The 57,215-nt window shown below is 63.2% G+C and carries 53 protein-coding genes and 1 riboswitch (2 of these 54 only partly in view); of the genes, 34 read left to right on the plus strand and 19 right to left on the minus strand.

Going from position 1 to position 57,215, the window contains the following annotated elements:
- From EB230_RS01805 to EB230_RS01820, 4 genes are all read left to right on the plus strand, one after another.
- Positions 1–75, plus strand: partial view of an aspartate aminotransferase family protein gene (locus EB230_RS01805; RefSeq protein WP_172371136.1) — the end only. 1,308 nt of this gene lie to the left of the window's left edge; the window shows 75 of its 1,383 coding nt (coding positions 1,309–1,383); its start codon lies off the left edge, out of view; the stop codon is at positions 73–75.
- Positions 76–86: 11 nt separating this feature from the next.
- The gene (locus EB230_RS01810) at positions 87–1,487 is read left to right on the plus strand and encodes a glutamine synthetase family protein (protein ID WP_172371138.1); all 1,401 of its coding nucleotides are present in this window, start codon (positions 87–89) and stop codon (positions 1,485–1,487) included.
- 86 nt (positions 1,488–1,573) lie between these two features.
- Entirely contained in the window at positions 1,574–2,809 is a 1,236-nt protein-coding gene (locus EB230_RS01815) for a putative DNA modification/repair radical SAM protein (RefSeq protein ID WP_056569176.1), read from the plus strand.
- Positions 2,810–2,811: 2 nt separating this feature from the next.
- Complete coding sequence (locus EB230_RS01820; protein ID WP_056569173.1) at positions 2,812–4,281, plus strand: UdgX family uracil-DNA binding protein; 1,470 nt, start codon at positions 2,812–2,814, stop codon at positions 4,279–4,281.
- A 362-nt stretch (positions 4,282–4,643) separates the two neighbouring features.
- Here the strand turns inward: EB230_RS01820 and EB230_RS01825 are convergent, their stop codons facing one another.
- From EB230_RS01825 to EB230_RS01840, 4 genes are all read right to left on the minus strand, one after another.
- Positions 4,644–5,909, minus strand: a complete 1,266-nt coding sequence (locus EB230_RS01825) for a glycerate kinase (RefSeq protein WP_056569170.1) — start codon at positions 5,907–5,909, stop codon at positions 4,644–4,646.
- Positions 5,906–6,409, minus strand: coding sequence for a heme-degrading domain-containing protein (locus EB230_RS01830; protein WP_056569166.1), 504 nt, complete (start codon positions 6,407–6,409; stop codon positions 5,906–5,908). The genes EB230_RS01825 and EB230_RS01830 overlap by 4 nt, the downstream gene beginning before the upstream one ends.
- A gap of 77 nt (positions 6,410–6,486) precedes the next feature.
- Positions 6,487–7,800: a guanine deaminase gene (gene guaD, locus EB230_RS01835; protein WP_172371140.1), complete on the minus strand. Its 1,314-nt coding sequence runs from the start codon at positions 7,798–7,800 to the stop codon at positions 6,487–6,489.
- A 2-nt stretch (positions 7,801–7,802) separates the two neighbouring features.
- Complete coding sequence (locus EB230_RS01840) at positions 7,803–9,020, minus strand: urate hydroxylase PuuD (protein WP_172371142.1); 1,218 nt, start codon at positions 9,018–9,020, stop codon at positions 7,803–7,805.
- A 236-nt stretch (positions 9,021–9,256) separates the two neighbouring features.
- Here EB230_RS01840 and EB230_RS01845 point away from each other — a divergent pair, with 236 nt between their 5' ends.
- From EB230_RS01845 to EB230_RS01855, 3 genes are all read left to right on the plus strand, one after another.
- Positions 9,257–10,177, plus strand: coding sequence for a LysR family transcriptional regulator (locus EB230_RS01845; RefSeq protein WP_140770174.1), 921 nt, complete (start codon positions 9,257–9,259; stop codon positions 10,175–10,177).
- Between the two features lie 122 nt (positions 10,178–10,299).
- Positions 10,300–11,310, plus strand: coding sequence for an LLM class flavin-dependent oxidoreductase (locus tag EB230_RS01850; RefSeq protein WP_172371144.1), 1,011 nt, complete (start codon positions 10,300–10,302; stop codon positions 11,308–11,310).
- A complete protein-coding gene (locus EB230_RS01855) occupies positions 11,307–12,554 on the plus strand; it encodes an LLM class flavin-dependent oxidoreductase (protein WP_172371146.1) in 1,248 nt (415 codons plus the stop codon). The genes EB230_RS01850 and EB230_RS01855 overlap by 4 nt, the downstream gene beginning before the upstream one ends.
- A gap of 11 nt (positions 12,555–12,565) precedes the next feature.
- Here EB230_RS01855 and EB230_RS01860 read toward each other — a convergent pair whose 3' ends face one another.
- From EB230_RS01860 to uraH, 5 genes are all read right to left on the minus strand, one after another.
- Positions 12,566–13,402 (minus strand): PhzF family phenazine biosynthesis protein, encoded by an 837-nt coding sequence (locus EB230_RS01860; RefSeq protein WP_172371148.1) that lies wholly within the window; start codon positions 13,400–13,402, stop codon positions 12,566–12,568.
- 92 nt (positions 13,403–13,494) lie between these two features.
- Positions 13,495–14,397: a xanthine dehydrogenase accessory protein XdhC gene (gene xdhC / locus EB230_RS01865; RefSeq protein WP_172371150.1), complete on the minus strand. Its 903-nt coding sequence runs from the start codon at positions 14,395–14,397 to the stop codon at positions 13,495–13,497.
- Between the two features lie 61 nt (positions 14,398–14,458).
- Positions 14,459–16,804, minus strand: a complete 2,346-nt coding sequence (xdhB, locus tag EB230_RS01870) for a xanthine dehydrogenase molybdopterin binding subunit (RefSeq protein ID WP_056569150.1) — start codon at positions 16,802–16,804, stop codon at positions 14,459–14,461.
- Positions 16,804–18,285 (minus strand): xanthine dehydrogenase small subunit, encoded by a 1,482-nt coding sequence (xdhA, locus tag EB230_RS01875; protein ID WP_056569148.1) that lies wholly within the window; start codon positions 18,283–18,285, stop codon positions 16,804–16,806. The genes xdhB and xdhA overlap by 1 nt, the downstream gene beginning before the upstream one ends.
- Before the next feature lie 3 nt (positions 18,286–18,288).
- A complete protein-coding gene (uraH, locus tag EB230_RS01880; RefSeq protein WP_056570324.1) occupies positions 18,289–18,663 on the minus strand; it encodes a hydroxyisourate hydrolase in 375 nt (124 codons plus the stop codon).
- A 183-nt stretch (positions 18,664–18,846) separates the two neighbouring features.
- Between uraH and puuE the strand changes: the two genes are divergently transcribed.
- The 14 genes from puuE to EB230_RS01950 all read left to right on the plus strand — a co-directional run bounded on the left by puuE (position 18,847) and on the right by EB230_RS01950 (position 35,215).
- Positions 18,847–20,265, plus strand: coding sequence for an allantoinase PuuE (puuE, locus tag EB230_RS01885; RefSeq protein ID WP_056569145.1), 1,419 nt, complete (start codon positions 18,847–18,849; stop codon positions 20,263–20,265).
- Positions 20,266–20,275: 10 nt separating this feature from the next.
- Positions 20,276–21,139 carry a bifunctional allantoicase/(S)-ureidoglycine aminohydrolase gene (locus EB230_RS01890; protein ID WP_056569143.1) on the plus strand — a complete coding sequence of 288 codons (864 nt, stop codon included), beginning with the start codon at positions 20,276–20,278 and terminating at the stop codon, positions 21,137–21,139.
- Positions 21,136–21,642, plus strand: coding sequence for an ureidoglycolate lyase (locus tag EB230_RS01895; RefSeq protein ID WP_056569138.1), 507 nt, complete (start codon positions 21,136–21,138; stop codon positions 21,640–21,642). The genes EB230_RS01890 and EB230_RS01895 overlap by 4 nt, the downstream gene beginning before the upstream one ends.
- 65 nt (positions 21,643–21,707) lie before the next feature.
- Entirely contained in the window at positions 21,708–22,301 is a 594-nt protein-coding gene (locus tag EB230_RS01900; RefSeq protein WP_056569136.1) for a nucleoside deaminase, read from the plus strand.
- 95 nt (positions 22,302–22,396) lie between these two features.
- Positions 22,397–24,382, plus strand: a complete 1,986-nt coding sequence (locus EB230_RS01905) for a CocE/NonD family hydrolase (protein WP_172371152.1) — start codon at positions 22,397–22,399, stop codon at positions 24,380–24,382.
- A gap of 154 nt (positions 24,383–24,536) precedes the next feature.
- A complete protein-coding gene (locus EB230_RS01910) occupies positions 24,537–26,123 on the plus strand; it encodes an ABC transporter substrate-binding protein (protein WP_056569132.1) in 1,587 nt (528 codons plus the stop codon).
- Between the two features lie 16 nt (positions 26,124–26,139).
- Positions 26,140–27,099, plus strand: a complete 960-nt coding sequence (locus EB230_RS01915; RefSeq protein WP_056569129.1) for an ABC transporter permease — start codon at positions 26,140–26,142, stop codon at positions 27,097–27,099.
- 10 nt (positions 27,100–27,109) lie between these two features.
- Positions 27,110–27,934 (plus strand): ABC transporter permease, encoded by an 825-nt coding sequence (locus EB230_RS01920; protein ID WP_172371154.1) that lies wholly within the window; start codon positions 27,110–27,112, stop codon positions 27,932–27,934.
- Entirely contained in the window at positions 27,934–29,604 is a 1,671-nt protein-coding gene (locus EB230_RS01925; RefSeq protein WP_172371156.1) for an ABC transporter ATP-binding protein, read from the plus strand. Before EB230_RS01920 ends, EB230_RS01925 begins: the two co-directional genes overlap by 1 nt.
- A 175-nt stretch (positions 29,605–29,779) precedes the next feature.
- Positions 29,780–31,369: an ABC transporter substrate-binding protein gene (locus EB230_RS01930; RefSeq protein ID WP_172371157.1), complete on the plus strand. Its 1,590-nt coding sequence runs from the start codon at positions 29,780–29,782 to the stop codon at positions 31,367–31,369.
- Between the two features lie 97 nt (positions 31,370–31,466).
- Complete coding sequence (locus EB230_RS01935) at positions 31,467–32,306, plus strand: alkaline phosphatase family protein (protein WP_172371158.1); 840 nt, start codon at positions 31,467–31,469, stop codon at positions 32,304–32,306.
- Between the two features lie 245 nt (positions 32,307–32,551).
- Entirely contained in the window at positions 32,552–33,118 is a 567-nt protein-coding gene (locus EB230_RS01940) for a sigma-70 family RNA polymerase sigma factor (RefSeq protein WP_056570318.1), read from the plus strand.
- Complete coding sequence (locus EB230_RS01945) at positions 33,115–33,783, plus strand: anti-sigma factor (RefSeq protein WP_172371159.1); 669 nt, start codon at positions 33,115–33,117, stop codon at positions 33,781–33,783. Before EB230_RS01940 ends, EB230_RS01945 begins: the two co-directional genes overlap by 4 nt.
- Positions 33,773–35,215, plus strand: a complete 1,443-nt coding sequence (locus tag EB230_RS01950; RefSeq protein WP_172371160.1) for a S8 family serine peptidase — start codon at positions 33,773–33,775, stop codon at positions 35,213–35,215. The genes EB230_RS01945 and EB230_RS01950 overlap by 11 nt, the downstream gene beginning before the upstream one ends.
- A gap of 94 nt (positions 35,216–35,309) precedes the next feature.
- Here EB230_RS01950 and EB230_RS01955 read toward each other — a convergent pair whose 3' ends face one another.
- Positions 35,310–36,656 carry an FAD-binding oxidoreductase gene (locus EB230_RS01955; protein WP_172371161.1) on the minus strand — a complete coding sequence of 449 codons (1,347 nt, stop codon included), beginning with the start codon at positions 36,654–36,656 and terminating at the stop codon, positions 35,310–35,312.
- 166 nt (positions 36,657–36,822) lie between these two features.
- Complete coding sequence (locus tag EB230_RS01960) at positions 36,823–37,845, minus strand: substrate-binding domain-containing protein (RefSeq protein WP_065005532.1); 1,023 nt, start codon at positions 37,843–37,845, stop codon at positions 36,823–36,825.
- Between the two features lie 363 nt (positions 37,846–38,208).
- Here EB230_RS01960 and EB230_RS01965 point away from each other — a divergent pair, with 363 nt between their 5' ends.
- The 5 genes from EB230_RS01965 (at position 38,209) to ugpC (ending at position 44,743) form a co-directional block, all read left to right on the plus strand.
- Positions 38,209–39,564 (plus strand): ABC transporter substrate-binding protein, encoded by a 1,356-nt coding sequence (locus tag EB230_RS01965; RefSeq protein WP_172371162.1) that lies wholly within the window; start codon positions 38,209–38,211, stop codon positions 39,562–39,564.
- 196 nt (positions 39,565–39,760) lie between these two features.
- Positions 39,761–40,774, plus strand: coding sequence for a sugar ABC transporter permease (locus EB230_RS01970; RefSeq protein WP_056569104.1), 1,014 nt, complete (start codon positions 39,761–39,763; stop codon positions 40,772–40,774).
- Between the two features lies 1 nt (position 40,775).
- Entirely contained in the window at positions 40,776–41,930 is a 1,155-nt protein-coding gene (locus EB230_RS01975; RefSeq protein ID WP_056569102.1) for a carbohydrate ABC transporter permease, read from the plus strand.
- A 4-nt stretch (positions 41,931–41,934) separates the two neighbouring features.
- A complete protein-coding gene (locus EB230_RS01980) occupies positions 41,935–43,599 on the plus strand; it encodes an alpha-glucosidase family protein (protein ID WP_172371163.1) in 1,665 nt (554 codons plus the stop codon).
- Positions 43,600–43,630: 31 nt separating this feature from the next.
- Entirely contained in the window at positions 43,631–44,743 is a 1,113-nt protein-coding gene (gene ugpC, locus EB230_RS01985; RefSeq protein ID WP_056569096.1) for a sn-glycerol-3-phosphate ABC transporter ATP-binding protein UgpC, read from the plus strand.
- A gap of 70 nt (positions 44,744–44,813) precedes the next feature.
- Here the strand turns inward: ugpC and EB230_RS01990 are convergent, their stop codons facing one another.
- The 4 genes from EB230_RS01990 to EB230_RS02005 form a co-directional block, all read right to left on the minus strand.
- Entirely contained in the window at positions 44,814–45,050 is a 237-nt protein-coding gene (locus EB230_RS01990) for a DUF680 domain-containing protein (RefSeq protein WP_056569092.1), read from the minus strand.
- Positions 45,051–45,118: 68 nt separating this feature from the next.
- A complete protein-coding gene (locus EB230_RS01995) occupies positions 45,119–45,322 on the minus strand; it encodes a DUF680 domain-containing protein (protein WP_056569089.1) in 204 nt (67 codons plus the stop codon).
- Positions 45,323–45,393: 71 nt separating this feature from the next.
- A complete protein-coding gene (locus EB230_RS02000) occupies positions 45,394–45,594 on the minus strand; it encodes a DUF680 domain-containing protein (RefSeq protein ID WP_056569087.1) in 201 nt (66 codons plus the stop codon).
- A 315-nt stretch (positions 45,595–45,909) separates the two neighbouring features.
- Entirely contained in the window at positions 45,910–46,062 is a 153-nt protein-coding gene (locus EB230_RS02005; protein WP_155772467.1) for a hypothetical protein, read from the minus strand.
- Positions 46,063–46,088: 26 nt separating this feature from the next.
- Positions 46,089–46,290: riboswitch (cobalamin riboswitch) on the plus strand.
- A gap of 115 nt (positions 46,291–46,405) precedes the next feature.
- On the opposite strand from EB230_RS02005, the gene EB230_RS02010 reads away from it, so the two are divergent.
- The 8 genes from EB230_RS02010 to EB230_RS02045 all read left to right on the plus strand — a co-directional run bounded on the left by EB230_RS02010 (position 46,406) and on the right by EB230_RS02045 (position 55,140).
- Positions 46,406–47,653 carry an aromatic ring-hydroxylating dioxygenase subunit alpha gene (locus EB230_RS02010; protein ID WP_056569084.1) on the plus strand — a complete coding sequence of 416 codons (1,248 nt, stop codon included), beginning with the start codon at positions 46,406–46,408 and terminating at the stop codon, positions 47,651–47,653.
- 20 nt (positions 47,654–47,673) lie between these two features.
- Positions 47,674–48,774 carry a hybrid-cluster NAD(P)-dependent oxidoreductase gene (locus EB230_RS02015; protein ID WP_081295051.1) on the plus strand — a complete coding sequence of 367 codons (1,101 nt, stop codon included), beginning with the start codon at positions 47,674–47,676 and terminating at the stop codon, positions 48,772–48,774.
- A gap of 95 nt (positions 48,775–48,869) precedes the next feature.
- Complete coding sequence (locus EB230_RS02020; protein ID WP_246738897.1) at positions 48,870–49,349, plus strand: PqqD family protein; 480 nt, start codon at positions 48,870–48,872, stop codon at positions 49,347–49,349.
- Positions 49,350–49,381: 32 nt separating this feature from the next.
- A complete protein-coding gene (locus EB230_RS02025; protein ID WP_056569075.1) occupies positions 49,382–50,431 on the plus strand; it encodes a hypothetical protein in 1,050 nt (349 codons plus the stop codon).
- The gene (locus EB230_RS02030; RefSeq protein WP_172371165.1) at positions 50,428–51,180 is read left to right on the plus strand and encodes a glycosyltransferase family A protein; all 753 of its coding nucleotides are present in this window, start codon (positions 50,428–50,430) and stop codon (positions 51,178–51,180) included. The genes EB230_RS02025 and EB230_RS02030 overlap by 4 nt, the downstream gene beginning before the upstream one ends.
- A gap of 1 nt (position 51,181) precedes the next feature.
- Positions 51,182–51,859, plus strand: coding sequence for a glycosyltransferase family A protein (locus tag EB230_RS02035; RefSeq protein WP_056569069.1), 678 nt, complete (start codon positions 51,182–51,184; stop codon positions 51,857–51,859).
- Positions 51,859–53,328, plus strand: a complete 1,470-nt coding sequence (locus EB230_RS02040; RefSeq protein ID WP_172371167.1) for a nucleotidyltransferase family protein — start codon at positions 51,859–51,861, stop codon at positions 53,326–53,328. The genes EB230_RS02035 and EB230_RS02040 overlap by 1 nt, the downstream gene beginning before the upstream one ends.
- 219 nt (positions 53,329–53,547) lie before the next feature.
- Entirely contained in the window at positions 53,548–55,140 is a 1,593-nt protein-coding gene (locus tag EB230_RS02045; RefSeq protein ID WP_172371169.1) for a hypothetical protein, read from the plus strand.
- A gap of 132 nt (positions 55,141–55,272) precedes the next feature.
- Here EB230_RS02045 and EB230_RS02050 read toward each other — a convergent pair whose 3' ends face one another.
- The 4 genes from EB230_RS02050 to EB230_RS02065 all read right to left on the minus strand — a co-directional run.
- Positions 55,273–55,890 (minus strand): alpha-ketoglutarate-dependent dioxygenase AlkB, encoded by a 618-nt coding sequence (locus tag EB230_RS02050; RefSeq protein WP_172371171.1) that lies wholly within the window; start codon positions 55,888–55,890, stop codon positions 55,273–55,275.
- Positions 55,891–56,120: 230 nt separating this feature from the next.
- Complete coding sequence (gene lysM / locus EB230_RS02055; RefSeq protein WP_019862690.1) at positions 56,121–56,585, minus strand: peptidoglycan-binding protein LysM; 465 nt, start codon at positions 56,583–56,585, stop codon at positions 56,121–56,123.
- Positions 56,586–56,674: 89 nt separating this feature from the next.
- Positions 56,675–57,112 carry an alternative ribosome rescue aminoacyl-tRNA hydrolase ArfB gene (gene arfB, locus EB230_RS02060; protein WP_056569055.1) on the minus strand — a complete coding sequence of 146 codons (438 nt, stop codon included), beginning with the start codon at positions 57,110–57,112 and terminating at the stop codon, positions 56,675–56,677.
- Positions 57,113–57,193: 81 nt separating this feature from the next.
- Positions 57,194–57,215, minus strand: partial view of a phosphoenolpyruvate carboxykinase gene (locus EB230_RS02065; protein WP_172371173.1) — the 3' portion only. The gene runs 1,589 nt beyond the window's last position; the window shows 22 of its 1,611 coding nt (coding positions 1,590–1,611); its start codon lies off the right edge, out of view — the gene reads right to left on this strand; its stop codon occupies positions 57,194–57,196.

The raw sequence follows: 57,215 nt of genomic DNA on the forward strand, positions 1-57,215 counted from the left end.
CCGGCGACGTCAGGCGCCCAGGTGAACCGGCTGATCACCGCCTTCGGCACGGTTGCGGCAAAGCTTGCGGCATGAGACAAGCGGCCATGGACAATGCCATCGTGACCTCGCCTTCGGGCTCCTCGCCCACCGAGGCGCAAGCCTTTCTCGGCGCCCATCCCGAGATCGAAGCCTTCGATATCGTGCTGACCGACGCCAATGGCGTCGGCCGTGGCAAGATCGTGCGCCGGCATGAGCTCAAAAGCATTTTCGAGGGCGGCCGGCACATGCCGATCTCGATCCTCGGGCTCGACATCACCGGCGAGGATGTGCACGAAACCGGGCTGATCTGGACCACCGGCGACGGCGATCTCAGGGCCTGGCCGATCCCCGGCACGCTGGTTCCGCTTTATGGAACCAGCCCGCCGCGCGGCCAGGTGCTTATGGCGATGTACCACCTCGATGGCCAACCAATGTCTTCGGATCCGCGGCTGGCGCTGGCACGACAGGTCGATATCCTCGCGGCCAAGGGCCTTTATCCGGCCGGTGCCTTCGAACTCGAATTTTTTCTCCTGGCCAACGAGCGCGATGCCGACGGCAAGGTACAGCCGGCGCGTGCCGTGCTCGACGGCCGCGTCTCCGGCAAGACGGAAGTCTATTCCGTCGACCATCTGCACGGCATGGAGCCGCTGTTCTCGGACATCTATGCCGCGGCCAAGGCGCAGGGCATTCCGGCCGAGACGGTTATTTCCGAATATGCGCCCGGCCAATACGAATTGACGCTAAACTACCGCAAGGACGTGATGCGGGCGGCCGACGATCTGGTCATGCTGAAGCGGCTGGTGCGGGCGCAAGCGCGCCGCCATGGCGTCACCGCCTGTTTCATGGCCAAGCCGATCGAGAAATATGCCGGCTCGGGCATGCATTTCCATGTCTCGCTGCAGGACAAGGCCGGCCGAAACGTGTTTGCCGAGGCCGGAGGCGAGAGCTGGTCGCTACCCCTCCTGCAGGGGCTCGGCGGCCTCATCCAGACGATGGCCGAATCGATGCTGGTGTTTGCGCCGCACGCCAATTCCTGGCGGCGTTTCGTCTCGCAATCCTACGCGCCGGTGGCGCCGACCTGGGGCGTCAACAACCGCTCGGTGGCGCTGCGCGTGCCGGCTGGCGACGCCAGGAACCGGCGCATCGAGCACCGGCCGTCCGGCGTCGACGCCAATCCTTACCTGATCGCCGCAACCGTGCTCGCAGGCATCATCAAAGGTATCGACGAAGGACTCGATCCCGGTCCCGAAACGACTGGAAACGGCTATGAGGCGGCCGTCACCCGCACGACGATGCCGGCGGACTGGCGCGCGGCGATCGAAGCGGCCAAGGCCTCCAGCTTCCTGAAAGGCGCGCTCGGCGAGGACCTGCACCGCACCTTCGTTGCAATCAAGCAATCCGAATATCTGCGCGTGGCGCGCACGGTCAGCGAACTGGACTATCATCTCTACCTGCACGAGGTCTGATGGCTGAGGATCGAGCGGCGATCACTTTTTCGCCGCCTGCATCAAATGAGGTAGCCTACTGCCTCTGCAGAACATATCATGAACAAATGAGCGCACTCCCTGTTCGTGAAAAACTTGCGATCCTGTCCGACGCCGCCAAATATGACGCTTCCTGCGCCTCTTCCGGCTCGGCGAAAAAGGATTCGCTGACGTCCGGCGGCATCGGCTCCACGGAGGGGATGGGTATCTGCCATTCCTACGCGCCGGACGGGCGCTGCATTTCACTCTTGAAAATCCTGCTCACCAATTTCTGCATCTACGATTGCAGCTATTGCATCAACCGTTCGTCCTCGAATGTACGGCGCGCCCGCTTCAGCATCGACGAAGTGGTGACGCTCACCATGGATTTCTACCGGCGCAACTATATCGAGGGCCTGTTCCTGTCGTCAGGCGTCATCCGCTCGCCCGATGAGACCATGGGCGAGATGGTGGAGGTGGCGCGGCGGCTGCGGCTGGAAGAGAAATTTTCAGGCTATATCCATCTGAAAACGATTCCGGAGAGCTCGGCGGAACTGGTCGAGAAGGCCGGCCTCTATGCCGACCGGCTGTCTATCAATGTGGAGCTGCCGACCGACGAGGGCGTGAAGAGGCTGGCACCGGAAAAGAAGCCGGAAACGATCCGCCTTTCCATGGCGAAGTTGCGCCAGAAGATGGAGGAGAAAGCCGAGCCGACACTTCGGACCAAAAAGCGCGAACGCTTTGCTCCCGGGGGCCAGTCGACGCAGATGATCGTCGGCGCCGACAAGACGTCCGACGACGGCATATTGCATACCAGCGCCCGGCTCTATGGCAGTTATCATCTGCGGCGCGTCTATTATTCGGCCTTCAGTCCGATCCCGGATTCATCGTCGTCCCTGCCCTTGCAGAAGCCCCCATTGATGCGTGAGCATCGGCTTTACCAGGCCGACTGGCTGATGCGGTTCTACGGCTTCTCACAACCGGAAATCCTGGCCGGCTCCAGCGACGGCATGCTCGATCTCACCATCGATCCAAAGCTCGCCTGGGCACTGCGCAACCGGGGGCGGTTCCCAGTCGACATCAACCGCGCCGACCGCGAAGCGCTGCTGCGGGTCCCCGGTCTCGGCACCAAGGTGGTGGCGAAAATCCTGGAAACCCGGCGCCACCGGCGCATGCGGCTCGAGGATGTCGGGCGGATTTGCCAGTCGATCGCCAAGCTCAGGCCGTTCATCATCGCCGAGGGCTGGTCACCCGGAGCGCTCACCGACAAGCTGGGCTTGCGCGGCAAGATCGTGCAACCTTGCGAACAACTGGCGCTGTTTTGACCATGCGGCCGGCCGAGTTCAACCTGGCCCGGTATAGTGTGCGGCTCGACAGCGAGACTGATTTTGCCGGCTGGCGCGACGCGACACGGCGGCTGGCGTTGAACGAGGTCCGGCCCGAAGACATCAGCTGGCATGTCGTATCCAACTCGGAACAGGGCCAGACAGACTTGCCGACCGTTCCTGCGGGTACCCAGCTGGTCGTGCCACGCGACTTCATCGCGCGTGCCGAAACCGCCTTCTGCCATTCCGATCCCGGCCGGTTCGCCCTTCTTTACCGGATGCTTTGGCGATTGCGCACGGAGCCGAAGCTGCTGTCGATCGCATCGGATCCCGATACCAGGCGGCTCGAAGCCATGGAAAAGGCTGTGCGGCGCGACAGCCACAAGATGCATGCCTTCGTCCGCTTCCGGAAGATCGGCGACGGCGACGAGGAGCGCTACGTCGCCTGGTTCGAGCCCGATCATTTCATCGTCGAGCGCAACGCGGATTTCTTCGTCAGGCGCTTCACCGGCATGCGCTGGACGATCCTGACGCCCCACGCCTCGGCAGACTGGGATGGCAAAAGGCTGGCGATCGGGCCGGGCGCCGCCAAGGCCGATGCCCCGCCTCAGGACGATACCGAGGCGCTGTGGCGCACCTATTTCGAGAACATCTTCAATCCGGCACGGCTGAAGGTGAAAGCCATGCAGAAGGAGATGCCGAAGAAATATTGGCGGAACCTTCCCGAGGCCTCGCTCATTCCAGACCTGATCGCAGGAGCGGACAAGGCCGCCAAGGAGATGATTGCCAGAATGCCGACGACGCCCGCGCCGCATCACGCCAAGGTGCAGGCAAAGCATTGGCCGAAGCGTGAACCAACGCAGACGCCGGAAGATGACGACGCCAGCAGCATTTCAGGGTTGCGCGAGGCCGCGAAAGGCTGCCGCCGCTGCCCGCTCTGGCGCGACGCCACGCAGACCGTGTTCGGCGAGGGGCCTGATAAGGCCAAGGTCATCTTCGTCGGCGAACAGCCCGGCGACCAGGAGGACCTCGCCGGCAAACCTTTCGTCGGGCCGGCCGGCAAGGTGTTCGATTCGATATTGGACGATGCGGGCGTCGATCGCCAGAAAGTCTACGTCACCAATGCGGTGAAACATTTCAAATTCGAGCCACGTGGCAAGCGCCGCATCCATTCCAAGCCGAATGCCGGCGAGGTGCAGGCTTGCCGCTGGTGGATCGACAGGGAATTCGCGCTGATCAAGCCGGAGCTTGCCGTGGCGCTCGGCGCAACGGCTGCACTGTCATTGCTCGGCAAGGCGATCCCGGTGACAAAAATGCGCGGCCAGGTCATCGAACGCGAGGACGGCTTGCGGGTCTTCATCACCATCCACCCGTCCTTCATCCTGCGCATCCATGAACCAGCGGAGAAGGAGGCGGAGAGGGACCGGTTTTTGGCCGATATGAGGCAGGTGAAGCGGCTGATGGCCGCCTGAACCGGTGTTTCGTGCGGAACTTGGCGCAGCAGGCAAGTCGGATAGTGCTTGCGCTGGAGCGTCACATATCGTTGGAGGTTAGCCGAAACGTCTCCCTCCATCGTCATCCTGGGGCGAAGCAAGGAGCGAAGCGACGCGGCGCAGACCCCGGGATCCATGCCGCGACTTCAAGGCGCCGCTGCGGTGCAGAATTCTGCTGCGTTGCACCCACGACCAAGGTTATGGAATGGATCCCAGGGTCTCCGCGACGCTGCTGCGCGGCTGCTTCGCCCTAGACTAGGATGACGAAGTTGAAAAGCTTCGGCCAATCGCCAACGGTCGTCGTCAATCCAACACTGTAAGCTTCGTTTGTCGCAGTCGATTTACCGGATCAGAATCGCCCTCAAATCATTCACGTTCGTGCCGGTCGGCCCAGGCACGAACAGGTCGCCAACCGCATTGAACGCCGTCCAGGCATTGTTGCCGGCCAGCATCGCCTTGGCGTCGACACCGGTCGCGCGCATGCGCGACACGGTCGAGCCGTCGGCGAAGGCCCCGGCATTGTTTTCAGAGCCGTCGATACCGTCGGTGTCGGCTGCCAGGGCGTGAATGCCCTCCACGCCGTTGATGCCGATGGCGAAGGCGAGCAGGAATTCGGAATTGCGTCCGCCCTTTCCCTTGGCGCGCAGTGTCACCGTGGTTTCGCCGCCGGACAGGATCAGCACCGGCTTCCGGAAAGGCCGGTCGCGCGTCGCGACTTCGCGCGCGATCGCGGCATGAACTCCACCAACCTCACGCGCTTCGCCCTCGATGGCGTCGGAGAGGATGACAGCTTCGACGCCTTGACGCTTCGCTTCCACTGCCGCCGCGTCCAGCGACACGCCAGCCGAGGCGATCAAGTGAACCTCATTGCGTGAAAAGCGCCTATCGCCGGGATCCGGCGCATCGGCCGCCGGCGATTTGATATGCGCCATCACCGAGGCCGGCAGGTTAATGCCATAGGCCGATATCGACGCCAGCGCGTCTTGACGGCCGCCGGTATCCGGCACGGTCGGCCCGGAGGCGACAAGGGCCGGATTGTCGCCAGGAATGTCGGAGACAACCAGCGACACCACCTTGGCCGGCCCTGCGGCGGCGGCCAGCCGGCCGCCCTTGATGGTCGAGACATGCTTGCGGATGGTGTTCATCGCCGCGATCGGCGCCCCGGAGGCGAGCAGCGCCTCGTTGACGGCGATCTCGTCGGCCAGCGTCAGGCCCCCGGCCGGTGACGGCAGCAGCGCCGAGCCGCCGCCGGAAATCAGCGCCACGACCAGATCGTCCGCGGTCAGCCCCTGGACCTTTGCAAGCAGGCGCCGCGAGGCTTCGAGGCCGGCGGCGTCCGGCACCGGATGCGCCGCCTCGATGATCTCGATGCGCTCGCATTTGGCGCCGTAGCCGTAGCGGGTAACGACCAGCCCTTCGATCGGGCCATCCCAGACTTTCTCAAAGGCCGCCGCCATCTGCGCCGAGCCCTTGCCAGCGCCGATGACGATGGTGCGGCCTTTGGGCTTCGCCGGCAGATGGTCCCGAATGGTCCGCTCCGGATCGGCGGCGGCGACCGCGGCTTCGAAGATGGAAGTGAGAAAGGCCTTGGGATCGAACACGGTCATTCGGATTCCGAAGGCAATGCAAGCCCACGCTTGTCGATACCGAGATGGTCGCACAGCGCATCGACCACAACGCCGTGATCCTCGCGCTCCGGCAGACCGGACACCGCAATCACGCCAATGACGCCGGCGCCCTTGACGGTGATCGGAAAGCCGCCGCCAGCGAGCACATAGTCCGAGATGTCGAGGCCCTCGCCGACCTTGAAGGTGCGGTCGGGGCGCTGCTGTTCCAGCACCATTCGATAGGTGCTTCTGAGGAAACGCCTGACGACATTGATCTTGCGCCGCGCCCAGTCAGGATTGGAAGCGTTCGAACCTGGCATCGCGGCATAGAAGAGCGGCCGGTCCCACAGCCTGATTTCGACGATGATAGGTAGGTTTTCAGCGATTGCACGATCGCGGATGGCCGAGCCGATCTTGAAGGCGACGGCCTCGTCGAAGGCGGGAAAGACCAGGGTCTCTTCCTGTCGCTTGATCAGTGCGATGTCGTCAGCAACGGCCATGTCGTTCCCCTGTCAACTTCGCCGCACGCTTTGACCGATGGCTGCCGCGGGGTCAAGTAATGAACGCACTTGGCGCTCTAATTCGCCAGATCGCTCTTGGCCGCCCGCCCTGCGACATAGACCTCGCGCACGGCGCGGTCGTCGCCCAGCGTCTGCAGCAGAAACAGTTCCTGCGCCAGCGTCTGCGCCGTTTCCATCCTGAGCCGCATCGCCGGCGTCGCCTTGGCGTCGAGCACGACGATGTCGGCGTCGGTGCCTTCGTCCAGCGTGCCGATCCTGTCGGCCACCGACAGTGCCTCGGCATTGCCGCGCGTGATCTGCCAGAAGGACTGGAACGGGTTGAGCTTCTCGCCGTGCAGGGCGATCACCTTGTAGCCCTCGTCCATGGTGCGCAGCATGGAGTAGTTGGTGCCGCCGCCGACATCGGTCGCGGCGGCGATCCGGAGGGCTTTGTCACGCGTGCGGTAGCGCTGATAATCGAACAGGCCGGAACCGAGGAACAGGTTCGAGGTTGGGCAGAACACCGCCACCGAGCCACTGTCCGAAAGCGCGTCCGCCTCACGCTCCGACAGATGGATGCAGTGGCCGAACAGGCTTTTCCGGCCTAGCAGCCCGTAGTGCTCGTAGACATCGGTGTAGTCGCGCGACCAGGGGTAGAGTTCCTGGGTGAAGGCGATCTCGGCGTGGTTTTCGGACAGGTGCGTCTGCATGTGCAAGTCGGGATGCTCGCGGCAGAGCGCTCCGGCCATCTCCATCTGCTCCGGCGAGGAGGTGATCGCGAAGCGCGGCGTGATGGCATAGTGCTGGCGCCCCTTTCCGTGCCATTCCGTGATCAGCGCCTTGGTGTCGTCATAGCCGGATTGCGGCGTGTCGAGCACACCGTCGGGTGCATTGCGGTCCATCATCACCTTGCCGGCGATGTTGAGCATGTTGAGGTCATGCGACTCGGCGAAGAAGGCTTCCGCCGAGGCCTTGTGCACCGAACAATAGGCGACCACCGTCGTCGTGCCGTGGCGGACCATTTCGTCGAGGAACAGGCGCGCTATGCGACGGCCATGCTGGGCGTTGGCGAATTTCGTCTCTTCCGGGAAGGTGTAAGTGTTCAGCCAGTCGAGCAGTTCGGCGCCATAGGACGCGATGATCTGCATCTGTGGGAAATGCACATGCGTGTCGATGAAGCCCGGCAACAAAAGGTGCGGCCGGTGGTCGATTTTTTTGACCCCCTCACCGGCCTGTTTTTCGACATCCACGTAGGCCCCCGCGGCAACGATCCTGCCGTCACGGATCAAAAGCCCGCCATCTTCCTCGTAACGCCAGGCCGAATGGTCATCGATGGTCCGCGGCCAGCGCACGAAGGACAGCGTGCGGCCGCGCAGAAGTGTCGAGGTCATGCCTATTTCCCTGCGCCTTCGAACCAGGCCACCAGCAACGCCCGTTCCTTGTCTGATATCCGCGAGACATTGGCGGGCGGCATGGCGTGGCTGCGGCCGGCCTGCAGATAGATCTCGCGGGCGTGGTTGGCTATGTTGGCGTCGGTATCAAGCATCACGCCCTTGGGCGCGTGATAGATGCCTTCATAGACCGGTTCCTGAGCATGGCACATCGAGCAGCGGCCGAGCACGGTGTCGCGCACGGCCGGGAAATGCGCCGAGGCGATATAGACTTCCGCCGAAGCGGACGCCTTCGGTTCGCCGGTCAACACCTTCGGCACGGTCGACAGCCAGATGATGATGATGAACAGGACAAGGGCGCCCAGCCACGTCCAGTGCGGATTGCCGGCACGCTTGTGCACGGTGTTGAAATAATGCCGGATCAGCACGCCGATGATGAACACCAGCGAGGCGATGACCCAATTGAACTGCGTGCCGAATGCCAGCGGATAGTGGTTCGACAGCATCAGGAACAGGACGGGCAGCGTCAGATAATTGTTGTGAAGCGAACGCTGCTTGGCGATCTTGCCGTATTTCGGATCGGGCTTGCGGCCGGCGATGAGGTCGGCAACGACGATCTTCTGGTTGGGAATGATGACCATGAAGACATTGGCCGACATGATCGTGGCGGTGATGGCGCCCAGATGCAGGAAGGCGGCGCGCCCGGTGAACAGGTGGGTCAGCCCCCAGGCGATGAACACCAGCACGCAGTAGAGCACCAGCATCAGGCCGGTGTCGCTTTTGCCAAGCGGTGAGCGGCACAACAGATCATAGACCACCCAGCCGACGCCGATCGTGGCCATGGACAAAAGGATGCCGACCGGCACCGACATCGGCAGCACATTGGGATCGATCAGGAACAGATCGGCCCCGGCATAGTAGACCACGCACAGCATGGCGAAACCGGACAGCCAGGTGGCGTAGGATTCCCATTTGAACCACGTCAGATGCTCGGGCATCTCGGCCGGCGCCACCAGATACTTCTGGATGTGGTAGAAGCCGCCGCCATGCACCTGCCATTCCTCGCCGAAGGCGCCTACAGGCATGCCGGGACGCTGCCGCAGGCCGAGATCGAGCGCGACGAAATAGAAAGACGAGCCGATCCAGGCGATGCCGGTGATGACATGCAGCCACCGCACGGCGAAGCTCAGCCAGTCCCAGAAAATCGCGAAATCCATCATTGAAGTCGTCCCTGCCGATTGGGTGACTTTACGGTGTGGCGCGCAAACGGAAAGAGGCGAGGTGTACGATGACTTTCAAAAAAAAATGGAAAATACTACAGCGCCGCGCGTCCTCTTGGACGCGCAAAGGACGCTGTAGCACTTTGATCTGGCGCATGATCCTTTCCGAAAATCGATTCCGATTTTTCGGGGTCATGCGCTAGGCTGATCGCTGCAAACCGGCGAAGGTGCTCCGCATGGCCTATCTCGACAACATCGCCGTCTTCGTCCGCGTCGTCGAACTCGGCAATCTGTCGGCGGCGGGCCGCGACATGCGCATTTCGCCGGCGGTCGCCTCCAACCGCATCAAGGAGTTGGAGAAGCATCTGGGGGTGCGGCTGTTCAACCGCACGACGCGGCAATTGATGCCGACCGAGCATGGCACGGTGTTTTATGCCGGCGCCAAGCAGGTGCTGGAGGCTATCACCGAGGCCGAGGCCGCCGTCTCGGCCCTTTCCGGCCAGCCGCGCGGCACAATCCGCGTGACCGCGCCGCTTGGCCTCGGCCGGCGGCTCGTCGCCTCTGGCATTCCCGATTTCCACGATAAATATCCCGATATCGAGGTGCGGCTGAGGCTGTCGGACCACAATGTCGACATCATGAAGGAAGGCATCGATGTCGCCTTCCGGCTTGGCATCATCGAGGATTCCAGCCTTCGGATGCGCGGCATCATGGAATGCGAGCGCGTGCTGGTGGCGGCGCCGAAATATCTGGAAGCGCGCGGCGAGCCCGTGGAGCCGCAGGAACTGATCGGACGAAAGCACGACTGCCTTATGCTGCGCTATTCCGGCGCGCGCGAATATGTCTGGACCTTGCAAACGCCCACCGGGCCCCAGAAATTCGAGGTGCACGGACCTTACGACACGGATGACGGCGACGTGCTGACCGGGTGGGCGCTGTCGGGGCGCGGCATCATCAACAAGCCGCGCTTCGAGGTCGAACCGTTCATCCGCGACCGGCGGCTGAAGGTGATCCTGGCCAATACGCCACCGACGCCGGTACAGTTCGCCGCGGTCTATCCACACAAGAAGCTGCAGGACCCGAAAGTGCGGCTGCTGCTGGATTTCATGGCCGAGCGCTGCCAGCGGCTGATCAACGACATTCTTGCCGGCAAATGATGGCTGACTGGAACCCACTTGCTGGCCGGCAAGTGAGCGGCAGTTGGACCAGCGCCGGCGGTTGCCATCGCTGCGGGCGGCGAACATAGTCCCGGCTCCATTTCGTCTCGCAGGAACCATCGATGGACAACGGCGCCACAATGCATCTTGCCGTTTCGCTGCTGCCGGGGACTTCCGACCTGACGGGTGAACCGGAATTCCGCCGCCTTGTCCGGTTTGTGCAGCAAGCCGAAGCGGCCGTGCTCGACATGGTGCTGCTTGCCGATTGCGCCCCGGCTTCCGACAGCGGTACAGTGAACAATCCGATGCCCTTCGAAGCAACGACTTTACTCGCCGCGCTGGCAACGGTGACGAGCCGGATCGGGCTGGTCGCGGCGGCCTCGACAGTCGCCCACCAGCCCTACAATCTGGCACGCCGTTTCGCTTCGCTCGACATTATCAGCCATGGCCGCGCCGGCTGGAACGCGACGATGGCGCGGAGCCCTCGCGAGGCCGCCAATTTCAGCCGGCCGGAAGGATTTTCCGACACCGACTTTCGCCGCCGCGGCGAGGAATATATCGGCATCGTCCAAGGCCTGTGGCAGGGCTGGGACGCGGATGCGCTGCTGTTCGACAAGACCGGCGGACGCTTCCACGATCCCGGGAAAATGCACCTGCTCGACCACAAGGGTGAGTTCTTCTCCGTGCGCGGGCCGCTGAACGTCGCGCGTTCGCCGCAGGATACGCCGGTGCTGGTGTTCTCCGGTCTGTCGGAGCCTGACCTGGATATTGCGGCCCGCACCGCCGATGTCATCTTGCTGGACAGCGGGTCGGTCGAGAGCGCGAAAGTACGCCATGACGATCTGAAGCGTCGCGCCACGGCGGCTGGGCGCGATCCGGACGCTGTGAAGGTGCTGACGAATATCTCGCTCGCCCCCGATGACAGCTCGGCCACCGTGGCCGATAGGCTGGAAACCCAATTTCGTGCAAAAAGCTGCGACGGATTCATCATCCAGTTGTCACAGCTTTCGGTATTCGACGATTTCATCAATCGTGTCGCGCCGGAGTTGCGGCGCCGCGGCCTGTTTCGAGAGACCTATCGCGGGACAACGTTACGCTCGCATCTCGGATTGGCCGGCGGAGGTGAGCAATGACGGCGCAGATGAAGCTCGGCGCCTTCCTGTGGGCAACAGGCCACCACATCGCCGCATGGCGCCATCCGAAGTCCCATGTCACGGCCGGCATCGACATCGGCCATTACATCCAGCTGGCGCGCACGGCGGAAGCGGCCAAGTTCGATATGATCTTCTGCGAGGACGCAGCCGGGCTGCGCGAGGCTAATATCGGCATCGCCAGCCAGACGTCGCGCTCGATCGGCTTCGAGCCGATCAGCCTGTTGTCGGCGCTGGCTGTCCAGACCAGCCGCATCGGCCTCGTCTCCACCGCCTCGACGAGCTACAATGAGCCCTACGGCCTGGCGCGGACGTTTCTGTCGCTCGACCATCTGAGCGGCGGCCGCGCCGGCTGGAACCTCGTCACTTCGGCAAGTCCGATCGAAGCCGCCAATTTCGGCGCGACAGGTCTCAAGCCCCATGCCGATCGTTATGAACGAGCGCGCGAATTCGCCGAGGTCGTCACCGCTCTTTGGCACGGCAAGGCTTCAGGCCATGATGGCCACAGCTTTTCGGTGCGCGACCCACTCGACCTGCCGCGTTCGCCGCAGGGCGCGCCGGTCATGGTCCAGGCCGGCGCCTCGGATGTCGGCCGCGATCTTGCCGCCCGTACCGCCGACGTGGTGTTCACGGCGGCGCAGACCTTCGAGGAAGCCAAGGCCTTCTACGACGATCTCAAGGGACGCATGGCGACCTACGGGCGTGAGCCCGACGACATCAAGATCATGCCCGGCGTCTCGCCCGTGGTGGCGCAAACCGAGGCCGAGGCCCGCGAGAAGCATGAGGAATTGCAGGAGCTCATTCCCGACGATGTCGGCGTGGCGCTGCTCTCCAGCTATCTCAGCATCTCCGATCTCGGACGCTATCCGATCGACGGACCGCTGCCCGAACTGCCGGAGAGCGAGGGCATGAAGAGCCGGCAGGCACTGGTCGTCGAGCAATCGCGCCGTAACGGCCTCTCCATCCGCCAGCTTGCCCGCCATTTCGCCGGCGCGCGCGGCCATTGGCGCATTGTCGGCACGGCGGCGCAGGTCGCCGACGAGTTGCAGGCGCGGTTCGAGGGTGGTGCCGCCGACGGCTTCAACGTGATGCCGTCTTATTTCCCGGGCGAGCTCGATGCCTTCGCCACGCTGGTGGTGCCGGAACTGCAGCGGCGCGGTCTGTTCCGCCAGGACTATGAAGGCCTGACGCTGCGCGACCATCTGGGCTTGAAACGGCCGGCCTGAGCCGGCGGCTTCTATGCTTCGTCCATCATGCGGGCCGTGCCCGAAACCCTGATCGAGCTGCCTGTCTCGGGCGAGATATCGGCGCGCAGGCGCGAGCGCATGCCCATGTCCTCGCCTTGCACGACATCGATCGCGCCGCCATGCGGCCAGCCGATGTCGCGGAGGTAGCCGGCAAAGGCAGCCGTCGAGGCTCCCGTCGCCGGATCCTCATAGACGCCGCCGGAGGCAAAGGGATTGCGCGTGTGGAAAAGCCGTGGCGTTTCGGCATAGGCAAGCAGGATCGTCACCAGCCCTTCGCGCCGCATCAAGGCCTGGCCGGCTTTCAGATCGTAGCGCATGGCGGCCAGTGCCTCGCGCGACTTGAGGGCCAGCACAAGGTGGTCCGCGCCGCCATGGATCAGCGCCGGCGGAATCGCCGGATCGAGATCGGTCGCGGCATAGCCGAACAGCGCCAGCGCCTCGGCGATCAGCTCTGGCGGTGCCGGCCTGCTGCGTGTCGGCGGCGACTGCAACGCGGCGGCGACGTTCACGCCATCTCGGAAACCTTCGACGGTGATGCTGGCCTGGTTGAGGGTCAGCGGGAACGTTCCATCGCCAAATTGCCGGACGAAGGCGGCTCCCAAGGCAATTGTGGCGTGCCCGCAGAAGGGAACCTCGGTTTCCGGCGAGAAGTAGCGCACCCGCCAGCTCTCGCCGTCCGGTGCGGCAAAGGCGGTTTCCGAGAACCCGACCTCCGCCGCCAGACGCTGCATCTCGCCGGCTTCGGGCAAGACGTCGCCTATCAGCACCCCGGCGGGATTGCCGCCGGTGTCGCCATCCGAGAAGGCCGCGATTTTCAGGACGTCCATGTATTCTCACCTCATGCAGGAACGCCGGGTGGATACCGCAAATGCATTTTTCCCGCGATTGAAAACAGGCAGGCCAACGAGCAGCTTTTTGGCTAACCGGCCATGACCTTGTCCTGCTGACGGTTGGCATTTGACGGCGCGTTGTGAACCACCAGCGCCGTCATGATCTCGGCGGCGGCAAGTGCCGCGATGACTGGCGGGCGCTTGTCCTTGACGGCGTCGCCGCCGATCGGCGAGACGAGGCGGGAGAATTCGGCTTCACTGCCTTCAGCCGACTTCAGGAACCAGTTCTTGAACGTCGCTTTCTTGGTCTTCGAGCCGATCATGCCGACATAGGCAGCGTCGTTCCGTTTCAGCGCCTCGGCGACGATCAGGAAATCCAGCGCGTGGTCATGGGTGAGGATCGCGAAAGCCGTGCCGGCGGGGGCGTTTCGCACCTCGGCCTCGGGCATCGGCGTCAGCCGCGTCTCGACGGTCTCCGGCATGCCTTCCAGCGCCTCGGCCCGTGTCTCGATGACGACGCCGTGCACGGGAAGGAGTGCGATCGTCGACGCCAGCGCCTGGCCGACATGGCCGCCGCCGAAGATGTAGACATGCGGCAGATGCGCTTCCTCGGCTTCAGCCTCGGCAATCAGCCTCTGTTCGATTGCGTTGTCGATCAGCCGAATCAGGACTTCGACGCGCCCGCCACAGCATTGGCCGATCTCCGGCCCGAGCGGCACGTCGAGCGTGGCGCAAACTTCATCGACCTCGATGCGGGCTTCCTTGCCCTGCCGCTTGCGGCGAGGTGAAGACGCCACCATCTGCCTGGCCTTGTCGATCGCCATATATTCGAGCTGGCCGCCGCCGATCGTGCCTGATGTCGCCGATGGCGAGACGAGCATGAAGGCGCCCTTCTCACGCGGCGTCGAGCCTTTGGTGCCGGCCACTTCGACCAAAGCGAGGCGATCTTGGCCGGCAAGGAAGTCTTTCAGGCTTTGCACTTTCGAATTCATCGTTCGCATTCCCGTGCGGGAAACATAGGGTTTTTCGGCCTGAATTGCACGTTTGCCGAATTCAGGCGTTCGCCTCTCCTTTCAGCCGCTCGATCGCCATCAGCACGCGTTCCGGTGTTGCCGGCGCATCGAGGCGCGGGCAGATCTTGTGGTCGGCCACACTGGCCACCGCATCCGACAGCGCATGCAGCACCGACATGCCGAGCGGGAAGGGCGGCTCGCCAACCGCCTTGGACCGGTGGATCGTCGGCTCGCTTGCCTCCGGCCAGTCGGCCAAAGTGACGTTGAAGATCTTCGGCCGGTCGGAGGCGAGCGGGATCTTGTAGGTCGACGGCGCGTGGGTGCGCAGCCGACCCTTGTCATCCCACCACAATTCCTCGGTCGTCAGCCAGCCCATGCCCTGGATGAAGCCGCCCTCGACCTGGCCGAGATCGATGGCGCGGTTCAGCGAACGGCCGGTCTCGTGCAGGATATCGGTGCGTTCGACCACATATTCTCCAGTCAGCGTGTCGACCGAGACTTCCGAGCAGGAGGCGCCATAGGCGAAATAGTAGAAGGGACGGCCCTGTCCCTTGTCGCGGTTCCAGTGGATTTTCGGCGTCTTGTAGAAGCCCGCCGCCGAGAGCTGGATGCGGGCCATGTAGGCCTGCTTGACGAGATCGGCGAATGCGATCTCCTGGTTGCCGATGCGCACCCGGTTGGGGAGGAACAGCACCTGATCACGCGGAACCTGGTATTTTTCAGCGGCGAAATCGGTCAGCCGATCCTTGATCTGGCGAGCGCCGTTCTGTGCCGCCATGCCGTTGAGGTCGGTGCCGGATGACGCCGCCGTGGCCGAGGTGTTCGGCACCTTGCCGGTGGTGGTCGCGGTGATCTTCACCTGGTCGAGGTCGACCTGGAATTCTTCCGCCACCACCTGTGCCACCTTGACGTAGAGGCCTTGCCCCATCTCGGTGCCGCCATGGTTCAGATGCACCGAACCGTCGTTATAGACATGCACCAGCGCCCCAGCCTGGTTGTAGTGCGTGGCCGTGAAGGAAATGCCGAACTTGACCGGCGTGAGCGCCAGGCCGCGCTTGATGAAACGGCTGTTGGCATTGAAGGCCGATATCTCGCGCCGCCGTCGCGCATAGCTGGCGCTTTCCTCAAGTTCGGCGACGATACGCTGGATGATGTTGTCCTCGACCGTCTGGTGGTAGGGCGTGATGTTGCGGTCGCTGGTGCCATAGAAATTCTTCTTGCGGATCTCGAGCGGATCCTTGCCGACCGCGAAGGCAACCTCGTCGATGACGCGTTCGGCACCGACCATGCCTTGCGGGCCACCGAAGCCCCGGAAGGCAGTGTTCGACACGGTGTTGGTGTAGAGCGGCGCCGACTGGGCATGCACGGCCGGCCAGAAATAGGTGTTGTCGCAATGAAACAGCGCGCGATCCGTCACCGGGCCCGACAGATCCGACGAGAAGCCGCAACGCGCGGCGAACATGAAATCAACGCCGAGAATGTTGCCCTCGTCGTCGAAGCCGACTTCGTAGTCGACGAGGAAATCGTGGCGCTTGCCGGTGGCGATCATGTCGTCGTCGCGGTCGGGCCGGATCTTGACGGCGCGATGGTGTCTTTTGGCCGCGATGGCGGCGAGCGCGGCAAACTGGTTGCCTTGCGTTTCCTTGCCGCCGAACCCGCCGCCCATGCGGCGGATCTCCACGGTGATGGCATTGCTGGGCACGCCGAGCGCATGGCTCACCATGTGCTGGACTTCGCTCGGATGCTGGGTCGAGGAATAGATGGTGACGTCTTGGTCCTCGCCGGGAATGGCCATGGCGATATGGCCCTCGAGATAGAAATGCTCCTGGCCGCCGACGCGCATCTTTCCCTTCAGCCGGCGCGGCGCCGCCTTGATCGCAGCGGCGGCATCGCCGCGCCTCAAGGTAAGCGGCGGCGTGACGAGCTTGTCCTTCCTCGGATCGAGTTCGCCGATGTCGGTGACGAAAGGTAATTCCTTGTACTCTACCTTGGCCAGCCTGGTGGCGCGGCGTGCCTGTTCGCGGGTTTCGGCGATAACGCAGAAGATCGGCTGGCCGAAGAATTCGACCTTGCCGTCAGCGAGCACCGGCTCATCGTGCCGACCGGTCGGCGAAATGTCATTCTCGCCCGGCACATCCTTTGCCGTCAGCACATCGACGACTCCCGAAGCGGCGCGCACCGCCGAAAGGTCCATGCTGGTGATGGTGGCATGCGCGGCGGCCGAGAGTCCGAGGCAGCCATGCAGCGTACCCGCCGGTTCCGGCATGTCGTCGATATAGACGGCGGTGCCGCTGACATGCTTGTGGGCGGAGTCATGCCGCTGATCGGTGGCAACGCCGCCGGTGATCTTCTCGGCCTTGAGATTTGACGTGGCGTGCTTGTTCATCAGGCAGCCTCGTTGCGTGACACCTGGAATGGTGCCCTGGTGCCGGTGGTTTCGACGAAGAAGCGCAACAACAGGTTTTTCGCGGCCAGAGCCCGGTATTCGGCTGACGCCCGCATGTCGGTGAGCGGGCTGAAATCCCTGGCGTACTCAGCCATCGCCGTCTCGACCGTCGCTTCGGTCCAGGGCTTGCCGAGGAGTGCCTGTTCAACGAAGGACGCCCGTTTTGGCGTCGCCGCCATGCCGCCATAGGCGATGCGCAGGTCGGCGACCGTGCCGTCCCTGGCCAGGGTCAGGAAAAAGGCGCCGAGGGCCGCGGTGATATCCTCGTCGCGGCGCTTGGTGATCTTGTGCACCGCGAACTTCGTGTCCTTGGCCGGCACGGGAACGTGTACCGACTCAACGAACTCGCCCGGCTGCCGGTCCTGCTTGCCATAGGCAATGAAGAAGGTTTCCAGCGGGATCGTGCGCCGCTTCTTGCCCTTGCGCAGGGTCAGGCGCGCGCCAAGCGCGATCAAGGGCGGCGGCGTATCGCCGATCGGCGAGCCGTTGGCGATGTTGCCGCCGATCGTGCCCATGTTGCGCACCTGTTCGCCACCGATGCGATCGAACAGCGGCCCCAGCGCCGGGATGCGTTTGGCCAGCGTCGAGAAGGCTTCAGAATAGGTGACGCCGGCGCCGATCGATATGACGCCCTTGTCCTCGGAGATGGTGCGCAGCCCGTCCAGATTGCCGATGAAGATCACCGGCGAGATGTCGCGCATGTGCTTTGTCACCCACAGGCCGACATCCGTGGAGCCGGCAACGACCGTAGCGCCGGGTTCCTTGTCCAGCAAGGCGGCGAAGTCGTCGACATTGGCCGGCACGATGAGACGCTTCTTGCCCGACCCGATCTCGACACGGGCGCCGTCATGCATGGCTTCCAGCCTCGCCGTGATCGCTTTGCGCTCCACCGCCAGCGGATCCTTTGCCGCCTTGCCGTAGCTGGAGATGGCGTGCGCCGCGCGCATGATCGCCTCATAGCCGGTGCAGCGGCAAAGATTGCCTTGCAAGGCCTTTTCGATGGCCGCGTTCGACGGGTCTGGAGACTTCATCCACAGGCCATAGAGCGACATGACGAAGCCCGGCGTGCAGAAGCCGCATTGCGAACCGTGGAAATCGACAATCGCCTGCTGGACGGGATGCAGCTTGCCTGGCTCGCCGCGCAGATGCTCGACCGTCACGACATGGGTGCCGACGAGCGAGCCAAGGAAGCGGATGCAGGCATTGACGCTTTCATAAACCAGCCCGCCGGCGGAGAGCTTGCCGACAAGCACCGTGCAGGCGCCACAATCGCCCTCGGCACAGCCTTCCTTGGTGCCGCGCAGCGAACGGTCGAGGCGCAACCAATCGAGCAGGGTCGCGTCGGGAGCCACCGACGTCAGCACGACATCGCTGCCATTGAGGATGAAGCGGATTTCGTTTCGGACGGTGACCTTGGCCATGCCTCAGCTCCCCCTGTAGGTCGAATAGCCGTAGGGTGAGATCAGCAAGGGTACGTGATAGTGCACCGCCTCCGCCATGCCGAAGCGGATCGGCACGCTATCCAGGAAAGCGGGCTCGGGCAGCTTTGTGCCCTGGCCGCGCAGATAGTCGCCAGCCGCGAACACCAGTTCGTATTCGCCGGTGCGGAACTCAGCGCCTACCAGCAGCGGCGCGTCGCAACGGCCATCGGCATTGGTTGCGACAGTCTTCAGATGTTTCCTGGCCGAACCGTCGAGACGATAGAGTGCGATCGACAGTCCGGCCGCCGGCTTGCCGGTCGCCGTGTCCAGCACATGGGTCGTCAGGCGCCCGCCATCGGCTTTCGACGTTTCAGCCATTGGCCGCCTCCCATCCAGGTACATCAGAACAACAGTGATGAATTGTGCGCCAATTAAAGGCGATGCATAAGTCCCGGTCGAGCGGAGTGCGACAAAAACACTTTCAAAAATTTTCGGGGGAATGCGAGAAGCACCCTTTCGATATCCTGATCATACTTCGGGCGATGCCCGGCGGGAGGGACGATGCGTTACGAAAGAGACATGCGTGGCTACGGAGCCAATCCGCCGGATCCGAAATGGCCAGGCGGTGCGCATGTCGCCGTACAGTTCGTGGTCAACTACGAAGAGGGCGGCGAAAACTGCGTGCTCCACGGCGACAAGGCATCGGAAGCCTTCCTGTCGGAAATCGTCGGCGCCGCACCCTGGGTGGGCCAGCGCCACTGGAACATGGAATCGATCTATGAATATGGCGCGCGGGCCGGCTTCTGGCGGCTGCTTCGCCTGTTCAGCGAGCAGCAAGTGCCTGTGACCTGCTACGGCGTCGCCACCGCGCTGGCACGCTCGCCCGACCAGGTCACGGCCATGCAGGACGCCGGCTGGGAGATCGCTTCGCATGGGCTGAGATGGATCGATTACCGCGACCACAGCGCCGCGGATGAGCGCGGCGACCTCGAAGCGGCGATCAAGCTGCATTACGAAGTGACAGGCCAGCGCCCGACCGGCTGGTATACGGGCCGCACCTCGGTCAACACGGTGCGTCTGGTCGCCGAGGAAGGCGGCTTCGACTATGTCTCCGACACCTATGATGACGAACTGCCTTACTGGTTCGAGCATGCAGGCGGCACGCAGCTCATCATCCCCTATACGCTCGACGCCAACGACATGCGCTTCGCCACGCCACAGGGCTTCAATTCGGGCGATCAGTTCTTCGCCTATCTCAAGGACAGTTTCGACACGCTCTATGCCGAGGGCAAGGCCGGACGGCCGCGCATGATGAATATCGGCCTGCATTGCCGGCTCGTCGGGCGCCCGGGCCGGGTCGCGGCGCTGAAGCGCTTCGTCGACTATGTGAAGTCTCACGACAAGGTCTGGCTGGCGCGGCGCATCGACATCGCCCGCCACTGGCAAGAGAACCATCCTTACAAGCCGGCGGCGCTAAGACCGTCGAAGATGGAATTCGAGACATTCGTCCACACGTTCGGCGGTGTGTTCGAGCATTCGCCGTGGATTGCCGAACGGGCCTACGAACTGGAACTGGGTCCGGCGCACGACACGGCAGGCGGCCTGCACAATGCGCTTTGCCGCGTCTTCCGTGCCGCCAGCGAAACCGAGCGGCTCGGTGTGCTCAACGCCCACCCAGACCTAGCCGGCAAGCTGGCCAAGGCCAAGCGGCTGACGGCGGAATCGACCCGGGAACAAGCCTCGGCCGGCCTCGACGCGCTGACGGACAAGGAACGCGAACTGTTCTCCAAGCTCAACGCAGCCTACGTCACCACCTTCGGCTTCCCCTTCATCATCGCGGTGAAGGGCAAGACCAAGGAGGAAATCCTGGCGGAATTCGAGGCGCGCATAGGCAACAGCCGCGGCGTCGAATTCGAAACCGCCTGCAAACAGGTCGAGCGCATCGCGCTGCTCCGCCTCAGGGACATGCTACCGCAATAGGTTTGAAACCATGGATACGATCAGGATGCCCGACCGAACCTACTACGCGCCGCATGGCGGCCATTCCGGTCAATCCGAACTGCTGACAGGCCGTGCCGTCTTCACGGAGGCCTACGCCGTCATCCCCAAGGGCGTGATGCAGGATATCGTCACCAGCGCCTTGCCGTTCTGGGACAAGACCCGCGTCTGGATCCTGTCTCGGCCGCTGTCCGGCTTCGCCGAGACGTTCTCGCAATACATCGTCGAGGTCGCGCCCGGCGGCGGCAGCGAGCGGCCGGAGCCCGATGCCGGCGCCGAGGGTGCCCTGTTCGTGGTCGAAGGCGAATTGACGGTCATGCTTGCCGGCAGGAAGCATGTCTTGCGGCCAGGCGGCTTCGCCTTCCTGCCGCCGTCAAGCGGCTGGACAGTTCGCAACGAAAGCACGGCCGCCGTCCGTTTCCACTGGATTCGCAAGGCTTACGAAGCGGTCGACGGCCTCGATATGCCTGAAGCCTTCTTCACCAACGAGCAGGATATCGCGCCTTCGCCGATGCCTGGCACCGAAGGCCGCTGGGCCACGACACGGTTCGTCGATCCGGCCGATTTGCGCCACGACATGCACATGACCATCGTTACGCTCGAGCCCGGCGCCGTCATTCCCTTCGCCGAGACGCATGTGATGGAGCACGGGCTCTATGTGCTGGAAGGCAAGGCGGTCTATCGCCTCAACCAGGACTGGGTCGAGGTCGAGGCCGGCGACTATATGTGGCTGCGCGCCTTCTGCCCGCAGGCCTGCTATGCTGGCGGCCCCGGCAAATTCCGCTATCTGCTCTACAAGGACGTCAACCGGCACGCCAAGCTCGGCGGGGCTGGCATCGGCGGCCACTCGCGGTGACCCGCTCCATCCCGGCTCATATCGTCGCGCGGCCGCTGACCCGCGAGGCCTTTGCCCCCTTTGGCGATGTCATCGACATGGGCGGCGACAACCATTACCCGATCAATGGCGGCAAGGCCGAGCGCTACCATGATCTGGCGACCGCCGAGGCGACGGGACCGAACGCGCGGGTGCTGATCTCCATGGTGCGCGGCACGCCTTACGAAATACCGCTCAAACTGACCATGGTCGAGCGCCACCCCTTCGGCAGCCAGGCCTTCATTCCGCTGTCGCCGCGCCCGTTCCTGGTCGTCGTCTGCCATGACGGCAAGGAGGGGCCGGGCGAACCGCATGCCTTCATCACCACGCCGGGACAAGGCGTCAACTATTCCCGCAACCTCTGGCACGGCGTGCTGACGCCGCTTGGCGAGGCTCAGGATTTCCTGATCGTCGACCGTGGCGGCGACGGCTCCAACCTCGAAGAGTTCCATTTCTCGCACGCTTACGAGATCCATCTCCCTTGATCTTTGTGCATGTCGCCACCCAAAACCGCGGGCACTTTTGGCCGACATGCAGCAGGAGACCCGTCATGACCGACATTTCACTGATCGACCGCCTGCTCGACGTCATCGAGCACGACATCGTTCCGAAGACGGCGGAAGGCGTCGCGCACGGCAACAAGCTGTTCGGCGCGGCGATCCTGCGCAAGGACGACCGCTCGCTGGTGCTGGCCGAGACCAACAACGAGATCGAAAACCCGCTCTGGCACGGCGAGGTGCATTGCCTGAAGCGGTTTTATGAAATGCCCAGGGCCGAGCGTGTCGATACCAAGGACGCGCTGTTCATCGCCACGCATGAACCCTGCTCGCTCTGCCTTTCGGCGATCACCTGGACCGGCTTCGACAATTTCTACTACCTCTTCAGCCACGAGGATTCGCGCGACAGTTTCGCCATCCCGCACGATCTGAAAATCCTGAAAGAGGTCTTCACCCTCGACCCCGGCGGCTACAATGCCGAGAATGCCTACTGGAAGAGTTTTTCGATCCGCAGGCTTGTGCGCGCGCTGCCCGAGGCCGAACGCCAACGGCTGGAAACGCGCATCGGCACCATCTCGGCACGCTACGACGAACTGTCCGAAGCGTACCAAGCGAGCAAGGCCGAGAACGATATTCCGCTGAATTGAGAGAATGAAGCGGTAGCAGCACAGGTCGCATATTTCGCTGCTCCAGTCGCGAATGGCGATTGAAAGTTGCCGTGCCGCGGGGCGTTATGCGCAGCATGAAAACCATTACCGAATTCCCCCGCAAAGTCGTCGAATTTCCTGACATGGGCATCGTCATGCCGGATGGCTGCCGGCTGTCGGCGCGGGTGTGGATGCCGGAAGATGCCGGCGACGATCCGGTGCCTGCCATCCTCGAGCATCTGCCCTACCGCAAGCGCGACGGCACCATCTTTCGCGATCAGCTGACGCATCCCTATTTTGCCGGCCACGGCTACGCTTCGATCCGCGTCGACATGCGCGGCAATGGCGATTCCGAAGGGCTGATGGACGACGAATATTCCGAGCAGGAGTTGCAGGACGCATGCGACGTCATCGCCTGGGCGGCGGCTCAGCCCTGGTGCAACGGCAATGTCGGCATGATGGGCATCTCCTGGGGCGGCTTCAACTGCCTGCAGGTGGCGGCCAAGCAGCCGCCTGCGCTCAAGGCGGTGATCAGCCTGTGTTCGACCGTCGACCGCTATGCCGACGACATCCACTACAAGGGCGGTTGCCTGCTGATCGAGAATTTCGGCTGGGCCTCGACGATGCTGTCCTTTTCGTCGCGGCCGCCGGACCCGCTGATTGCCGGCGACAACAGATGGCGGGACCTGTGGCTGACCCGTCTGGAGAACCAGTCGTTCCTCGCACCGCTGTGGCTGAAGCACCAGCACCGCGACGCCTATTGGAAACGCGGCTCGATCTGCGAGGATTTTTCCGCCATTCATGCCGCCGTACTGTCGATCGGCGGCTGGCATGACGGCTACCGCAACACGATCTCGCACCTGGTGACCAACATCGAGGCGCCGGTAAAGGGCATCGTCGGCCCGTGGATCCACAAATATCCGCATTATGCCGGCCCCCGCCCGGCCATCGGCTTTTTGCAGGAAGCCCTGCGCTGGTGGGACCATTGGCTGAAGGGCGCCGAGACCGGCGTCGAGAACGATCCCGCCTACCGCGCCTATGTGATGGACAGCGTGCGCCCAGCACGTTGGCACCCGGAGCGGCCAGGCCGCTGGATGGCAGAGACAGAATGGCCCTCGCCCACAATCAAGAGCCAGACGATCGATCTGCTCCCCAAGGGAAGCCGACCTGCCATCGTCGCCTCGCCGCAGAATTGTGGTCTCGCCGGCGGCGAATATTTTCCGTTCACCTTCGGACCCGAATTGCCGGGCGACCAGCGCCCCGACGACGCGCTGTCGGTCTTTTTTGATCAGCCACTGCTCACGGAGCCGATCGACATCGTCGGCGCGCCGGTAGTCGAGGTCACGTTCTCTTCCGACCGCCCACAGGCCAACATCGCGATCCGGCTGTGCGACGTGCATCCCGACGGCGCTTCGGAACTGATCTCCTACGGCGTGCTCAACCTGACGCACCGGGCGTCGCACGAATTTCCGCGGGCGCTGGTGCCGGGCGAAACCGCTTCGGCGCGCGTCGTGCTCGATCAATGCGCCTATCGCGTGCCGGCGGGCCACCGGCTGCGCATCGCGGTGTCGAACGCCTACTGGCCTGTCATCTGGCCCTCGCCACAGCCGGTACAGCTCGCCTTGTCGGCGGCGACGCTGGCCCTGCCGCTGCGCCCGCTGGCGACAGGCGACGAAACGACGTTCGCCGAGCCGGAAGGCGCTACGCCCTGGGCCACGGAAATGGTCCGGCCCGCCAATTCCGAACGCCATGTCGATCGCGACGAAAAGACGGGGATCGTCACGCTTTCCATATCTGATGATTTTGGCGAGGTGCGCGATCTCGACCATGGCCTGGTCAACGGCAGCATCGCCCGCGAGACCTGGGCGATCCATCCAGACGATCCGCTGTCCGCCTCGGGAAAAACCCATTGGACCCAGACCCTGTCGCGGAATGAATGGTCGGTCCGCACCGAGACATGGGCAGAGATGCGGTCGGACGCGGAAAACTTCATCCTCAGCGCCAGAATCGAAGCCTATGAGGGTGAAAAAATCGTGTTCGAGCGCAATTTCGAGGAAAAAATTCCACGCGCGCTCGTTTGAGATCCCAAGCCGTTGGTCCAAATGCGACGTGCGATTTACGCCACGGCATGTCGCATTCGGTCTTGCTTACGGCATTGGCTTACCCTCATTATTCAGGGAGAATTAAAAACAAAAATCGACCGCAGAGTCGAACCAACAGAGTGAGGAACTCAATATGTCAAACGAACTGGAATTCCTTAGCCGGCGTGTCGCAGCAGGCAAGCTGAGCCGTCGTGACTTTCTCGGCAGGGCGGCGGCACTCGGCATCGCGGCACCTTTCGCCAACTCGCTTCTTTCAAGTGCGGCGCGCGCGGCAGGCCCGGTCAAGGGCGGCACGCTGAAAGCCGGCCTGGTCGGCGGTGAATCCACCAACAGCCTCGATCCGGCGCTGATGATGACGCAGGTGCCGTTCGCCTTCGGCAAGTGCTGGGGTGAAATGATCGTCGAGCTGTCCCCGGACGGCAAGCTCGAGAACCGCATCGCCGAGGACATCGGCTCATCCAAGGACGCGAAGGTCTGGACGCTGAAGATCCGCGACGGCGTCGAGTTCCACAACGGCAAGACCGTGACCGCCGAGGACGTGGCGGCCACGCTTGAGCGCCATTCCGACGAGAAGTCGAAATCCGGCGCGCTCGGCTACATGAAGGGCATCGAGACCATCAAGGCTAGCGGCAAGGAAGTGGTGCTGACCCTGAAAGAGGCCAATGCCGACCTGCCCTACCTGCTCAGCGACTATCACCTGATCGTCCAGCCCAATGGCGGCAAGGACAAGCCCGATGCCGGCATCTCGGCCGGCCCGTACGTGGTCAAGACCAACGAGCCCGGTGTGCGCCACGGCGGCGAGCGTTTCGCCAACTACTGGCAGGGCGACAAGATGGGCCATGCCGACCAGATCGAAGTCATCGTCATCAACGACGCCACGGCGCGCACGGCCGCCCTGCAGGGCGGCCAGGTCAACATGATCAACCGCGTCGAGCCGAAAATCGTCGACCTGATCAAGCGCGTGCCGGGGGTGACCATCCGCAACCATGCGGGTCCGGGTCACTATGTCTTCATCATGCATTGCAATACGGCGCCGTTCGATAACAACGACCTCAGAATGGCGCTGAAGCTCGCTATCGATCGCGAGGAGATGCTGACCAAGGTGCTGCGCGGCTATGGTTCGCTCGGCAACGACTTCCCGATCAACGCCGCCTACCCGCTGTTCACCGAGATCGAGCAGCGCAAGTACGATCCGGACAAGGCCAAGTTCCACTACAAGAAGTCGGGCCATGACGGCACCGTGCTGCTGCGGACCTCGGACGTTGCCTTCCCCGGCGCGGTCGATGCCTCCCAGCTCTTCCAGCAGAGCGCGGCCAAGGCCGGCATCAAGATCGAGCTCAAGCGCGAGCCCGGCGACGGCTACTGGAACGAGGTCTGGAACAAGCAGCCCTTCTGCGCTTCCTACTGGGGCGGGCGTTCGACGCAGGACCAGATGTACTCGACCGCCTATCTGTCGACCGCCGACTGGAACGACACGCGTTTCATGCGGCCGGACTTCGACAAGATGGTGCTCGCGGCGCGCGCCGAACTGGACGAGGCCAAGCGCAAGCAGATGTACCACGACATGGCTGTGATGGTGCGCGACGAAGGCGGCCTGATCCTGCCGATGTTCAACCAGTTCATCGACGCCACCGGCGCCAAGGTCGATGGCTGGGTGGACGATCCGCACCAGGAACTGATGAACGGCTACGCCCTGGCGAAGTGCTGGCTGCAGGCCTGAGTCCGGCTTTGCAGAGATGTCTTCACCCATCCTGAAACTAATCGCCCAGCGCATTGCGCTGGGCATCCTCCTTCTGTTGGCCATATCGGTCCTCATCTTCGCCGGCACCCAGATCCTGCCCGGCGACGTCGCACAAGCCATTCTGGGACAATCGGCGACACCGGAGTCGCTCGCCAATCTGCGCGAGCAGCTCGGGCTGAACGATCCGGCCTATGTCAGGTATTTCCATTGGCTCGGCGGCGTGCTGACCGGCGACCTCGGCACGGCCATGTCGAGCGGCCAGGATATCGCCACGTCGATCAAGGGGCGGCTGTGGAACACGCTGTTCCTCGCCTTCTGGGCGGCGGTCGTGGCGGTGCCGCTGGCGATCATCCTCGGTCTGATCGCCGTGCGCTTCCGCAATGGCTGGGTCGACAAGCTGATCTCCGGGCTGGCGCTCGCCTCCACCTCCTTCCCCGAATTCTTCATCGGCTACCTCCTGGTCTATTTCTTCGCCGTGAAATGGCAGATCTTCCCGGCCATATCGACCGTTTATGACGGCATGCCGTTCGGCGAGCGGATGCAGGCCATCGCGCTTCCGGCGACGGCGCTCACCCTGGTGGTGCTCGCCCATATGATGCGCATGACCCGCGCGGCGATCCTCAATGTCATGCAGTCGGCCTATGTCGAGACGGCTGAGCTCAAGGGCCTTTCGGCCTTCGCGGTCATCCGCAAGCACGCCTTCCCGAACGCGATCGCGCCGATCATCAACGTCGTCATGCTCAATCTCGCCTATCTCATCGTCGGCGTGGTCGTGGTCGAGGTGATCTTCGTCTATCCCGGCATGGGGCAGTATCTGGTCGACCACGTCACCAAGCGCGACGTGCCGGTGGTGCAGGCGGTCGGCCTGATCTTCGCCGCCGTCTACATCAGCCTCAACATCATCGCGGACATAGCGGCGATCGTCGCCAATCCGCGTCTCAGACATCCAAAGTGAGGGGGCGGGCATGCTCGATATAAAACGCATCCCCATCCCCGCCCTGATCGGCCTGGTGCTGACCGCCCTGTTCGTGCTGGCGGCGGTCTTCGCACCGTTGATCGCCCCGCACGCCAATGCCGAGATCGTCGGCGACGTCTGGGAGCCGATGTCGGCAACGCATTGGCTGGGCACCGACAATCTCGGCCGCGATCTCTTGTCGCGCATGATCTACGGCGCCCGCATCACCTTGTTCATCGCCGTGCTGGCCACAGCGCTGTCCTTCTCGCTCGGCGCCATACTCGGTTTCTCGGCGGCGGTGTTCGGTGGCTGGTTCGACACGATCCTGTCGCGCCTCGTCGATCTCCTGATGTCGATCCCGACACTGATCATGGGCCTGGTCGTGCTCTCCGTGCTGCCGACGAACCTGGTGACGCTTATCCTGGTCATGGGCATCCTCGACTCGACACGCGTCTACCGCCTGTCGCGCGCGGTCGCCGTCGACATCAACGTCATGGACTATGTCGAGGCGGCAAAGCTGCGCGGCGAAGGCAGTGCCTGGATCATCTTCCGCGAAATCCTGCCCAATGCGCTGTCGCCGCTGGTTTCGGAACTCGGCCTGCGCTTCATCTACGCGGTGCTGTTCCTGTCGACGCTGTCCTTCCTCGGCCTTGGCGTGCAGCCGCCGGACGCCGACTGGGGTGGCATGGTCAAGGAGAACAAGGACGGCATCGTCTTCGGCATTGCCGCCGCGCTCATTCCGGCGGGGGCGATCGCGGCGCTCGCCATCTCGGTCAACCTTGTCGCCGACTGGATCCTCAACCGCACGACAAGCCTGAAGGGAGGACGCGGGTGATGGCCGACAGCAAAGCGAACCCCGGACAACCCAAGCCAGGCGTGCTGCTCGATATCAGGAACCTGCGCATCGAGGCCACGGTGTACCCGCCCGGCGAGGCGCCAAAGAACATCGTGCTGGTGCACGATGTCTCGCTGACGCTGGAAAAGGGCAAGGTGCTGGGCCTGATCGGCGAGTCCGGCGCTGGCAAGTCGACCATAGGCCTGTCTTCCATGGGCTATGGCCGCGGCGGCGTGCGCATCACCGGCGGCGAGGTGATCCTAAATGGCCGCGACATCCTGAAGGGCGGCAAGGAAGGCTTCCGCAAGCTGCGCGGCCGAGAGGTCTGCTACGTGGCGCAATCGGCGGCGGCCGCCTTCAATCCAGCGCACCGGCTGATGGACCAGGTGGTGGAAGCCACGCTGCTGCACGGCACGGCGACACGCGCCGAGGCGGAAAAGCGCGCTGTGGCACTGTTCAAGAAGCTCAGCCTGCCAAACCCCGAAACCATCGGCGAACGCTTTCCACACCAGGTCTCGGGCGGCCAGCTGCAGCGCGTGATGACGGCAATGGCGCTGTGCTCGGAACCGGACCTGATCGTCTTCGACGAGCCGACGACGGCGCTGGACGTGACGACGCAGATCGACGTTCTGTCGGCGATCAAGGACGCCATCCGCGACACCCATGTGGCGGCGCTCTACATCACCCACGACCTTGCCGTCGTCGCCCAGGTCTCCGACGAAATCATGGTGCTGCGCCACGGCCGGCTGGTCGAATGGGGCGGTACAAGGCAGATCATCAAGGAGCCGCGCCAGGAATACACCAACGCGCTGGTCTCGGTGCATGAGATCGAACATGCCGAACAGAAGCCGGGCGCGACACCGTTCCTGTCGGTGAAAAACGTCACCGCCGCCTATGGCGGCGGCCAGGTCAAGGTGCTGAAGAACGTCTCGGTCGATATCTACCCCGGCCAGACGCTGGCCGTGGTCGGCGAATCCGGCTCCGGCAAGTCAACGCTGGCGCGCGCCATCACCGGACTTTTGCCGCCCGAGCAAGGCAACGTCACCTTCGATGGGCGGCCGCTGGCCAACCGGCTTGCCGACCGGCCGAAGGAGGACCTGCGCCAGTTGCAGATGATCTACCAGATGGCCGACGTGGCGATGAACCCGCGCCAGACCGTCGGCACCATCATCGGCCGCCCGCTCGAATTCTATTTCGGCATGCGCGGCCGCGAACGCGACAAGCGCGTTGCCGAACTGCTCGACGAGATCGAGATGGGCAAGGGTTTCCTCGACCGCTATCCGGCCGAGCTTTCGGGCGGCCAGAAGCAGCGCGTGTGCATCGCGCGTTCGCTTGCCGCCAAGCCGAAGCTGATCATCTGTGACGAAGTGACATCGGCGCTCGATCCGCTGGTGGCGCACGGCATATTGAAGCTGCTGCTGAACCTGCAGCAGCACGAAAAGGTCGCCTATCTCTTCATCACCCACGACCTGGCGACGGTGAAGTCGATCGCCGATTCGATTGCGGTGATGTATCGCGGCGAAGTGGTGCGCTACGGCTCGAAGAGCAAGGTTCTCACGCCGCCTTTCGATGCCTATACGGACCTGCTCTTGTCGTCGGTTCCGGAAATGGAGATCGGCTGGCTGGAAAAGGCCATCAAGGGGCGGCGCATGGCCAGCGCGGGGAACTGAGAATTCAGGAGGGCGAGCGGGTTTTCCGCCCGGGATTGCGCTAAACAAACAAAGGGATAGGCTGAAGCGACTGGCCGGGGAGCGACCATCGTCATCAGCATGCAACACTAGGGCGCCACACGTCCTTCCGGACAGGCGCCGCCGGTGTGACTTTATTTTCAACAAGGGGTAGGACATGAAGACTGAACTCGACCATCTCGCTGAGCTCGCCGGCCAGGGCTGGATATCACGTCGCGACTTCCTTGGCCGCACCGCGGCGCTGGGTGTGTCGGCGGCGCTGGCAACGACGCTGGCCGGGAAAGCCTTCGCACAGACGCCGATCAAGGGCGGCATCCTCAAGGCCGGCCTGCAGGGCGGTGAATCGACCAACAGCCTCGATCCCGCGCTGAACCTCAGCCAGGTCACCTACAGCTTCGGCAAGCAGTGGGGCGAATATCTGGTCCGGCTGATGCCGGACAACAGCCTGACCAACATGATTGCCGAGGAGATCGGCGCTTCCAAGGACGCCAAGACCTGGACGATCAAGGTGCGTGACGGCATCGAGTTCCACAATGGCAAGACGGTGGCCGCGGAAGACATCGCCGCCACGATCGAGCGCCATGCCGACGAGAAGTCCAAGTCCGGCGCGCTCGGCATCCTCAAGAACATCAAGGGCGTCAAGGCGAGCGGCAAGGAAGTCATCGTCACGCTCGGCGATGCGGACGCCGACTTCCCCTACCTCATGGCCGACTACCATCTCGTCATCCAGCCGAATGGCGGCAAGGACAATCCGAATGCCGGCATCAGCGCCGGCCCCTACAAGGTCACCGTCAACCAGCCAGGCGTGCGCCATGGCGGCGAGCGCTTCGCCAACTACTGGCAAGGCGACAAGCTGGGCCATGCCGACCAGATCGAGATCGTCGTCATCAATGACGCCACGGCGCGGCTGGCCGCGCTGCAGGGCGGCCAGGTGCACATGATCAACCGCGTCGAGCCAAAGGTCGTCGACCTGGTCAAGCGCATCCCGGGCGTCACCATCGAGAACGTGTCGGGCAAGGGCTACTATCCGTTCAACATGTTCTGCGATACGGCGCCGTTCGACAACAATGACCTTCGCATGGCGCTCAAGCTCGCCATGGACCGTGATGAATTGCTGGAAAAGATCCTGCGCGGCTACGGCTCGGTCGGCAATGACTTTCCGATCAATGAAGCCTACCCGCTGTTTTCCACCGACATCGAGCAGCGCAAGTTCGATCCGGAAAAGGCGGCGGCGCTCTACAAGAAGTCGGGCCACAGCGGCTCCATCCTGCTGCGCACCTCCGACGTCGCCTTCCCCGGCGCCGTTGACGCGGCCCAGCTCTACCAGCAGAGCGCCGCCAAGGCCGGCATCAAGATCGAGATCAAGCGCGAGCCGGGCGACGGCTACTGGTCGGAGGTCTGGAACAAGCAGCCCTTCTCGCTCTCCTACTGGGGTGGGCGCGCCACGCAGGACCAGATGTATTCCACCGGTTACGTTTCGACCGCCGACTGGAACGACACCCGCTTCAAGCGGCCGGAATTCGACAAGATGCTGTTTGCGGCGCGCGGTGAACTCGACCAGGCCAAGCGCAAGGCGATCTACCACGACATGGCGGTGCTGATGCGCGACGAAGGCGGCCTGATCGTCCCGTTCTTCAACCAGTTCATCGATGCCGCCGCCAGCAACAAGATCAGCGGCTTTGCCAAGAGCCCTATCGGCGAAATGATGGATGGCTACGCGCTTGGCGAGTGCTGGCTCAACGCCTAGCTGAACCCTGCCTTTCCGATTCACGTGTAAGAACGCCGTGTGCCCGAAACGGCACACGGCGTTCCCATTTCAACTACCAAACCTGATGGAGCTGCCCATGGCGCTCAAATCCAAACTTCTGCTGATCATCCTCGATGGTGTTCCCTACAGGAACTGGCGCCGGCTGATGGGCAATCTCGAGGGCTGGGTGCAATCGGGCGAGGCACGGGTCTGGAAGATGCGCTCGGTGCTGCCGTCGACCTCGGCCTGCTGCTATGCTTCCATCCACACCGGCGTGTCGCCGCAGGTGCATGGCATTCTTTCCAACGAGAACCGCTTCCGGGTCGCGCAGCCCGACATCTTCTCGGAAGTCAGCAAGGCCGGCGGCAAGACCGGCGCGGTGACGCATTCCTACTGGTCGGAATTCTTCCGGTCCTATCCGTTCGACCTGGTCGAGGACATGGAATATGACGAGCCGGGTGGTCCGATCACGCATGGCCGGTTCCATACCATGACCGGCTATAATGCCCGAAACCAGATGACGCCGAGCGACGTCGACCTGTTCGCGACGCTGACCATGCTGACGAAACGCCACGGCATCGACTACGGCATCCTGCACACATGCACGCTGGACTCGATGGGCCATCGCTTCGGCCACGACTGCCACGAGATGGACCATGCCGTCTATGCGATGGACGGCATGCTGGCAGCCTTCCTGCCTGGCTGGATCGAAGCCGGTTACGAGGTCATGGTCACCGCCGACCACGGCCAGACCGACCGTGGCCACCATGGCGGCCATGACGACGAAATGCAGGATTTCGCGCTGTATTATTTCGGTCCGGCGAAGGGCCCCGAGGGCGACACGCTGCTCGATCAGCTGCAGCTGGCGCCGACCGTGCTGAGCCGGCTGGGCGTGCCGGTGCCGGCGACGATGAAGGCGAAGCCCTTTTTGGGGTAATGTGAAGGGGACGTCGGCGCCGCCCTCATCCGCCTGCCGGCGTTCGTCGTTCGAAAAGCCAAGCAGTTGGCTTTTCGCCCGCTGCGCGGGCCACTCCTCAACTCCCCGTATAGTGACGGGAGAGAAGGGATGCTCTGGCAACATCCCCATAGTTCGGTTAGCCTCCGCGAATTCCTTGGCGGAGGATGAACCTTTTTGGGCCGATCAGCGACAGAGCAGGCAGGAGCCAGGCGGCTCGACCGGCCATGACGGCAGCGACGGATACCGATCGCGCGCTTGTCGACCGGGTCGCGAAGGGCGACCGTGCCGCCGTGCGGCTCCTGTTCATGCGCCACCATGCGCGGGTCTACCGCTTCGTGGCGCGCCAGACGGGATCGGAAATGATGGCTGACGATATCGCGAACGAAGTCTTCCTCGAATTGTGGCGCCAGGCGCCAGGCTTCGAGGGGCGCTCCGAAGTCTCGACATGGCTGCTCGGCATCGCCCGGTTCAAGGCGCTGTCCTTGCTGCGCAAGAAGAAGGAAGACTGGATCGACGACGAGGCCGCCGCCGCGGTGCCCGACGGCGCCGACACGCCGGAGGTCGTCACGATGAAGGAGGACAAGGCCGCCGCCTTGCGCCGCTTTGTCGATGCCTTGCCCGAAGAGCACCGCACGGTGATCGACCTTGCCTATTATCACGGACAATCGGTGACCGATATCGGCGAGGTGCTCGGCATCCCGGTCGCGACCGTCAAGACTCGGATGTTCTACGCCCGCAGGAAACTCGGAGAGGCCCTCAAGGCCGCCGGTTACGACAGGGGGTGGCCATGAGCGCCGCTGAGAAAATGTCGCGCCGCGACGAAATGGAAACGCTGCTGCCGTTCTATCTGAACGGCTCGCTGGAAGGCTCGGAGCTGGAAGCCGTCGAAGAATGGCTGGCGACGGATCCGGCGGCAATGGCAGCCCTTGGCGAGGCCGAGGCCGAATTCTCCAGCATATCGGCCGCCAATGAGGCGATCCGTCCGCCGGCCGATGCGCTCAGCCGCTTCGCCAGGGCACTCGATGCCGAAGCGGGACCGGCACGGGCACCGGCAGGCTCCTCCTGGCTGGCGCAGGCCTGGGGGCGGTTCATGGCGGTGCCGGTCGGTGTCGCCTGGGCCACGGCCGCCGTCTTGCTGGCCCTGATTGCGGTGCAGTCCCTGGTGCAGCCCGGCGGCAAGGGCAAGGATTTCGAGATCGCCGGCGCCGAAGATGACCTGGCGAAAATGCCGTTCGCGCTGGTCAAGTTCAAACCGGATGCGAGGATGTCCGATATTTCGGGCTTTCTCGGCAGCAGCGGGTTGAAGGTCATTGGCGGACCGACCGCCGATGGCGTGTTCCGGCTCGGCATTCCCGCGGCCAACGCAGCCGACTACACCAAGCAGCTCGGCCTTATTGCTGCCCAGCCGTTCACCGAGACTGTGATCGAGGGAAGGAAACCGGTTGATGGCGGCTGAGGCGGTCGTTCGATTTGCGGTGATCCTAGCGGCGGCGATGACAATCGCCGCCGTGCCTGCATCGGCACAGACCAACAAGAGCACCGGCGACCAGACAAGGATCGACTGCCGCAACGGCACCAACGCGGCAGGAGCCGACTGCGCCAAGGACAACGAAAAGGACGGTTCGGGGGCGACGCGACCCGGCGCCGTCTTTCTTCCGGCGCTGATCGTCGACCTCTTTCCCAATCCCGCCGAAACTCCGGTGCCCGTGCCGACACCCGCACCGCGCCAGGATCCGGGTACGCCGCCGGCCGCCCCCGCCGATGCGCAACCGGGAATCTCGGCCGCGATCGTCTCGCCCACCGATCTCATCGCCGTTCAGCCGCCGCGCGCGGTGGCGGGCGATTTCGTGCCCGACGAGGTGCTGGTGACCGTCGACGGCGATGCCGGCGCCGTGCAGCAGATCGCCGCCTCGTTCGGCCTTCAGGTTCGTTCGCAGCGCCAGTCGCGGCTGCTCGGCACCACGCTGGTGCGTTTCGGCATTCCAGACGGCCGCCCTGTCGGTGTCGTGCTGGCGCAGCTTGCCGCCGACAGCCGCACGCAGCGCCGCGAGCCCAACCATATCTACTCGCTGCAGCAGGCCGCCGGCATCGTCAACTATGCCTTCGACCGCATCGCGCTCGATGCCAAACAGGCCAGCGGCGAAAACGTTCGTGTTGCCGTCATCGACACCGGCATCGACGACACCAATCCGGCGCTGGCCGGCGTGATCGCCGCGCAGTTCGACGCCATGCCCGACGTGCCGGTCGAGAAGCGCGACCATGGTACTTCGATCGACGGCCTGATCGCCGGCGTCGGCGCGCTCGAAGGCATGGCGCCGGGCGCCAGGATCTACCACGCCCGTGCCTTCGAAGGCGGCAAGTCGACCATGGACGTCATCCTGTCGGCACTCGACTGGGCGGCCGAGCAGAATGTCAGCATCATCAATATGAGCTTCGTCGGGCCGAAGAACGACCTGCTCGGCGCCGCCTGCCGCAATGCACGGGCACTCGGCATGGTGCTGGTCGCCGCCGCCGGCAATAACGGGCCGAAGGCGCCCTATGGCTATCCGGCCGCCTTCGACGGCGTCATCGCGGTGACCGCGACCGACGCCAGGGACGCTCTGATGCCGCAGGCCAATCGCGGCGCCTACGTCTTCATTTCGGCGCCCGGCGTCGAAATGGTGGCGCCAAGCGGTGCCGGCTCCGATGTCGTCACCGGCACATCGTTCGCGGCGGCGATCGTGAGCGGCGCCATCGCCAATCTCCTCCATGCCGCGCCCGGCCGCTCGGCCGACGACATCGAGAAAGCACTGGCGGCGACAGCGAAGGATCTCGGCCCCAAGGGACGCGACAACGATTTCGGCTACGGACTGCTGGACATCCAGGCGGCCGAAGCGGCGAAGGAATAAGGCTGGGCGACCCGCACTGGCTATCCGCAACGGCCGGGATGGGTGGAATGCGGTCGCCGCCGGCATGGCGATGGACCACGCTTGGCGCGATCCGCTATAGCGCCGGACCCAATCGAACGGCGCTTCCATCATGGAAGCGCGACAGCCGGAAGCGGCTGAGGTCATGCCCAGTCTCGTTTCCCTGCATCATGTCGGAAACGACGCGCCCGATTCCTGGCCCGATACCGAACCCGTGACCACTCATGCCGGTCGCGACGAAAAGACCGCCGACCGCCTCCACGCGATCGACGACAGGGACGACATCGGGCATGGCGTCGATCATGCCTCCCCAGCCGGCCTTCAGGCGAACCGTTTCGAACTGTGGAAAAAGGTGTTTGAAATTGTGTTCTACCGAACGGAGACCGGAGCGTTCGGCGGCTGGGTTGAGCACCCGCATCCTTTCGAAGGGGCTCCGGGAATCCGGTGCCCAGTCGCGCGGCGTCGACCAGCTGTCGGGGTAGCCTGACGGAGCGAACGGAAAGTAACGCGTCCCGAACGGGTTGGCCATGAGGGCTGGAAGATACTTGGTGGCGTGCCGGAACGCGTCGGGCCCGACGTAAAGCAAATTACTGCCTCCCGGGGCGAGCGTGTATCCGCCATCCTGTCTGCGCCTGAACGCGATGTGATCGTCGGCTGCCGCACCGGAATAGATTTCGGGCAGGGGTTCCGTCGCGGCCACGGTTACCCTGACGCTGAGCTGAGGGACGGACACGCCGTGTCTTGCCAGGAGCAGGGATGACCAGGCGCCGCCCGCGACCAGCACGCTGGAGGTCTCGATGTACCCCGCTTCGGTCCACACTCCCTTGATCCTGCCGGCTGAGATTTCGAGGGTCCGCACCGCGCAATTCTCTACGATCCTGGCGCCTTTTCGGGCGGCAAGCCGGGCAAGCGCGGGCACCGCCAACCAAGGCTCCGCACGCATGTCGGAGGGCGTCGTCATCGCGCCCTTGAACCTGCGCGACATGCCCTTGATGAGTTTTGCGGTTTCGTCCGCGTCCAGGAGGCGGGTGTCGAGTTCATGGATCGCGGCGATCTTCATGAATTCTTCGAAGCCGGCCATTTTCTTGTCCGAGCTTGCCAGGTAGGTCACACCTGTCTGCTTCAGACCGATGTCCTCGCCGCATTCCTCGGCCAGCTGCCGCCATAGGCGAGACGCCTCGATAACAATCGGCAGCTCATCCGCGTCCCGCCCCTGCTTTCGAATCCAGCCCCAATTTCGGGAGGACTGCTCGGCCGCAACGCGTCCCTTTTCCAGCAGCGTCACCGGAATGTTGCGCTGCGCAAGGAAAAGAGCGGTCGTCACGCCAATGATACCGCCGCCAACGATGACCACCTCCGAAGTCTTCGGCGGTGGACCGGCATGTCGGATTGGATCCGCTTCGGAAAACGGGAATAGGGGCAAGTGGCGCATCCTGGGAGGAATGATCGATGCTCTGGCTTACTGGTTGCCACCCCCCAAAAGCCAAATCAAGAGCAGACGCAGGCAGACCATTGTCCCACGGCCCGGCAATCGATCGTCCGGCGATGTCCGCAAGGGGCCGGCCTCACGGGGCGATTGGGTCTATCTCCTACGCCGGCGCACCGGCGACCGAGCCCCGCACCACCAGATCGACCGGCCAGACCTCGCCGCGGGCGCCTTCTTCCAGGCCCGATATCCGTGCCGCCAGCCGCTCGGCGACGCGCTCGCCGGCGAGACGGATGGATGAGCGCGTCGTCGATAACGGTACGGAAAAGTTTTCCGGCTTCAGCCAGGGGAAGACATCGTCATGGGCGATCAGCGACACATCGCCGGGAATGGTGAGGCCGAGGTCGCGCACCGCGCGCACGACGCCTAGCGCCATGATCAGGCTTGAGCAAGCGATCGCCGTCGGCGCGTCGCTCGCCTCAAGCAATCGCCTGGTGGCGCGATAGCCGTTTTCTTCGGTCATGGCCACCGAGCAGACGTGGCGCTCGCCGAGGGTCAGCCCGCTCGCGGCGAGCGCCCGGCGCACGCCGCGCTCGCGATGGATGGCAAAGGTCTCGCGGTCGTCGCCATTGATCAGCGCCAGCCGCCGATGGCCGAGCTGGACCAGCAATCGCGCCGCCTCGTGGAAGGCGCCCTCATTGTCGATGTCGAGATAGGGATAGTCGAAATCGAAGCCTTCGCTGCGGCCGTGGACCAGGTAGGGAATGCCGAGCGTGCTGACCAGCGCCACCCGGCTGTCCCGCGGCCTGGGCGACGAAATATAGACGGCGTCGACCTGCCGGTTGGCGACGATGCGCCGATAAGTGGTTTCCTGGTCGTCGGCATCGGCCGGCGACAGCACAAGGTCAAGCTCATGCGAGCGGGCATAATCGCCGAGGCCGGACAGGAATTCGACGAAATGCGGATCGATGTCGACGGCCGCACCTGTCGGCAGGACATAGCCGATCATGCCGGACTTGCCGGTCGCCAGCCGGCGCGCGCTCGGATTGGGGCGGTAGCCATGGCGCTTGGCGGCGTCCATCACGCGCCTGCGCGTTTCCTCGTTGACCTCCGGGTAGCCATTCAGCGCCCGGCTTACCGTGGTCTGCGAAAGCGCCAGCATATGCGCGAGCTGCTTGAGGTTCACAACGGCCTCCATTCCCTCAAAGCGCTTTTAAATTGAATCGACCCAAGTGCCACAAAGGCGCGAGGGCATCGACACAACCATAAGCGGGGTCGGGACCGGTTTGAAACAGAAAATTGCTGTTGCGCTGCCAAAAAGCATGCTGCGGTGCAATTTCTGATGTCAGAATCAACGAAATTAAATCGATTAGCTAACCGAACCTCTTGACTTCCAGTCGATTCAGTGGCGAGATTAGAAAAGCCAAAGCGCTTTGGAAGACTCTTCGAAAGGTTGCGGTTCCCTTGCGACTGAGTCACAGTCCTGCGGCGTCGGCGGGCGGAATGGAGGTTCCGTCCGGTGTGTGTGACCCACTGGGAGGGAATACCGATGAAGAAAATGCTTTTGCTGGGTGCTGCGTTTGCCACGCTCGCCCTGAACGCGCCCGCGCATGCCGAACTGAAGTTCAAGCCGGGCGAGGACAAGCGTTTCAATTGGGCAAATTACGAAGACCTGAAGAAAGTCGATCTCAAGGGCGAGACCCTGACCATCTTCGGGCCGTGGCGCGGCGAGGACGAGGCGCTTGCCCGTTCGGTGCTCGATTATTTCGCCGAAGCGACCGGCGCCGAGGTGAAGTACTCCTCTTCCGAGAACTATGAGCAGCAGATCGTCATCGACACCCAAGCCGGCAGTCCGCCAAACATCGCCATCCTGCCACAGCCGGGCCTGATCCAGGATCTTGCTTCCAAGGGCGTCCTGAGCCCCCTGGGCGATGACGTCGCCGCCTGGATCAAAGAGAACTACGCCGCCGGCGACTCCTGGGCCAAGCTCGGCACGTATAATGGCAAGGACGGCAAGCCGGGCTTCTATGCCTTTCCCTACAAGATCGACGTGAAGGGGCTGGTCTGGTACTCGCCCGACAATTTCAACGAAGCCGGCTACAAGGTTCCGAAGACGCAAGAGGAACTGGCCGAGCTCGAAAAGAAGATCATAGCCGACGGCGGCAAGCCCTGGTGCATAGGGCTGGGCTCTGGCGGCGCGACCGGATGGCCGGCGACCGACTGGGTCGAGGACATCATGCTCAGGACGCAACCGCCGGAGGTCTACGACAAGTGGGTCAAGAACGAGATCCCGTTCACCGATCCGGCGGTGGTTAACGCCATCGACATCTTCGGCAAGATCGCCACCGACGACAAGATGGTGGATGGCGGCGCCAAGGCAGTGGCCGCGACAGACTTCCGCGACAGTCCGAAGGGCCTCTTCACCGTGCCGCCGAAGTGCTACATGCACCATCAGGCATCGTTCATCCCCTCCTTCTTCCCGGAGGGTGTAAAGCTCGGCCAGGATGCGGATTTCTTCAACTATCCGCCTTACGCCTCCAAGCCGGAGCTTGGTACGCCGCTGGAAGTGGCCGGAACATTGGTCATGATCACCAAGGATTCCAAGGCATCGCGCGAGTTCATCAAGTTCCTCGAAATGCCGCTCGCGCATGAATTGTGGATGGCGCAGAAGAGCTTCGTCACGCCCTTCAAGGGTGCCAACAAGGACGCCTATGGCAGCGATGCGCTGAAAAAGCAGGGCGAGATCCTGGTCGGAGCGACGACGGTTCGCTTCGACGGTTCCGACCTGATGCCCGGCAAGATCGGCGCCGGCTCATTCTGGACCGGCATGATCGATCTGGTCGGAGGCAAATCCGCCCAGGACGTGGCCGCCGACATCCAGAAGAGCTGGGACGCGATCAAGTGACCAGCCCGGGCGAGTAGCCAGCCCGGGTTCGGGTGCAATCCAGACTTTCCTGATCCTCATACCGAATCCGGGCCTCCGGCCCGGATTCACCGGCAGCACTTGCCGGAAGCCTTTCGCGTTCGATTGTTGCGAATAACGAAATCGGTGCATCCGATCGCCAGCACTGCCTGGCCGATCATGCGCAGGGAGAGGGACCATGGCGGCTCAGATTTTCTCGGCCATATTTGTCATCATCATCGGCGTCGGCGGCTGTGTCGCTTATTTCTGGGGCGCCAACAAACTGCTCGACTTGACCTTCCCCTCGCGCGGAGTTTCCGGCACGGCCGCCGTCAACAATCTGCGCCGGCAGGGCCTGATACGGCCATGGCTGTTCGTCGGCCCGGCGCTGATCATTCTCACCATCTACCTGATCTACCCCGTGATCGCGACACTGTGGCTCTCCTTCCGCGACCGCGGCGGCGAGAACTTCGTCGGCTTCGCCAACTACGAGTGGGCGCTTCGCGATCAGGATCTGCGAAACTCAATCCTGAACAACATCCTGTGGCTGGCAGTGGTGCCCGCCGCCTGCACCTTCCTCGGGCTGATCATTGCCGTGCTCACAGACAAGATCTGGTGGGGCACGATTGCCAAGAGCCTGATCTTCCTGCCGCTGGCCATCTCCTTCGTCGGCGCCAGCGTGATCTGGAAGTTCATTTACGAATATCGCGGCGAGGGCCAGGTGCAGATCGGCCTGCTCAACGCCATCATCCAGCATTTCGGCGGCCAGCCGCAGGTGTGGATATCGCTGCCGTTCTGGAACAATTTCTTCCTGATGATCATCCTGATCTGGATTCAGACCGGGTTTGCCATGGTCATCCTGTCCTCGGCGCTGCGCGGCATCCCGGAGGAGACGCTGGAAGCCGCCGTCATCGACGGCGCCAACCCGTTCCAGATCTTCTGGAAGATCATGGTGCCGCAGATCTGGGGCACGATCGCTGTTGTCTGGACCACCATCACCATCCTGGTGCTCAAGGTGTTCGACATCGTGCTGACCATGACCAACGGCCAGTGGAACAGCCAGGTGCTGGCCAATCTGATGTTCGACTGGATGTTCCGCGGCGGCGGCGATTTCGGTCGTGGCGCGACAATCGCCATCATCATCATGATCGCGGTCATCCCGATCATGGTCTGGAACATCCGCCAGGCGAACAAAGAGACGGGAGGGCACTGAAATGGCCGTCGCGACCGGAAATTCCTTCGCCAGCCGTTTCGGCGTCCATATAGCGGTGCTGGTCTTCGTGGCGATCTGGACCATTCCGACACTCGGCATCCTGGTCTCCTCGCTGCGCGACAAGGACCAGATCGTTGCCTCGGGCTGGTGGAATTCGTTCGCCAGTTCCAGCCAGACCGAAGCCGGGCGTCTGCCCGCCGCCTCCGCGCAGACCCAGAAGGACGGCAAGTTCGTCCTCGAGGGCAACATTTTCGGCGACGGCGCCAGGCGCAGCATCAGCGCTTTCGGCGTCAAGGCGGCGGCACCGACACAGTATCCGGCCGGCACATCGGCGGACCTCGGTGACGGCGTGACCTTGCAGGTCAATGCCGACGGCAGCTTCGTCATGACCTCGCCCAAGGCGTTCGAAGGCGATCGCGGCCAGCGTGTCTACTATGCCTCGTCGGCACCGCCCAAGTTCACCACCGACAACTACCACACCGTGCTGTTTTCGGAAGGCATCGGCCGCTCGTTCATGAATTCGCTGACCGTCACCATCCCGGCGACCGTCATTCCGATCCTGATCGCCGCCTTTGCCGCCTACGCGCTGGCCTGGATGCGTTTTCCTGGCCGTGCGCTGCTGATCGCGGTCATCATCGGCCTCCTGGTGGTGCCGCTGCAGATGTCCCTGATTCCGCTGTTGAAACTCTACAACGGGGTCGGCGCTTTCTTCGGCGTGCCGTCGAAAACCTATCTCGGCATCTGGCTGGCGCATACCGGCTTCGGCCTGCCCTTCGCCATCTATCTGCTGCGCAGCTATATTGCCGGCCTGCCGCGCGAGATCATGGAATCGGCCCGCATCGACGGTGCCAGCGATTTCGAGATCTTCGTCAAGATCGTGCTGCCGCTGTCCTTCCCGGTGCTGGCCTCCTTCGCCATCTTCCAATTCCTGTGGGTATGGAACGATCTGCTGGTGGCGATGGTTTTCCTCGGTACGGCACCCGACCAGATCGTGTTGACAGCCAAGCTCAACGCGCTGCTCGGCTCTCGCGGCGGCAACTGGGAAATCCTGACGACATCGGCCTTCATCACCATCATCGTGCCGCTGATCGTCTTCTTCTCGCTGCAGCGCTATTTCGTCCGCGGGCTGCTTGCCGGCTCGGTGAAAGGAGGCTGAAACCATGCAATCCGCTTTGAAGGCCAGCTCGAAGCCTGACCTTGCCGTCGATCGCGACTGGTGGCGAGGGGCCGTGATCTACCAGATCTATCCGCGCAGCTACCAGGATTCGAACGGCGACGGGATCGGCGATCTCAAGGGCATTATCGGGCGGCTGCCCTATATCGCCGCGCTCGGCGCGGACGCGATCTGGATCTCGCCCTTCTTCAAATCGCCGATGAAGGATTTCGGCTACGACGTCTCGGACTATTGCGACGTCGACCCGATGTTCGGCACGCTGGCCGATTTCGATGCACTGACGGCGGAGGCGCATCGGCTGGGCCTCAAGGTGATGATCGACGAAGTGCTGTCGCACACCGCCGACAACCATCCCTGGTTCAAGGAAAGCCGGTCGAGCCGCACCAATCCGAAGGCGGACTGGTATGTCTGGGCGGACGCCAGGCCGGACGGCACGCCACCCAACAACTGGCTGTCGATCTTCGGCGGATCGGCGTGGCAGTGGGACACCAGCCGCCAGCAATATTACCTGCACAATTTCCTGGCCGAACAGCCCGACCTCAACTTCCACAACCGCGAAGTCCAGGACGCGCTGCTCGACGTCACCCGCTTCTGGCTGGAGCGCGGCGTCGACGGCTTCCGCCTCGACACGATCAATTTCTACTTCCACAGCCAAGGCCTGGAAAACAATCCGCCGCTGCCGCCCGAAGAGCGCAACGACCAGACAGCGCCGGCGGTCAATCCCTACAACTACCAGGACCATCTTTACGACAAGAGCCGCCCGGAAAACCTCGGCTTCCTCGAACGTTTCCGCGCCCTGCTGGATGAATATCCGGCGACGGCCGCGGTCGGCGAAGTCGGCGATTCGCAGCGCGGGCTGGAGGTCGTGGCCGCCTATACCGCCGGCGGCAAGCGCGTGCACATGTGCTATTCCTTCGACTTCCTGGCGCCGGAAAAGATCAGCGCGCCCAAGGTCCGTTCGGTGCTGGAAGCCTTCGGCAAGGTCGCCAGCGACGGCTGGTCGTGCTGGGCGTTTTCCAACCATGACGTGATGCGCCCGGCCTCGCGTTGGGCTGCGGATGAGGCCGACCCGACCGCCTATCTCAAGGTCATCTCGGCATTGCTGATGTCGCTGCGCGGCTCGGTCTGCATCTACCAGGGCGAGGAGCTCGGGCTCGCCGAGGCCGAATTGCGCTTCGAGGATTTGCAAGACCCCTATGGCATCCGCTTCTGGCCGGAATTCAAGGGCCGCGACGGCTGCCGCACGCCCATGGTGTGGGATGGCAACGCCAGGAACGGCGGCTTCTCCCAGGCAAAGCCCTGGCTGCCGGTGCCGGCAAAACATCTGGCGCAGGCGGTCAATGTCCAGCAGGGCGACCAGAGTTCGCTGCTCGAACACTACCGGCGCTTCCTCACCTTCCGCCGTGCCCATCCGGCGCTGGCCAAGGGCGATATCACCTTCATCGAAAGCGAGGGCGACATTGTCGCGTTCACGCGCCGGGCGGGCAATGAGCAGGTCGTCTGCGTCTTCAACCTCGGCGCCAAACCAGCCAAGGTCGACCTTGGCGGCCCATCACTGCAACCTTTGCCGGGACACGGGTTTTCCGGGCAGGCGAACACCGGTTCGATCGAACTGGGCGGTTACGGCGCCTGGTTCGGGCGCATCGACTGAATCTTTTTGAGAGATCACTGGGAGGAAACCAATGGCCGATGTCAATTTGAGACAAGTGAAGAAGTCCTACGGCAATCTCAACATTCTCCACGGCATCGACCTCGATATCAAATCGGGCGAGTTCATCGTCTTCGTCGGCCCGTCGGGCTGCGGGAAGTCGACCTTGCTGCGCTCGATCGCCGGGCTCGAGGAAATCACTTCGGGTGAGCTCAAGATCGACGGCGAGGTGGTCAACGACGTGCCGCCGTCGAAGCGCGGCATCGCCATGGTGTTCCAGTCCTATGCGCTCTATCCGCACATGACCGTCTACGACAACATGGCGTTCTCGATGAAGATCGGCAAGGAGAACAAGGCCGAGATCGACCGCCGCGTGCGCCAGGCGGCGGAAATCCTGCAGCTGACCAAATATCTCGACCGGCTGCCCAAGGCGATGTCGGGTGGCCAGCGCCAGCGCGTCGCCATCGGCCGCGCCATCGTGCGCAATCCGAAAGTGTTCCTGTTCGACGAGCCGCTGTCGAACCTTGACGCCGCACTGCGCGTCGCCACGCGCATCGAGATCGCCAAGCTCAAGGAATCGATGCCCAATACGACCATGATCTACGTCACCCACGACCAGGTCGAAGCGATGACGCTGGCCGATCGCATCGTCGTGCTCAAGGACGGGCACATAGAGCAGGTCGGCACGCCGATGGATCTCTACAAGAAGCCCGGCAATCTGTTCGTCGCCCAGTTCATCGGCTCGCCGGCCATGAACATCCTGCCTGCGACGATCGACAAATCAGGCAGCCCGACCGTCGTCAGCCATGTCGGCGGGCGCAAGGCTACGGTGCCGATCACGACGCCGGCCTCGGCGAAGGGTGCGGCTGTAAGCTTCGGCGTGCGGCCGGAGGACCTGATCATCGCGACCGGCGCGGACTATCTGTTCGAAGGAACGGTCGACTACGTCGAGCAGCTCGGCGAGGTTCAGTTGGTCTATGTCGATATCGGCCGCGCCGACCTGCCACTGGTGACCAAGCTGCCGGGCAATGTCGAGGTCAAGCGCGGCTCGACGCTGCGGCTGACCGCCAATGCCGAGGACTTGCATATCTTCGACACTGATGGGCGATCCTTCGCGCTGCATGAAGCGGAAGCAAAGGCGGCTTAGAAGCCCGTCTCGACAGAAAAAAAGCGGCGGGCAAGGCCCGCCGCTTTCTTTATAGGATCGACTTTGGCTGTTAGTGGCCGAAGAGGTTCCGGTCGGCGCCCTGGGGCGCGGACTTCTGCACGTCGCCCGACGAATTGAGCAGCTTGTAGACGGGCGAATCGCCGTTGCGGATCGAACCCGTGCGCGAGTTGTCGACCGAAGTCGCGGCAGGCTGGTTGGCGCCATTGGAGCCGTAGTTGTCGCTGCCGGCGAAAGCGCTGCCGGAGAGAGCCAGAACGGCGGCGGCGGCAATGATGATCTTGTTCATTTCAAGTCTCCTGAATTTCAAGTTTCAGCAGGGCGGCAGGCAAACCCGCCGCCCTGGAGAATCGGCTGTTAGTGGCCGAAGAGATTGCGGTCGGCACCCTGGACAGACGTCTGAGCAGCCGGTTCCGACTTCCTGATCGACGCGGTGTAAGAGGTGTCGGCCGAAGTGGCAGCGGGCTGGTTGGCGCCGTTGGAGCCGTAGTTGTCGCTGCCGGCGAAAGCGCTGCCGGAGATAGCCAGAACGGCGGCGGCAGCAAGGATCATCTTCTTCATTTCAAGTCTCCTGAATTCTTCGAGTTCCGCCAAGGCGGCGAGCCAGTGCCACCGCCTGCGGGAATCGACTGTTAGTTGTTGCCGAAGAGGTTGCGATCGGCACCCGTGACAGGCGCCTGGGCAGCCGGTTCCGACTTCTTGGTCGAAGCGGTGTACGAACCGTCGACGGCAGCAGTGGCTGCAGGCGCATTCGAACCATAGTGATCGCTACCAGCGAAGGCGCTGCCGGAAATGGCCAGAAGGGCGGCGGCAGTGAGAACAATCTTTTTCATTTTTGGTACTCCAGTATTTTTACGTCCGTCTAGCGGCGTGTCTTGGGATTAAAATCGCGTCGTTCGGACAGCCCCGATGTGGGAAAGCCTGATGGCCGTTTCCAATCACGAAGTTGTTCCGTGTGGACCAAGAGTCCACCACTTGAAATTGTACCAAAGCCTTCCGGATCAAAGATTTTTCTTTTTGATATCAATCGATTAGATAAAATCACCACCGCGATCACCTGATGTATCGGAGGCTCAGCGTTCACACCGTGCTGTACGCACCGTCAACAGAAACGAACCGTTCGGTTCGATTTTAGAATTTGCTAATAGTCACTTTTCGAAACCATTAACCTTTTCTGCTTCGATTCCGGGCGATTTTCGATAGCCGGCACCATCGTCACCGAGACGCGTTTCGTGCCCGCTGTTTCCGATCCGATCGCTGCGCAGGCGTGTCGCGCCACATGGATGCAATGTCGCTTTCATGCCGATGTCGCATTCGCTGTCGTGATTAGATCATGGCCATCTCAGGTGCCGCTTCGTGACGACGGGGCGGAGAATTGGGAAGCCGGTCAAAGTCCGGCGCTGCCCCCGCAACGGTGGTGGAGTTCAAGTCGCAACGGGAGACCACTGGGCGAAAGCCTGGGAAGGTGTCGCGACCGTCCGAAGGGACACTCCAGAGCCCGGAAACCAGCCCGAGATTTCTAAACTCGACTGATCGCGGTGGGCGGTCAAGAGGTGGATGGTGCATGACCGGCGCTTCGCCGGGACTGCATCCGATCCTTCCTCCATCACCACCATAGTCAGTCCTTAAACACGAGGACAGGACATGGATGCGCGTAACGATATGCTGAGGCTCTTGAACAGCCGCAGAGAGGGTTTCTCGCTGGAGCAGCCCTTCTACACCGACCCGGACTATTTCAAGCTCGACATGGAGCTGATCTGGTACCGCGACTGGCTTTTCATCGGCCATGATTGCGAATTGCCCAAGCCCGGCAGCTTCATCACCGTGCAGATCGGCGACTACCCGGTCGTGCTGGTGCGCGATCAGCAGGGCAAGATCAATGCCTTCCACAATTCCTGCCGCCATCGCGGCAGCAGGGTCTGCAACACGGACAAGGGCACGGCCGCCAAGCTGGTCTGTCCCTATCACCAGTGGACCTATGAGCTCGACGGTCGCCTGCTGTTTGCCCGCCAGATGGCCGACGGCTTCGACAAGAGCCAGTTCGGGCTGAAGCCGGTCGCCTGCGAAAGCGTCGCCGGTTACATCTTCATCTGCCTGGCGAAGGAGCCAGCCGACTTCGCGCCGATGCGGGCGATGATCGAACCCTATCTCAAGCCGCACCGGCTCAGCGAGGCAAAGATCGCCTTCGAGAGCACCATCGTCGAAAAGGGCAATTGGAAGCTCGTCTGGGAAAACAACCGCGAGTGCTATCACTGCGCGGGCAATCACCCGGAGCTGTGCAAAACCTTCCCGGAGGCACCGACCGTGACCGGCGTGCAAGGCGCCGACAGCGATCCGGAGATGCTGGCGCACTGGGCCAAATGCGAAGCGGCCGGCCTGCCGAGCAAGTTCCGCATCGACCCGGCGGGGCAATACCGCGCCACGCGGGCGCCGCTGCTGCGCGATGCGGTCAGCTACACGATGAACGGCAAGCGGGCGGTGAAGAAGAACCTCTCCGACAGCGTCTCGGCCGACCGTATCGGCACGTTGATGCACTATCACTATCCGACGACATGGAACCATATCCTGATCGACCATGCCGTCACCTTCCGCGTGCTGCCGATCAGTGCGACCGAAACCGCCGTGACGACCAAATGGCTGGTCCACAAGGACGCGGTCGAGGGCGTCGATTACGATCTTGCCGAACTCACCCATGTGTGGACCGAGACCAACGACCAGGACCGCCGCATCGTCGAGGAAAACGCCCTTGGCATCCTGTCGCCGGCCTATGAGCCCGGTCCCTATTCCGAGCTGCATGAGGGTGGCGTGATCCAGTTCGTCGACTGGTACGCCCGCTTCATCGGCCCGCGCCTCGCCGAAGGCGGCCGGCCGGCGCTGCGCAGCGTCGCCTGAGAGGTTGAGGGATGAATGCGATGACCGACCTTGGCCTCTATCGCCATCTCGATCAGATGGCGCCCTGGAACGACAGGCTGCAGGTGCTGGAAGTGATCGGCGTCAGCGACGAGGCGCCTGACGTCAAGACCTTCACGTTCCGATCGGACAACCAGACCTGGTTCCGCTACAAGCCGGGCCAGTTCGTGACGCTGGAGTTGCCTGCGCCGGACGGGCCGCTGATGCGCACCTATACGCTGTCCTCCTCACCGTCGCGGCCGTTCTCGATCTCGGTCACGGTCAAGGCGCAGGCCGGCAGCATCGGCACGCGATGGATGTTCGATCACCTGACACCCGGTTCGCACGTCAAGGCTTATGGGCCGAGCGGGGACTTTTCGCTGCACAGCCATCCGGCGGCCAAATACCTGTTCATCTCGGCCGGTTCCGGCGTGACGCCGATGATGTCGATGCTGCGCTGGCTGAACGACTGCGCGCCATGGACCGATGTCGGCTTCGTCAATTGCGCGCGTCGCGCCGAAGAGATCATTTTCCGCAAGGAGCTCGAGCTGCTCGGCAGTCATATGCCGGGCTTGTCGCTGGGCTTCATGATCGAGGAGCGGTCAAGCCGCGAGGGCTGGTATGGCCATATGGGCCGCATAGACGCCATCCGGCTGCCATTGCTGGCGCCCGATTTCCGTGAACGCGAAATCTTCTGCTGTGGTCCGGACCCTTTCATGCGCGCCGTGCGCGGCATGCTGGAAGCCGCCGGCTTCGACATGACGAAATACCATCAGGAGAGCTTTGCCGCACCCGCGGTGGAGGAAATCCCGGCGCCGTTCGCAACGCCGTCGCAGGATGGCGTGGCCGTTCCCGTCGAGGCCGCAACGCCGATCCGCTTCGCGTTTTCGGACGTCGACGCCGAATGCGTCGCCGGCCAGACCGTGCTGCAGACGGCGCGTGCCTCTGGCGTGCGGATACCCGCGGCCTGCGAATTCGGCCTGTGCGGAACCTGCAAGGTCAAGAAAGTCTCCGGTGCCGTCGAGATGAGCCACAATGGCGGCATCCTCGATCACGAGATCGACGACGGCTTCATCCTCGCCTGCTGCTCGAAGCCGCTATCGGCTCTCGAAATCGAGGCGTGATCGGCTTGCGCTCCAACTGATCGCCGGAAATGTCGGCGCCCTGCGGGCGCCGGTTGCCTTGCCAAGAAAGAACCGAGCGTTTACAGGCGTTGTCAGTGGAAGCGATCCCGCTGGCGGGCGGGAATTGTGAAGCGGGGGCAACAATGACGCATGATTGCGGCACCTATGCGGTTGCGAGCAGGGACATCGTCTTCGAATCCTTCGATGGCGAGGCCGTTGTGCTCAACCTTGCGAATGGCAAGTATTTTGGCTTCTCCGATTCCGGTAGCAGGGTTTGGCAGGCGCTCTCGTCCGGGGTCAACACCGAAGCCCTGATCGGGCTGACCGTCGGTGGCTCGACACTGGGCGCGGCGGAACTCGAACACTTCATCTCGCAATTGCTCGAAATGGGGTTGCTGGTGCGTTCAGATCAGGTTGCGCAAGCGCTGCCGGGCGAACTATCCGCCGATCTTGCCGCCACGAACGAACCGCTCAATGTGAGCATTCACGACGACCTTGCCGACCTGATCATCGTGGATCCCATCCACGAAGTCGAGGAACCCCTCGGCTGGCCGGCGGTAAAGCAGGCATCCTGACGAGCCGGCTGCGTCCGAGATAGAGGCGCTGGATGCCGCGCGTCACGCTCGAAACCTTGCCGGATTACGCACGGTATCTCATCACCGCCGCGGAAGAAGCCTTTGCACATTATCCGGGCCCGCTGACGGTCCGCCTGCCCCAACTGGAGCTGACCGCGCATGTCGGTCCCGGTGTGCTCGCGGATGCGCTGGGCCACGCCTTTGTCCAGGCCCATGATGGCCTGACCGCACAGTCGGCGTGCCGCATCTTCATCGCCCATCCCGGCATCGGCGGCATCCCTGAGCCGGCAAGGTGGGGCGACGCGCATTTCACCGAATACGGCTTTGCCGAACGGCTCGCCGGGGAGGGGTTGCGTGGCCACTATTTTCACGATCTGGATTTCTGGCAGGTCTACGATCCTGAGCGCCGCATTGGCGTACAGCTGATGGCGTCAGCCGATGCCTTCCCGCCCTGGGAGCCGACAGCGCCGCTGCGGGCCTTCCTGCATTGGGAATATGCGGCGCGCGGCATGCGGCTGACCCATGCCGGCACGCTCGGTGCCAATGGCAAGGGCGTGCTGCTTGCCGGTGCGGGGGGCGCCGGCAAATCCGGTACCGTCGCCGCCGGTCTGCTCAACGGGCTCGACAGCGTCGGCGATGACTATGTGCTGATCGATCTCGCCGGTGGCGTAACCGCGCGGCCTCTGTTTTCGACGCTGAAGCAGGATGCGCGCGGTTTCGCGCGGCTGGGCCTGAAGCAGCGGCTGGGAGTCGAGAGCCCCTTGAACTGGCAGGGCAAGCACACTTTTCACATTGTCGACATAGCGCCCCGGCCGGTCCCCCCGGCGCTGGACATCGTTGCGCTGGTGGTGCCACATATCGGCGGTGGCGAGGCGAGTTCGATCGTGCCGGTGTCGCGGCGGGACGCCATGATAGCGCTGGCACCGTCGGGCATCATGCAAATGCCGGGAGAACGCGAAAGCGGCTTCCGTTTCTTCGGCGATCTCACCCGCCTGCTGCCAAGCTACCGTCTGTCCTTGGGAACGCATCCCGGGGAGATCGCAGGCACCATTGCGGATTTTCTGACGCGAGTTGCTTCGTGAAGTTGAGCGTGATCATGCCTGTCTACAACCGCGAGCGCTATGTCGTTTCGGCATTGCGCTCGCTGGTGCGACAGCGCGACGCCGCCGATCTCGACATCATCGTCATCGATGACGGCTCGACCGACGGCTCGGCGGAGGCCGTGCGCTCGATGATGGGGGAAAACCCCTGCATCCGCCTGTTTCGGCAGGAGAACATGGGCGTGACCAAGACCCGCAACGCCGGCCTCAAGCTGCTCAAACCGGAAACGGAGCTCGTGTCGTTCCTCGATTCGGACGATGTCTCGCCGGTCGGGCGATTCAAGGCCGATATTGCGTTCTTTCAGGCCGACCCCGGTCTTGAGCTCACCTATTCGCTCATGATGCTGGTCGACGGCATCGACGACGACAGGCTGGAACCCGAGCCCGGCAGCCATTTCATGACGGTGCGGGGAATTCATCTGTCATCGGGCATTTTCTCGCGCAGGCTCGTCGATCGGATGGGTGGCTTCGATGAGGCCTTCCAGCAGGCGGAGGACACCGACTATCTGCTGCGCACCTTTGAAAGTGGACCCAGATTCGTCACGCCGGATACCGTGGCGCTTTATTACAGACGTCACCCCGGCAACATGACGAAGCAGGCCGACACATCCCTTCGGGAGTTCATACGAGCCATCCACAAATCGATGCGACGGCGAAAGGCCGACCCCTCCTTGCGCGGCGTCGAAGGCATCTTCGATGTCAAAGAACTCGCCAATTGGCGGTTCATGTAGCATGCGGAACTACGGCGTCGTCATACCGGCCTTCAACGCAAGCGGCACGATTGCCGAGACCCTGCTCTCGGTCGCGGCGCAGACGGTGCGGCCTGAACTGGTGGTGATCGTCGACGATGGTTCGACCGACGATCTCGCTTCGGCGATCAGCGGAACAGAGTTGCCGATCCACCTGTTGCGCCAGGCAAATTCAGGGCCCGGCAGTGCCACGACCAGGGGCATCGCGGCGCTGTCGACACCGTTGATCGCGACGCTTGACGCGGACGACCTCTGGCTGCCGAACAAGATGGAGAGGCAGATCGCGCATCTGGAGAGATTTCCCACGACATCGGGGGTTTTCTGTCACTGGCGGAATTTCCGCAACGACCGGCCCGACGCGCCCGAGGCCGAGGCGGTGCCCGGCTGGTCGCGCACCACCATGATGATCCGCCGAGAGGTCGCCGAGACGGTTGGGCCAATCGTCGATCCGCCGGGCGGCCGGGGCGAAATGATCGACTGGATCGCCCGGGTACGCGAAGCGGGCCTTGCCCTCGACATGCTGGACGAAGTGCTGGCGCGGCGCCGCATCCGGCCTGGCAGCCTGTCCTACGGGCGCGATCCGGCACGCGACCGCGGCTATCTCCAGGTCGCGCGGCTCGCCATGCTGCGGCGGGCGCGGGACAAGGCCGGCTCGGGCTGATGGCTCATATCCGCCGTATCGAGCGACGCTTCCCGGACTATGGCTGGTCATGGCCGACGGGTGGGCTCGACCAATTGCTCAAGGCAGCGCTCCTTGCCGACGAGGACGCCGCTGCCGCCTGCGCCGCACGCTGGCTGGACGAGAACGATATCGATCTCGTCTCGTTCCGCGAGCACCGGCTGCTGGCCGCGATCTCCGACAGGTTCGGCAGGAAGCTCGCCGGCCATTCCGCTTATCCGCGCCTCGTCGGCCTGCAGAAGATGCTGTGGACCAAATCGCGCATGGCCATGCGCGAGGCCGAGCCGGCGCTGAAGGCGATGGCGGATGCGGGATGCCAGGTGATGCTGATCAAGGGCGCCAGCCGCATTGCCCTGAACGCATCGGCACAGCGCGGCAGGGTGGCGCACGACATCGACATATTGGTGCGGCCGCGAGACATTCAGACGGCCTTCGACGTGCTGCGCGACGGCGACTGGCAGATCGCCACCGGCGTCAGCCCGCAATATCTGCGGACAAGACTGGCGTCGCTGCGCTCGATGAATTTCTTCAAGGGCAATCTTGGCGACATCGACCTGCACCAGCTCGCCTATGACGGCTCGCAGCGGAGCGACGAAGACGACGTGGCCATCTGGCGGCGGGCCGATGGCGCCGAATTCAGCGGCGTCGACGTGCTGGTGCCGTCGCCGGCCGACCGCATCGCGCTTGCCATCGCGCATGGCGGCCTCGACGCCCACACCCACAGCGACTGGCTGGTCGATTGCGCCGTGGCCATTCGCGGCGGCGACGTCGACTGGGACGTGTTCCTCGATGTTGTCGCAAGGCGCGGCCTTGCCGTTGCCGCGGCGGTGGCGCTCTCCTACCTGACGCTCGAAACAGGCGTGACGACGCCGGACCGGGTGCTGGCGCGTGTGCTTGACATGGCCGACCGCTCCGGCCTCTCGCGCTGGTCGGCCGTGCTGCAGGCCAAGCCGCGGACCGATTTCGGCAGGCTGGCCTGGCTGTCGCGCGGCCTTGCCAAGCAGTTGCGGCTGAGGCGCAAGAGCGGCCGGCTGCGCCAGGAGCCGCCAGCCAAGGCGTGGCGCGGCAGGCCAGCTCGCAACGAGCCGCCGGAAACGACGACGCCGTCGGTCTTCTCACAGGCCATACCTTGCCCGCCAACGGTAAGCGAGATGATGCTGGACATCACGGTCAGGATCAGTGTTCCACCGGTCCGGCGCCGCATCGAGATGGAGATCAATGCCGATAACCACCATGTCGCGCGCCTGCGCGCCATGGCCATCAGCCGATCGGGCGGGGAGCGGGTGCTGCATTTTCGCGGCAAGGTGACGCTTGATGGGCAACGGCATGCCTTGACGCTGGAGGCACGACCCTCCCGGCAATTCCGGCAATGGGACGATGCGGTGGCGGTCGCGGCCTATGGCGCGCTGCCCTTCCACCTGATCTCGGCGACGTTCTCGCCTATTGGCTGAAATGAAAGCACTCGCCAAGCATTGCTCGGCCTGTTGCAAGAGTCCTGGACGGACAATCCAGATCTCGACGCGGTGCCAACGAACATCGCAGCCCGGAACGGCGCGATTAACTGCACTTTAGGCAATCCCGGCTAGCTTGCGGCGTCAGACAGGTGCATGCGTGCACCCGCCCGTGATTTCGTCGTACTGCATAAAAATGATCTTTGTTGGAGCGGTGCGATGAGTATGGGAAGTGTCAGAAACGTCAGCACCGCCACCGGCTTTGCCTCTTCGATTGGAAGCTTGTCGCCGGTCTGGCTTGTCGCGGCCGTGGTGGTGTTTTCTTTTTTCATGCCCTGGACGGCGGGCGACAATACCGACGTCAGCTGGCTCATCGTCATCTGCGAAAAAGTCCTTGATGGGCAAAAGCTCTATGTCGACATTCTGGAGACCAATCCGCCCTTCTCCGTCGCCCTGTATATCGGCCCGGTATGGCTGTCCCACAGGCTTGGCATCTCGGCCGAATCGGCGGTCGAGTGCTTCATCTATCTGGTCTTCTTCGTTTCAATGGCGCTGTCGGCCGTGGTCATCGAGCGAAGCCGTATCTTCGCCGATCTGAAGACGCAGTGGATCTATCCCGCGCTGGCGGTTCTGCTTCTCATCATGCCTGGGAATGTTTTCGGCCAGCGCGAACATGTCGGTACGATGTTGTTCATGCCGATGCTGTTGCTGATGATGTGGCGGATTGAACGCCGCCCTGACGCGCCGGTTCCTCTTGGCCTTGCCGTGGCGGTCGGCCTGGCTGGAAGCGTGCTGCTCCTGGTCAAACCACATTGGGCAACCGGTATCGTCCTGCCTTACCTCTTCATCGCCTGGCGCAAACGCTCGCTGATGGCGTGCCTGACTGCTGAAAATGTCGTCATCTTCACGGTCTGCGCCGCCTATCTCGTCAGTGTGTATCTGTGGTTTCCCGATTTTCTCGGCGCCTTCCTGCAATTGCTGATGCGCTACTATGTCAGCCTGCGGGCCAACATAAACATGTTGGCCGCGTTGCCGACCTTTATCGTCTTTGTCGTTTTCACGGTTTTCCAGATGCGCAAATCCGTCTGGCGAGACGACGTCGCACTGGCGATGGCGAGTGCAGCCGGTTTCTTTATCTCGATGCTTTACCTTGGGAAATACTGGCCCAACCACCAGTATCCCTACCAGACCACGATGGTGTTCGCGATGCTGCTGGCGGTGGCATCCCGGTGGCGAGTGGCGACTGGCCTCGCAAACGCGGAAGCCGCCTCCGAGGTCGCCAGCGTCAAGCTCCATGCCGCGGCCGCGCTGGCCGTGGTCGCCGCGCTTTCGGTGACGCACCACCAGTTCTACCAACTGCCCGAGAAAAGCCTGGCCGATGCCATCAAGAGCCGTTACGTCTCGCCATCGATCGTTCAGGTCAGTTCCGACCTTTCCGTCGGCAATCCGCTGACAAGAATGACCAATGGCCGCTGGCTGTCGGCCTATGCTCATGATTGGGTCGGCACCTACGCGCTCTGGGGCCTGATGCGAGGGACATATCAAGGCGAAGACGAACGCATCGCGCGGCGGGACCTTGACGATTACACCCGCTACCTGAATTCCCTGATCCGCGACAACAAGCCCGATATCATCCTGATGGATCGGATGGACAAGAAAAAGTCGGCATGGTCGCTCACAGGGGACTTTCCGCCAATCTGGATTGTGTGGATGCGCCAGAACGCGGATTTCCAAACCCTGATGGGCGACTACGAAGAAATCGCGAGCGGGGATTATATCGAAGTCTATGCACGGCGCCCGGACGCCCATTAGAGCAGTTCACCGTTTTACGGAAACGGCGATCTCCTCTAACGCTTTGTTTTGACGCCATTCCCAAGGGAAAGCGCCACGCGCTTTCCCCGGGAAAACCGTTTTACACCTTCCCTGTAATTGCTCATGGCTCACTCACTCGGCCTTCGTCACCCGCCGCAGCGTCAGATTGATCCTGCCGCCGTTCTTCAGCAACGCCGAGGTCGAGGGATAGATGCGGTCGACGCCGTGGAAGCAGAGGCGCCCCTCGCCGCCGAGTACGACGACGTCACCGCTTTTCAGCCTGAACGACTTGGTCGCGCCCTCGCGCGTCGTCTGACCGACCCTGAACAGGCAATCATCGCCCAGTGAGACGGAGACGACGGGTGCCGAGAAATCGGCCTCGTCGCGGTCCTGGTGCAGGCCCATCTTCGCGTCCGCCGTGTAGAAATTGATCAGGCAGGCCTCCGGCGGGCTAGGATAGCCCGACACCTGCCGCCAAAGGTCGAGCAGGCCCTCCGGGATCGGCGGCCATGGTTCCCCGGTCAACGGATGCGTCGGCTGGTAGCGATAGCCCCGCTCCTTGTCGGTGACCCAGCCGAGCGTGCCGCAATTGGTCATGCGCACGCTCATCTCCTTGCCGGTGCGCGGCATGGCCGGCACGTACAGCGGGGCCTGCTGGACGATGTTTCTCACCGCCTCGACAAGCGCCTCCTGAACAGTGCGCGGCAGATAGGCCGGCATGTGGCGGACTCCCTTGGGCAGAACAAGCATTGAACAGCGCACCTTGAGATGGTTCGAGTCTGCAAGATGCCACCATCAAGGAAAAACAGCGACCCGAAAGCCGCCGCCGATCTCGTCGCGGCTGTCGATGCGGTATGGGCGATGAATTCACGAAGGTGTTTCCGCGGAGCGCAACTGGTAAAATCGAAAGCGCCGCGCGTCCTTTCGGATGCGCGGCGCTTGACTTTGCCGTATCGAAACGGCGCGACCTGGCTAACAAGTCATGGGATGCGCAGCACCTGACCTGGATAGATCTTGTCCGGGTGGGTCAGCATCGGCCTGTTGGCCTCGAAGATGGCCGTATTCTTGGCGCCCTGGCCCTTGCCGTAGCTTTTCTCGGCGATCTTCCAGAGGTTGTCACCCTTCTGAACGGTGTAGAAAGTCGGTTCCTTGGCCGGTGCAGCCGCCTTGCCGGCATCCGGCGCGACCTGCAATTCGTCGGCCTGCACCTTGGAGACACCCAGCGTGTTGCCGACGGCAATCACCGCCTTTTCGAAGATCGACTGGTCCTTGACCACGCCTTTTAGTACCGCCGTGTCACCCTGGACGACGACCTGCACGCCATCGGTGCCGAGCTTGTGCGAATCGAGCTCCTTCTTGAGCGTGTCGGCAGTGGGTGCGGCTTCCTCGTCGCCGCCGATGCCCAGTTTCTTGCCGACGCTTTTGACGAAATCGAACATGCCCATCTTTAGTCTCCCTTGCTGTGGCAATGGCGAAACCTTGCATCTGAGGCGTCAAATGGAAAGCCATTTTATGCACGCGGATGGTGTGGTGCTTAATCGTTCTCCACCCGGCCGCGCAGCTTCTTGATCGTGCCGCGCCCGGCCTTGCTTTTCAGCCGCCGTTCCACCGCGCCTTTCGAGGGGCGCGTCTTCTTGCGCGGCGGCGGCGGCGGCTCGGCGGCCTTGGCCACCAGTGCCGTCAGCCTCGCCCTTGCATCGGCGCGATTCTGCTCCTGGGTACGGAAGCGCCCGGCCTCGATGACGATGACGCCGTCCTTGGTGGCGCGCTGGCCGGCAAGCTTGATCGTGCGTGCGCGCACGCGCTCCGAGAGGCCGGCCGCGTTGGCCGCGTCAAAGCGCAGTTGCACGGCCGTCGCCACCTTGTTGACGTTCTGGCCGCCGGGACCGGACGAGCGGATGAAATCCTCGTGCAGGTCGCCCGGATGGATCACGGCTTCGTCTGATATGATGATGTTGTCATCGATCGGCATGCCGCAGTCATGGCGCGGTGGACCAGAAAAGAAAAGGCCCGATCGAAACCGGGCCTTCAATGGTGCTGAGCGGCGTGACGACTACTCCGCCGCTTCCTGCATG

The sequence above is a fragment of the Mesorhizobium sp. NZP2234 genome (assembly GCF_013170765.1).
Classification (GTDB): Bacteria; Pseudomonadota; Alphaproteobacteria; order Rhizobiales; family Rhizobiaceae; genus Mesorhizobium; species Mesorhizobium loti_D.

What these genes read in the sequence shown, in the direction of transcription:
- EB230_RS01810 (WP_172371138.1), top strand. Translation starts at nt 87, where the DNA reads ATGGACAATGCCATCGTGACCTCGCCTTCGGGCTCCTCGCCCACCGAG.
- EB230_RS01815 (WP_056569176.1), top strand. Translation starts at nt 1,574, where the DNA reads ATGAGCGCACTCCCTGTTCGTGAAAAACTTGCGATCCTGTCCGACGCC.
- EB230_RS01820 (WP_056569173.1), top strand. Translation starts at nt 2,812, where the DNA reads ATGCGGCCGGCCGAGTTCAACCTGGCCCGGTATAGTGTGCGGCTCGAC.
- EB230_RS01825 (WP_056569170.1), bottom strand. Translation starts at nt 5,909, where the DNA reads ATGACCGTGTTCGATCCCAAGGCCTTTCTCACTTCCATCTTCGAAGCC.
- EB230_RS01830 (WP_056569166.1), bottom strand. Translation starts at nt 6,409, where the DNA reads ATGGCCGTTGCTGACGACATCGCACTGATCAAGCGACAGGAAGAGACC.
- guaD (WP_172371140.1), bottom strand. Translation starts at nt 7,800, where the DNA reads ATGACCTCGACACTTCTGCGCGGCCGCACGCTGTCCTTCGTGCGCTGG.
- EB230_RS01840 (WP_172371142.1), bottom strand. Translation starts at nt 9,020, where the DNA reads ATGATGGATTTCGCGATTTTCTGGGACTGGCTGAGCTTCGCCGTGCGG.
- EB230_RS01845 (WP_140770174.1), top strand. Translation starts at nt 9,257, where the DNA reads ATGGCCTATCTCGACAACATCGCCGTCTTCGTCCGCGTCGTCGAACTC.
- EB230_RS01850 (WP_172371144.1), top strand. Translation starts at nt 10,300, where the DNA reads ATGGACAACGGCGCCACAATGCATCTTGCCGTTTCGCTGCTGCCGGGG.
- EB230_RS01855 (WP_172371146.1), top strand. Translation starts at nt 11,307, where the DNA reads ATGACGGCGCAGATGAAGCTCGGCGCCTTCCTGTGGGCAACAGGCCAC.
- EB230_RS01860 (WP_172371148.1), bottom strand. Translation starts at nt 13,402, where the DNA reads ATGGACGTCCTGAAAATCGCGGCCTTCTCGGATGGCGACACCGGCGGC.
- xdhC (WP_172371150.1), bottom strand. Translation starts at nt 14,397, where the DNA reads ATGAATTCGAAAGTGCAAAGCCTGAAAGACTTCCTTGCCGGCCAAGAT.
- xdhB (WP_056569150.1), bottom strand. Translation starts at nt 16,804, where the DNA reads ATGAACAAGCACGCCACGTCAAATCTCAAGGCCGAGAAGATCACCGGC.
- xdhA (WP_056569148.1), bottom strand. Translation starts at nt 18,285, where the DNA reads ATGGCCAAGGTCACCGTCCGAAACGAAATCCGCTTCATCCTCAATGGC.
- uraH (WP_056570324.1), bottom strand. Translation starts at nt 18,663, where the DNA reads ATGGCTGAAACGTCGAAAGCCGATGGCGGGCGCCTGACGACCCATGTG.
- puuE (WP_056569145.1), top strand. Translation starts at nt 18,847, where the DNA reads ATGCGTTACGAAAGAGACATGCGTGGCTACGGAGCCAATCCGCCGGAT.
- EB230_RS01890 (WP_056569143.1), top strand. Translation starts at nt 20,276, where the DNA reads ATGGATACGATCAGGATGCCCGACCGAACCTACTACGCGCCGCATGGC.
- EB230_RS01900 (WP_056569136.1), top strand. Translation starts at nt 21,708, where the DNA reads ATGACCGACATTTCACTGATCGACCGCCTGCTCGACGTCATCGAGCAC.
- EB230_RS01905 (WP_172371152.1), top strand. Translation starts at nt 22,397, where the DNA reads ATGAAAACCATTACCGAATTCCCCCGCAAAGTCGTCGAATTTCCTGAC.
- EB230_RS01910 (WP_056569132.1), top strand. Translation starts at nt 24,537, where the DNA reads ATGTCAAACGAACTGGAATTCCTTAGCCGGCGTGTCGCAGCAGGCAAG.
- EB230_RS01915 (WP_056569129.1), top strand. Translation starts at nt 26,140, where the DNA reads ATGTCTTCACCCATCCTGAAACTAATCGCCCAGCGCATTGCGCTGGGC.
- EB230_RS01920 (WP_172371154.1), top strand. Translation starts at nt 27,110, where the DNA reads ATGCTCGATATAAAACGCATCCCCATCCCCGCCCTGATCGGCCTGGTG.
- EB230_RS01925 (WP_172371156.1), top strand. Translation starts at nt 27,934, where the DNA reads ATGGCCGACAGCAAAGCGAACCCCGGACAACCCAAGCCAGGCGTGCTG.
- EB230_RS01930 (WP_172371157.1), top strand. Translation starts at nt 29,780, where the DNA reads ATGAAGACTGAACTCGACCATCTCGCTGAGCTCGCCGGCCAGGGCTGG.
- EB230_RS01935 (WP_172371158.1), top strand. Translation starts at nt 31,467, where the DNA reads ATGGCGCTCAAATCCAAACTTCTGCTGATCATCCTCGATGGTGTTCCC.
- EB230_RS01940 (WP_056570318.1), top strand. Translation starts at nt 32,552, where the DNA reads ATGACGGCAGCGACGGATACCGATCGCGCGCTTGTCGACCGGGTCGCG.
- EB230_RS01945 (WP_172371159.1), top strand. Translation starts at nt 33,115, where the DNA reads ATGAGCGCCGCTGAGAAAATGTCGCGCCGCGACGAAATGGAAACGCTG.
- EB230_RS01950 (WP_172371160.1), top strand. Translation starts at nt 33,773, where the DNA reads ATGGCGGCTGAGGCGGTCGTTCGATTTGCGGTGATCCTAGCGGCGGCG.
- EB230_RS01965 (WP_172371162.1), top strand. Translation starts at nt 38,209, where the DNA reads ATGAAGAAAATGCTTTTGCTGGGTGCTGCGTTTGCCACGCTCGCCCTG.
- EB230_RS01970 (WP_056569104.1), top strand. Translation starts at nt 39,761, where the DNA reads ATGGCGGCTCAGATTTTCTCGGCCATATTTGTCATCATCATCGGCGTC.
- EB230_RS01975 (WP_056569102.1), top strand. Translation starts at nt 40,776, where the DNA reads ATGGCCGTCGCGACCGGAAATTCCTTCGCCAGCCGTTTCGGCGTCCAT.
- EB230_RS01980 (WP_172371163.1), top strand. Translation starts at nt 41,935, where the DNA reads ATGCAATCCGCTTTGAAGGCCAGCTCGAAGCCTGACCTTGCCGTCGAT.
- ugpC (WP_056569096.1), top strand. Translation starts at nt 43,631, where the DNA reads ATGGCCGATGTCAATTTGAGACAAGTGAAGAAGTCCTACGGCAATCTC.
- EB230_RS01990 (WP_056569092.1), bottom strand. Translation starts at nt 45,050, where the DNA reads ATGAACAAGATCATCATTGCCGCCGCCGCCGTTCTGGCTCTCTCCGGC.
- EB230_RS01995 (WP_056569089.1), bottom strand. Translation starts at nt 45,322, where the DNA reads ATGAAGAAGATGATCCTTGCTGCCGCCGCCGTTCTGGCTATCTCCGGC.
- EB230_RS02000 (WP_056569087.1), bottom strand. Translation starts at nt 45,594, where the DNA reads ATGAAAAAGATTGTTCTCACTGCCGCCGCCCTTCTGGCCATTTCCGGC.
- EB230_RS02005 (WP_155772467.1), bottom strand. Translation starts at nt 46,062, where the DNA reads ATGAAAGCGACATTGCATCCATGTGGCGCGACACGCCTGCGCAGCGAT.
- EB230_RS02010 (WP_056569084.1), top strand. Translation starts at nt 46,406, where the DNA reads ATGGATGCGCGTAACGATATGCTGAGGCTCTTGAACAGCCGCAGAGAG.
- EB230_RS02015 (WP_081295051.1), top strand. Translation starts at nt 47,674, where the DNA reads ATGACCGACCTTGGCCTCTATCGCCATCTCGATCAGATGGCGCCCTGG.
- EB230_RS02025 (WP_056569075.1), top strand. Translation starts at nt 49,382, where the DNA reads ATGCCGCGCGTCACGCTCGAAACCTTGCCGGATTACGCACGGTATCTC.
- EB230_RS02035 (WP_056569069.1), top strand. Translation starts at nt 51,182, where the DNA reads ATGCGGAACTACGGCGTCGTCATACCGGCCTTCAACGCAAGCGGCACG.
- EB230_RS02040 (WP_172371167.1), top strand. Translation starts at nt 51,859, where the DNA reads ATGGCTCATATCCGCCGTATCGAGCGACGCTTCCCGGACTATGGCTGG.
- EB230_RS02045 (WP_172371169.1), top strand. Translation starts at nt 53,548, where the DNA reads ATGAGTATGGGAAGTGTCAGAAACGTCAGCACCGCCACCGGCTTTGCC.
- EB230_RS02050 (WP_172371171.1), bottom strand. Translation starts at nt 55,890, where the DNA reads ATGCTTGTTCTGCCCAAGGGAGTCCGCCACATGCCGGCCTATCTGCCG.
- lysM (WP_019862690.1), bottom strand. Translation starts at nt 56,585, where the DNA reads ATGGGCATGTTCGATTTCGTCAAAAGCGTCGGCAAGAAACTGGGCATC.
- arfB (WP_056569055.1), bottom strand. Translation starts at nt 57,112, where the DNA reads ATGCCGATCGATGACAACATCATCATATCAGACGAAGCCGTGATCCAT.